This window comes from Noviherbaspirillum agri (assembly GCF_054780595.1).
Map to the genome: position 1 here is coordinate 110254 of NZ_BAAGWA010000005.1, position 57671 is coordinate 167924.

Annotated in this window: 46 protein-coding genes (1 of these 46 running past the window's edge); 25 read left to right on the top strand and 21 right to left on the bottom strand. The window is 61.6% G+C overall.

Annotated features, from left to right (window positions below):
* Window positions 1-626, top strand: partial view of a Crp/Fnr family transcriptional regulator gene (locus ACYVIA_RS11095; protein WP_460840745.1) — the 3' portion only. 61 nt of this gene lie to the left of the window's left edge; only the last 626 of its 687 coding nucleotides appear in the window; its start codon lies off the left edge, out of view; the stop codon is at window positions 624-626.
* A gap of 144 nt (window positions 627-770) precedes the next feature.
* On the opposite strand, the gene ACYVIA_RS11100 is transcribed toward ACYVIA_RS11095, so the two are convergent.
* The 10 genes from ACYVIA_RS11100 to ACYVIA_RS11145 form a co-directional block, all read right to left on the bottom strand.
* Window positions 771-1103: a hypothetical protein gene (locus tag ACYVIA_RS11100; RefSeq protein WP_460840747.1), complete on the bottom strand. Its 333-nt coding sequence runs from the start codon at window positions 1101-1103 to the stop codon at window positions 771-773.
* A gap of 164 nt (window positions 1104-1267) precedes the next feature.
* A complete protein-coding gene (locus ACYVIA_RS11105; protein WP_460840748.1) occupies window positions 1268-1969 on the bottom strand; it encodes a Dph6-related ATP pyrophosphatase in 702 nt (233 codons plus the stop codon).
* Window positions 1966-3333 carry a UDP-glucose dehydrogenase family protein gene (locus tag ACYVIA_RS11110; RefSeq protein ID WP_460840750.1) on the bottom strand — a complete coding sequence of 456 codons (1368 nt, stop codon included), beginning with the start codon at window positions 3331-3333 and terminating at the stop codon, window positions 1966-1968. Before ACYVIA_RS11110 ends, ACYVIA_RS11105 begins: the two co-directional genes overlap by 4 nt.
* Window positions 3334-3413: 80 nt before the next feature.
* Window positions 3414-4085, bottom strand: a complete 672-nt coding sequence (locus tag ACYVIA_RS11115) for a hypothetical protein (protein ID WP_460840752.1) — start codon at window positions 4083-4085, stop codon at window positions 3414-3416.
* A complete protein-coding gene (locus ACYVIA_RS11120; protein ID WP_460840753.1) occupies window positions 4069-5172 on the bottom strand; it encodes a glycosyltransferase in 1104 nt (367 codons plus the stop codon). The genes ACYVIA_RS11115 and ACYVIA_RS11120 overlap by 17 nt, the downstream gene beginning before the upstream one ends.
* Window positions 5169-6194 (bottom strand): glycosyltransferase family 9 protein, encoded by a 1026-nt coding sequence (locus tag ACYVIA_RS11125; RefSeq protein ID WP_460840755.1) that lies wholly within the window; start codon window positions 6192-6194, stop codon window positions 5169-5171. Before ACYVIA_RS11125 ends, ACYVIA_RS11120 begins: the two co-directional genes overlap by 4 nt.
* Window positions 6195-6591: 397 nt before the next feature.
* The gene (gene icmF, locus ACYVIA_RS11130) at window positions 6592-9870 is read right to left on the bottom strand and encodes a fused isobutyryl-CoA mutase/GTPase IcmF (RefSeq protein ID WP_460840758.1); all 3279 of its coding nucleotides are present in this window, start codon (window positions 9868-9870) and stop codon (window positions 6592-6594) included.
* A gap of 174 nt (window positions 9871-10044) precedes the next feature.
* Window positions 10045-13725, bottom strand: a complete 3681-nt coding sequence (locus tag ACYVIA_RS11135) for an indolepyruvate ferredoxin oxidoreductase family protein (RefSeq protein ID WP_460840760.1) — start codon at window positions 13723-13725, stop codon at window positions 10045-10047.
* A gap of 266 nt (window positions 13726-13991) precedes the next feature.
* A complete protein-coding gene (locus ACYVIA_RS11140; RefSeq protein ID WP_460840762.1) occupies window positions 13992-14927 on the bottom strand; it encodes a LysR substrate-binding domain-containing protein in 936 nt (311 codons plus the stop codon).
* Window positions 14928-14931: 4 nt separating this feature from the next.
* Window positions 14932-15378 (bottom strand): Lrp/AsnC family transcriptional regulator, encoded by a 447-nt coding sequence (locus tag ACYVIA_RS11145; RefSeq protein WP_460840764.1) that lies wholly within the window; start codon window positions 15376-15378, stop codon window positions 14932-14934.
* Window positions 15379-15506: 128 nt separating this feature from the next.
* On the opposite strand from ACYVIA_RS11145, the gene ACYVIA_RS11150 reads away from it, so the two are divergent.
* The gene (locus ACYVIA_RS11150; protein ID WP_460840765.1) at window positions 15507-16139 is read left to right on the top strand and encodes a LysE family translocator; all 633 of its coding nucleotides are present in this window, start codon (window positions 15507-15509) and stop codon (window positions 16137-16139) included.
* A 48-nt stretch (window positions 16140-16187) separates the two neighbouring features.
* On the opposite strand, the gene ACYVIA_RS11155 is transcribed toward ACYVIA_RS11150, so the two are convergent.
* Window positions 16188-17228: a GGDEF domain-containing protein gene (locus tag ACYVIA_RS11155; RefSeq protein WP_460840767.1), complete on the bottom strand. Its 1041-nt coding sequence runs from the start codon at window positions 17226-17228 to the stop codon at window positions 16188-16190.
* Between the two features lie 341 nt (window positions 17229-17569).
* Window positions 17570-19381 carry a PHA/PHB synthase family protein gene (locus ACYVIA_RS11160; RefSeq protein ID WP_460840769.1) on the bottom strand — a complete coding sequence of 604 codons (1812 nt, stop codon included), beginning with the start codon at window positions 19379-19381 and terminating at the stop codon, window positions 17570-17572.
* 361 nt (window positions 19382-19742) lie between these two features.
* Here ACYVIA_RS11160 and ACYVIA_RS11165 point away from each other — a divergent pair, with 361 nt between their 5' ends.
* Window positions 19743-22664 carry a sensor domain-containing protein gene (locus ACYVIA_RS11165; RefSeq protein WP_460840770.1) on the top strand — a complete coding sequence of 974 codons (2922 nt, stop codon included), beginning with the start codon at window positions 19743-19745 and terminating at the stop codon, window positions 22662-22664.
* Between the two features lie 99 nt (window positions 22665-22763).
* On the opposite strand, the gene ACYVIA_RS11170 is transcribed toward ACYVIA_RS11165, so the two are convergent.
* Window positions 22764-26132, bottom strand: a complete 3369-nt coding sequence (locus ACYVIA_RS11170; protein ID WP_460840772.1) for an EAL domain-containing protein — start codon at window positions 26130-26132, stop codon at window positions 22764-22766.
* A 535-nt stretch (window positions 26133-26667) separates the two neighbouring features.
* Between ACYVIA_RS11170 and ACYVIA_RS11175 the strand changes: the two genes are divergently transcribed.
* From ACYVIA_RS11175 to ACYVIA_RS11250, 16 genes are all read left to right on the top strand, one after another.
* Window positions 26668-27132 carry a CBS domain-containing protein gene (locus ACYVIA_RS11175; RefSeq protein WP_460840773.1) on the top strand — a complete coding sequence of 155 codons (465 nt, stop codon included), beginning with the start codon at window positions 26668-26670 and terminating at the stop codon, window positions 27130-27132.
* 597 nt (window positions 27133-27729) lie between these two features.
* Window positions 27730-27945: a Flp family type IVb pilin gene (locus ACYVIA_RS11180; protein ID WP_460840775.1), complete on the top strand. Its 216-nt coding sequence runs from the start codon at window positions 27730-27732 to the stop codon at window positions 27943-27945.
* 258 nt (window positions 27946-28203) lie between these two features.
* Window positions 28204-28749 carry an A24 family peptidase gene (locus ACYVIA_RS11185; protein WP_460840777.1) on the top strand — a complete coding sequence of 182 codons (546 nt, stop codon included), beginning with the start codon at window positions 28204-28206 and terminating at the stop codon, window positions 28747-28749.
* A 54-nt stretch (window positions 28750-28803) separates the two neighbouring features.
* Window positions 28804-29688 carry a Flp pilus assembly protein CpaB gene (gene cpaB / locus ACYVIA_RS11190; protein ID WP_460840779.1) on the top strand — a complete coding sequence of 295 codons (885 nt, stop codon included), beginning with the start codon at window positions 28804-28806 and terminating at the stop codon, window positions 29686-29688.
* Between the two features lie 36 nt (window positions 29689-29724).
* The gene (locus tag ACYVIA_RS11195; protein ID WP_460840781.1) at window positions 29725-31185 is read left to right on the top strand and encodes a type II and III secretion system protein family protein; all 1461 of its coding nucleotides are present in this window, start codon (window positions 29725-29727) and stop codon (window positions 31183-31185) included.
* Between the two features lie 11 nt (window positions 31186-31196).
* Entirely contained in the window at window positions 31197-31490 is a 294-nt protein-coding gene (locus tag ACYVIA_RS11200) for a hypothetical protein (protein ID WP_460840782.1), read from the top strand.
* 11 nt (window positions 31491-31501) lie between these two features.
* Window positions 31502-32761, top strand: coding sequence for a TadE/TadG family type IV pilus assembly protein (locus ACYVIA_RS11205; RefSeq protein WP_460840784.1), 1260 nt, complete (start codon window positions 31502-31504; stop codon window positions 32759-32761).
* A 6-nt stretch (window positions 32762-32767) separates the two neighbouring features.
* On the top strand, window positions 32768-33187 hold the full coding sequence (locus ACYVIA_RS11210) for a TadE family protein (RefSeq protein ID WP_460840785.1): 420 nt from the start codon (window positions 32768-32770) through the stop codon (window positions 33185-33187).
* Between the two features lie 2 nt (window positions 33188-33189).
* Window positions 33190-33606 carry a TadE/TadG family type IV pilus assembly protein gene (locus ACYVIA_RS11215; protein ID WP_460840787.1) on the top strand — a complete coding sequence of 139 codons (417 nt, stop codon included), beginning with the start codon at window positions 33190-33192 and terminating at the stop codon, window positions 33604-33606.
* A gap of 11 nt (window positions 33607-33617) precedes the next feature.
* Complete coding sequence (locus tag ACYVIA_RS11220; protein ID WP_460840788.1) at window positions 33618-34808, top strand: AAA family ATPase; 1191 nt, start codon at window positions 33618-33620, stop codon at window positions 34806-34808.
* 10 nt (window positions 34809-34818) lie between these two features.
* Window positions 34819-36168 (top strand): CpaF family protein, encoded by a 1350-nt coding sequence (locus ACYVIA_RS11225; RefSeq protein ID WP_460840790.1) that lies wholly within the window; start codon window positions 34819-34821, stop codon window positions 36166-36168.
* 8 nt (window positions 36169-36176) lie between these two features.
* Window positions 36177-37148 carry a type II secretion system F family protein gene (locus ACYVIA_RS11230; RefSeq protein WP_460840791.1) on the top strand — a complete coding sequence of 324 codons (972 nt, stop codon included), beginning with the start codon at window positions 36177-36179 and terminating at the stop codon, window positions 37146-37148.
* A 13-nt stretch (window positions 37149-37161) separates the two neighbouring features.
* Window positions 37162-38103 (top strand): type II secretion system F family protein, encoded by a 942-nt coding sequence (locus tag ACYVIA_RS11235; protein WP_460840793.1) that lies wholly within the window; start codon window positions 37162-37164, stop codon window positions 38101-38103.
* Between the two features lie 21 nt (window positions 38104-38124).
* Window positions 38125-39357 carry a LytR C-terminal domain-containing protein gene (locus tag ACYVIA_RS11240; RefSeq protein ID WP_460840794.1) on the top strand — a complete coding sequence of 411 codons (1233 nt, stop codon included), beginning with the start codon at window positions 38125-38127 and terminating at the stop codon, window positions 39355-39357.
* A 34-nt stretch (window positions 39358-39391) separates the two neighbouring features.
* Window positions 39392-39640: a hypothetical protein gene (locus tag ACYVIA_RS11245; RefSeq protein WP_460840796.1), complete on the top strand. Its 249-nt coding sequence runs from the start codon at window positions 39392-39394 to the stop codon at window positions 39638-39640.
* Window positions 39641-40025: 385 nt separating this feature from the next.
* On the top strand, window positions 40026-41189 hold the full coding sequence (locus tag ACYVIA_RS11250) for a glycosyltransferase family 4 protein (RefSeq protein WP_460840797.1): 1164 nt from the start codon (window positions 40026-40028) through the stop codon (window positions 41187-41189).
* A gap of 9 nt (window positions 41190-41198) precedes the next feature.
* Here the strand turns inward: ACYVIA_RS11250 and ACYVIA_RS11255 are convergent, their stop codons facing one another.
* The 3 genes from ACYVIA_RS11255 to ACYVIA_RS11265 form a co-directional block, all read right to left on the bottom strand.
* On the bottom strand, window positions 41199-42308 hold the full coding sequence (locus ACYVIA_RS11255; protein WP_460840799.1) for a 6-phosphofructokinase: 1110 nt from the start codon (window positions 42306-42308) through the stop codon (window positions 41199-41201).
* Between the two features lie 214 nt (window positions 42309-42522).
* Window positions 42523-43170 carry a DsbA family protein gene (locus tag ACYVIA_RS11260; RefSeq protein WP_460840801.1) on the bottom strand — a complete coding sequence of 216 codons (648 nt, stop codon included), beginning with the start codon at window positions 43168-43170 and terminating at the stop codon, window positions 42523-42525.
* Entirely contained in the window at window positions 43167-43598 is a 432-nt protein-coding gene (locus ACYVIA_RS11265; RefSeq protein WP_460840802.1) for a disulfide bond formation protein B, read from the bottom strand. The genes ACYVIA_RS11260 and ACYVIA_RS11265 overlap by 4 nt, the downstream gene beginning before the upstream one ends.
* A gap of 445 nt (window positions 43599-44043) precedes the next feature.
* On the opposite strand from ACYVIA_RS11265, the gene ACYVIA_RS11270 reads away from it, so the two are divergent.
* The 3 genes from ACYVIA_RS11270 (at window position 44044) to ACYVIA_RS11280 (ending at window position 48929) form a co-directional block, all read left to right on the top strand.
* Window positions 44044-45825 carry an N-acetylglutaminylglutamine amidotransferase gene (locus ACYVIA_RS11270; protein WP_460840803.1) on the top strand — a complete coding sequence of 594 codons (1782 nt, stop codon included), beginning with the start codon at window positions 44044-44046 and terminating at the stop codon, window positions 45823-45825.
* Between the two features lie 131 nt (window positions 45826-45956).
* Entirely contained in the window at window positions 45957-47711 is a 1755-nt protein-coding gene (gene ngg, locus ACYVIA_RS11275) for an N-acetylglutaminylglutamine synthetase (RefSeq protein WP_460840805.1), read from the top strand.
* 30 nt (window positions 47712-47741) lie between these two features.
* Window positions 47742-48929 (top strand): osmoprotectant NAGGN system M42 family peptidase, encoded by a 1188-nt coding sequence (locus tag ACYVIA_RS11280; protein ID WP_460840806.1) that lies wholly within the window; start codon window positions 47742-47744, stop codon window positions 48927-48929.
* A gap of 472 nt (window positions 48930-49401) precedes the next feature.
* Here ACYVIA_RS11280 and glmS read toward each other — a convergent pair whose 3' ends face one another.
* Window positions 49402-51219 carry a glutamine--fructose-6-phosphate transaminase (isomerizing) gene (gene glmS / locus ACYVIA_RS11285; RefSeq protein WP_460840808.1) on the bottom strand — a complete coding sequence of 606 codons (1818 nt, stop codon included), beginning with the start codon at window positions 51217-51219 and terminating at the stop codon, window positions 49402-49404.
* 167 nt (window positions 51220-51386) lie between these two features.
* Between glmS and ACYVIA_RS11290 the strand changes: the two genes are divergently transcribed.
* Complete coding sequence (locus ACYVIA_RS11290; RefSeq protein WP_460840809.1) at window positions 51387-51860, top strand: Lrp/AsnC family transcriptional regulator; 474 nt, start codon at window positions 51387-51389, stop codon at window positions 51858-51860.
* Between the two features lie 27 nt (window positions 51861-51887).
* On the opposite strand, the gene glmU is transcribed toward ACYVIA_RS11290, so the two are convergent.
* The gene (gene glmU / locus ACYVIA_RS11295; RefSeq protein WP_460840811.1) at window positions 51888-53246 is read right to left on the bottom strand and encodes a bifunctional UDP-N-acetylglucosamine diphosphorylase/glucosamine-1-phosphate N-acetyltransferase GlmU; all 1359 of its coding nucleotides are present in this window, start codon (window positions 53244-53246) and stop codon (window positions 51888-51890) included.
* Between the two features lie 18 nt (window positions 53247-53264).
* Here glmU and ACYVIA_RS11300 point away from each other — a divergent pair, with 18 nt between their 5' ends.
* Window positions 53265-54152, top strand: coding sequence for a DUF6279 family lipoprotein (locus ACYVIA_RS11300; protein WP_460840812.1), 888 nt, complete (start codon window positions 53265-53267; stop codon window positions 54150-54152).
* A 90-nt stretch (window positions 54153-54242) separates the two neighbouring features.
* Here ACYVIA_RS11300 and ttcA read toward each other — a convergent pair whose 3' ends face one another.
* The 3 genes from ttcA to ACYVIA_RS11315 are packed head-to-tail and all read right to left on the bottom strand — an operon-like array spanning window position 54243 to window position 56378.
* Window positions 54243-55190 (bottom strand): tRNA 2-thiocytidine(32) synthetase TtcA, encoded by a 948-nt coding sequence (gene ttcA, locus ACYVIA_RS11305; protein WP_460840814.1) that lies wholly within the window; start codon window positions 55188-55190, stop codon window positions 54243-54245.
* Window positions 55191-55199: 9 nt separating this feature from the next.
* Window positions 55200-55592 carry a dihydroneopterin aldolase gene (locus ACYVIA_RS11310; protein WP_460840815.1) on the bottom strand — a complete coding sequence of 131 codons (393 nt, stop codon included), beginning with the start codon at window positions 55590-55592 and terminating at the stop codon, window positions 55200-55202.
* A gap of 12 nt (window positions 55593-55604) precedes the next feature.
* A complete protein-coding gene (locus ACYVIA_RS11315) occupies window positions 55605-56378 on the bottom strand; it encodes an SDR family oxidoreductase (RefSeq protein WP_460840817.1) in 774 nt (257 codons plus the stop codon).
* Between the two features lie 108 nt (window positions 56379-56486).
* On the opposite strand from ACYVIA_RS11315, the gene ACYVIA_RS11320 reads away from it, so the two are divergent.
* Window positions 56487-57662 (top strand): class I SAM-dependent methyltransferase, encoded by a 1176-nt coding sequence (locus ACYVIA_RS11320; RefSeq protein WP_460840818.1) that lies wholly within the window; start codon window positions 56487-56489, stop codon window positions 57660-57662.
* Window positions 57663-57671: the final 9 nt, after the last annotated feature.

Sequence of the window (57671 nt, forward strand, 5' to 3'; positions counted from 1 at the left end):
TCACGCGGGAACAGATGGCACGCATCGAGGCCGACATGGTCGAGCGCGCGGTGCCCGTCGGTGGCTATGTCTGCCGCAAGGGCGAATCCGTCGACCACTGGATCGGCGTCATCGACGGCCTGGTGAAAATGAGCTGCGTGTCACCCGAGGGCAAGGCAATCACCTTCACCGGCGTACTTGGAGGCAGCTGGTATGGCGAAGGTTCGTTGCTCAAGACGACACCGCGCCAGTATGACGTGATCGCATTGCGCGACACGCGCCTGGCCTTGATGCCGCGCGCCACCTTTCAGTGGCTGCTCGACACGAGCATCGGATTCAACCGCTTCGTGATGACGCAGCTGAACGAGCGTCTCGGCATGTTCATCTCGCTCGTTGAGTTCGATCGCATGCTCGATACAACGGGGCGCCTTGCGCGCTGCCTGGCGGCGCTGTTCAATCCCCAGCTCAATCCGGGCATCAGCCCGAAGCTGAAGATCTCCCAGGAAGAGATCGGCTACCTGTGCGGTGCATCGCGGCAGCGCGTGAACGGCTCGCTGAAAGTGCTGGAAAAGGCGGGGCTGGTGAAGGCAGAGTACGGCGGCGTAACGGTGCTCGATCTCGACGGCTTGCGCCGTTATCCCGCTTAGCGCAGCATCAAATTAACGAAGCATCAAAACCTGCCGGACGAAAAAAAGGCTCCGCAAGCGGAGCCCAAATTGGCTGACAGTTTTTCAGGAATGCAGGGAGGCGCCTGCCGTCCTTCTTGATTATCCTACCCAGGGATGTCCTGACTACTTGGTCACGGAATCAGTTTTCGATTCGGCCTTCTCTGCCTTGGCATCGGCGGCGGCTTCAGCCTTGTCGGCCTGTGCTTCCGCCTTCTTCTTGCTTGCCTTCGCATCGGCCCTTACTTTTTCGGCACCGGCTTTTGCGTCGGCCTTGGTGACTTTCTCATCGGCCTTTGCAGTTTCCTTCTTCAGCTTGCGGTCGGTCTTGTTCATCGCCTTTTCTTCAGCAGTGACGCTGGCACCGGAGGACTTGTCGGTGGTGGTGTCAGTTGCCGATGCGGCAAATGCCGACGTTGCGAAGAGGCCGGAAACGAGGAGGGCGATCAGTTTGTTCATGCGTAACACCTTTCAAGAGTTGAACAAGGAAGTGCATGAACAAAGTCTAGACGCTGGGGTGTGCATACGGGGTTGTTAAACACACAAAGTTACAGTTCTTTCAATATGTGGCTTACCCCTGGAAATACTGGTCGAAATGCAATTCTTGCTTCGGATCGAAGTTCTCAAACGGCGCGCAGGCGTTGGAAGAAATACACCGTGCCCCCGAATTCCGCCGGCGATTCGTAACGCTCTTTCTGCGTGCGCTCGAAGGCTACGGGATGCATAAATGCAGGACCGTCGTAGACAAAGGTATGGAACTCGCCGTTCTCTCCGCAAGCGTCGACGCCCGCAGGCAAATCTGCAAGGAACCTTGCGTCAAACTCGCGGCCGCAGAATTCTTCGCCGAGGAAATTTGCATTCACGCAGACGACAACAGCCCTGAAACCCGCTGCAAGAAACTCGTCGACCAGCTTGCGCCGTGGTTCATTCCACAATGGCAGGCTGGGGATGATATCGGCCTGCGCGCAGACCTTCTCTTCCCACTCGCGATGCGGCACGAGATCGATGTCGCCGAAGACGGCATGCGTCATGCCGTCCGCATGGGCAGCGCGAAGCGTTGCGACGAACTTTTCTTCGTAGTTCTTCCATGAGGTTTCGTAGAAGTGCATCTCCGCGCCCAGCGCCTCGGCCTGCGCACGGATCAATGCAGGCGGGACGCCATGCGAGCGTGAGCTTTCGCCGGTTTCATCCAGCGCGGTAATGAGGCGGCGGACCGTCATGCCGGACTGCCGCGCACGCCATAGTGCGAGGCAGGAATCTTTTCCGCCGCTCCAGGAAACGAGCGCCTGCAGCGCAGCTGCCGCTCTCTCAACTGTCTGCGTCATGCTGCCGTGACATCCTTGCCAGCCTGTACCGACGGCGCGTTGTTGCGGCCGATCGCCTCGTAGGAAATGCCCATGGTCGCCATGAGCGCGGGGTCGTACAGATTGCGTCCGTCGAAAATCACCGGATTCTTCAATGCGGCTTTGACAGCGTCGAAGTCAGGGCTACGAAATTCTTTCCACTCAGTGACGATGACGAGAGCATCCGCTCCCTGGCAGGCCGACAGCATGTCGTCAGCGGTCTGGAAGCGGGCATCATTGCCAAGCAATGCGCGTGCTTCCGTCATCGCAACCGGATCGTAAGCCGTGACCGTGGCGCCGACCTCGAACAGGTCCGCAATCAAGGTGCGGCTTGGCGCTTCACGCATGTCGTCGGTATTCGGTTTGAAGGCCAGTCCCCACACCGCGAAACGCTTGCCGGTCAGGTCATTGCCGAAGCGCGCCTTGATCTTGTTGCCAAGGATGTGCTTCTGCGCGCGGTTCACTTCTTCGACAGCGGAGAGGATATTGAGCGTGATGTTGCCGTCTTCCTTCGCGGTCTTGATCAATGCACTCACATCCTTCGGGAAGCAGGATCCGCCGTAGCCGCAGCCGGCATACAGGAAGTCGTAACCGATGCGGCGGTCGGAGCCGATGCCGTGGCGCACCATTTCGATGTCCGCACCGAGCTGGTCGGCGACGTTTGCCAGTTCATTCATGAAGCTGATGCGGGTGGCAAGCATGGCATTGGCCGCGTACTTGGTCAGTTCCGCACTGCGCACATCCATGACGATGAGACGGTCGTGGTGCCGGTTAAACGGCGCATACAGCGCACGCATCAGGTGCAATGCCTGCTCGTCGTCGCCACCGACGATGATACGGTCCGGACGCATGAAGTCTTCCACCGCCGCGCCTTCCTTCAGGAATTCGGGATTGGAAACGACGCTGAATGGAATGTCGAGATTGCGCTTGCCCAGTGCCTCGGCCATCACCGCCTTGACCTTGTCCGCCGTGCCGACCGGCACCGTGCTCTTGTCGACGACCACCTTGTAGTCGGTCATGCGCTCGCCGATATTGCGGGCCGCGGCCAGCACGTATTGCAGGTCCGCAGAGCCGTCCTCGTCCGGCGGCGTGCCCACAGCAATGAACTGGATCGTACCGTGCGCCACGGCGCGGTCGATGTCGGTGGTGAACTGCAGGCGGCCGGCCGCCCGGTTGCGGCGCACCAGCTCCAGCAGGCCTGGCTCGTGTATCGGCAGTCCGTCGTTTTCCAGTATCTCGATTTTCTTGGGATCCAGGTCGAGGCACAGCACATGATTGCCCGTCTCCGCCAGACATGCGCCGCTGACCAGTCCGACATAACCCGTGCCGATGATGGTGACTTTCAAGTTAACTCCTTAATCCAATTCATTGATGCAAACGTTGCCCGAGGGATTGGCAACCTGCTTGCCGTCCGATGCGATACATCTCACGAAAGGAAGCGCTTTTCCGTTTGGCTGATCCAGACCGCCCACGCCAGCAGCAGGGCGTGGATCGCTTCCATGCCCTCCTCAAAGGCTGCCGCATAATGCCCAACGAGAGGCGACAGGGCGATGCCAAATTCTTCAAATAATACCGCCGGAGCCCGGTCGAGCACTTTGCCCGCCAGCACCAGCGCCGTGGCGAACATCAGCCAGATGCCCGCGCGCGAGCGCCAGCCGCCCTGGCGGAGCAGAAAGCGTGCGATGACGAAACCGACATAGAGGATCACTGCGATTGCCGCCACCGCCACCATGCCGGCCAGCATCTTTTCCGACAGCGGTGCGACGGTATGCCGGTAGTAGTTCGACTTCAGCAGGCTGTCGGCGGTGAAGGCCTTGTGCCAGTCGGCCTCGCGCGCAGCAAACAGCACACACAGCACGGCGAAAGCCCATGCCCGTGGCCCGAGCGGGCGAATGCGCACCACAACGACCAGTGCGGCGAACAGCCAGGCAATGATGGCAAACTGCTCGAACGGCCCGGCTTCGGAAAAAGTCCAGCGGAATTGATCTTCCGGCAAAACGACGGGAAGCACCGCCAGCACAAGAATGTATGCCACAAGTGCAAGGGCAAGACGGATATCGCCGGCAGAAAACCGTAAAGCGTCAGAATGAAATAGCACGTGCGCGTCCTTGTAATACCTTGTCGTAAATGGCCAGATTGCCATTCACCATTGCCTCGACCGAAAACTCGGCGAGGATCCGCGCCCGGCCGCCATCACCCATTTTCTTGCGCAGCCCTGCATCGTCCAGCAGGCATCGCAGTGCTGCGGTCAGCGCGGCCACATCACCGCGCGGGATCAGCAAGCCACTCACGCCGTCCTGCACCGCTTCCGGCAGGCCGCCGGCACGACTGGCAATGATTGGCACGGCAGCAGCGGAGGCCTGCAGCAATGACACGCCTAAGCCCTCCATGTCGGCCGGGTGAGCAAGTATATCGAGTCCGCCGAGCCATTTCGGCAGATCATTGCGGAAACCGGCGAAGGAAATAATGCCATCGAGCTTGCGGCGCGCAATTTCCGCTTCGAGCTCCGCCTGCAGCGGTCCCTTGCCGAACAATAGGACGCGCAGATCGGGATAGTCGCGGCGCAGTGTGTCGACCGCTTCGATCAGGTAGAAATGGCCCTTGCGCTGGATGAGCTGTGCCACCATGCCGACCACGACGGATGACGGCGGCAGCTTGAATTCGCGGCGGAAGGCATCGCGGTCGACCGGCTGCAAGTACGGCGATGCATCCACGGAACTGCGCACACAGGTGACTTTCTCCGGTGCGACACCTTCCGACAGCAGGACCTCGCGAATCGCTTCCGAGATGGTAATCACATGGTCGAACAGGCGGTACTTGAGGGCGACCTGCCAGCGTGCTTCCGGATTGTCGACGCGCCGCGACAGCACGCAGGGCGTGCCGGTCATTTTTGCGGCGACGCCGCCCCACAGGTCGGCGCCGCGCCGGCTATGCAGGTGCACGACGTCCGGGCGCACGGCACGGATCAGTTTGGCGAGACGCAGCGGCATGCCGAGATCCAGGTCGCCGCCCATGCGGATTTCATGGACCTTCCCATTCTTGCCGACGGCGCCGGCAATCTCTGCGCCGACAGGGCAGGCCAGGTGATTTTCGACACCACGTGCAGCCATTCCTTCAATGATGTAGGCAACCTGGCGCGCGCCGCCGTAGTAGTGCTTGCCTGCTTCGACGTGCAATACCTTCATGCCTTCTGTCCCATGACAATGTTCAGTTCGTTCATCACGCGCTCCGCGGAAATGTCGCGCAGGCAGGTCCACGCGCCGCCGCAGGTCGGCTTGCGCTTGCAGGGCGAACAAGCCATGCCGAGCCAGATCACGCGTGCATTGCCGCGACCGGTTACTGTATATGGGCAAGTGGAGCCGAAAATGGCGACTGTCGGCACCCCGAATGCAATCCCCATGTGCGTGAGGCCGGTGTCGACGCCGGCGAGCGCGCCTGCGTGGCGCACCAGTGCCGCGGCCTCGCCAAGACCAGTCTGCCCGACCAGGTTGACCAATCCGGGCGCACCCTTGGCGATGTCGGCTGCGGCTTCGCGGTCGGCCGGGCCGCCAAGGAGCACCGGCACGAGGCCGGCCTGCTGCACCATCGGCGCAAGACGCTGCCAGGCATCGGCAAACCAGTGCTTCTGCGGACGCGTGGTGAAAGCGGCGAACACGGCATAGCGGCCGGGCGCGAGTCCATGCTCGGCGAGCAGTTTCAGTGCCTTGGCTTCTGCATCCGGATTCAGGTGCAGGCCCGGCATGAAGTCGCCGACGTCGAGTCCAAGGTGCTGCGCCAGATGCAGGTATTCCGAGCTGATGCGTGCCGGGTCGCCGCCGCGCGGCAAGACCTCGGTCATCATCCACTGGCTGCCTTCCCGCGAGCCGAGGCCGATGCGGCGTGGTGCGTTGGACAGATACGCGAACAGGCCGCTCTTGAGCAGCCCCTGCAAGTCGAGCACGGTATCGAAACGGCCCTCGCGCAGTTGCCGGCGCAGTGCCGCGACCTGGCGCAGCACTTCCATCTTTTGTCCGCCGCGCCACAGCTTTTTCCATTCGCCCTTGGGCAGCAGGATGCGCTCATCGATGCACGGATCGTTGGCGATGAGCGCGTCGATCCCCGGCTCGATGAGCCATGCAACATGTGCATCGGGGTGGCTGCGTTTGATCGCAGCCGCAATCGGTGATGCGAACACCACATCGCCGATGGCCGAGGGTCGAATGATCAATACACGCTTCAAATCGGGTCCTTGCGAAAACAAAAAGGATGCATCTTGCATCCCGGAGCGCACACGAGCGTCAGGCAAATGACAACAGGTGTCTATTCAATAGACGTCATTGTAGCCACCAAGTAATAGTGCCGAGCGGCTTCTGCAAAGTTCCTCAGGCCGGACAACTTTATCCAGAAGCACCCAGGATGCGTCGACAGTAAGACAACTTGTTTGCCTTCATGCCAATACTGCAGCGCGAGCATTGTAAACGTGCGAAGTGAAAATGCGTTTACAGTGATCAATATGACAACATGAGCGCGCAGGCGTCACGCTGTGCTGCGTGGGCAAGGACGGATATAAAAAATGCCACTCGCGCCAAAGCGGGAGTGGCATTCCTGAAATGCGCCGCTGGTGATTACATATTGCGACGATACTGACCGCCGACCTCGAACAGCGCATTGCTGATCTGGCCCAGCGAGCAGACGCGCACAGCATCCATCAGCACGGCGAACACGTTCTCGTTGTCGATGACGGCTTTCTGCAGGCGCTCCAGCATCGCCGGCGCGTCCTTCGCATTGCGCGCCTGGAAGTCGGCCAGGCGCTTCAGTTGCGACTGCTTTTCTTCTTCCGTGGAGCGCGCCAGCTCCAGCTGCTGCGGGATTGCATCGCCCTTCGGATTGCGGAAGGTGTTCACACCGATGATCGGCAGCGTGCCGTCGTGCTTCAGGTGTTCGTAGTACATCGACTCTTCCTGGATCTTCCCGCGCTGGTAGCCGGTTTCCATCGCGCCCAGCACGCCGCCGCGTTCGGCGATGCGTTCGAACTCCTGCAGCACCGCTTCCTCGACCAGGTCGGTCAGCTCCTCGATGATGAACGAGCCCTGGTTCGGGTTCTCGTTCTTCGCCAGACCCCATTCGCGGTTGATGATCAGCTGGATCGCCAGCGCGCGGCGCACCGATTCGTCGGTCGGCGTCGTGATCGCTTCGTCGTATGCATTGGTATGCAGCGAGTTGCAGTTGTCGTAGATCGCGATCAGCGCCTGCAGCGTGGTGCGGATGTCGTTGAAGTCGATCTCCTGCGCATGCAGCGAGCGGCCGGAAGTCTGGATGTGGTACTTCAGCTTCTGGCTGCGCTCGTTCGCGCCGTACTTGTCGCGCATGGCGACCGCCCAGATGCGGCGGGCAACGCGGCCGAGCACTGTGTATTCCGGGTCCATGCCGTTACTGAAGAAGAACGACAGGTTCGGCGCGAAATCATCGATGTGCATGCCACGCGCGAGGTAGGCCTCGACGAAGGTGAAGCCGTTCGACAGCGTGAAGGCGAGTTGCGAAATCGGGTTCGCGCCGGCTTCGGCGATGTGATAGCCGGAGATCGACACCGAGTAGAAGTTGCGCACGCGGTTGTGCACGAAGTATTCCTGGATGTCGCCCATCACCTTGAGCGAGAACTCGGTCGAGAAGATGCAGGTGTTCTGGCCTTGGTCTTCCTTCAGGATGTCGGCCTGCACGGTGCCGCGCACATTCTCCAGCACCCATTCCTTGATCTTGGCGGCTTCGTCATCGGTCGGCTCGCGCTTGTTGTCGGCGCGGAACTTGGTCATCTGCTGGTCGATCGCGGTGTTCATGAACATCGCGAGGATCGATGGCGCAGGGCCGTTGATCGTCATCGAGACCGACGTGGTCGGCGAACACAGGTCGAAGCCGTCGTACAGCACCTTCATGTCGTCCAGCGTCGCGATCGACACGCCGGAGTTGCCAATCTTGCCGTAGATGTCGGGGCGCGGTGCCGGGTCAGCGCCGTACAACGTGACGGAGTCGAATGCGGTCGACAGGCGTTTGGCGTCCATGCCTTCGGATACCAGTTTGAAGCGGCGGTTGGTGCGGAACGCATCACCTTCGCCGGCAAACATGCGGGTCGGGTCTTCATTCTCACGCTTGAACGCAAACACGCCGGCAGTGAACGGGAAGGAGCCGGGCACGTTCTCTGCCATCAGGAAGCGCAGGATCTCGCCGTGGTCTTCGAACTTCGGCAGCTGCACCTTGCGGATCGTGGTGCCGGACAGGGTCTTCTGCACCAGGCGGGTGCGGATTTCCTTGTCGCGGATTTTCACCACGTAATCGTCGCCGGCATACGCGGCCTTCATGTCCGGCCACATCGCGAGCAGCTTCTTCGCGCTTGCATCCATCGCGCTGTCACGCTCGGTGATCAGGTCGTCCAGATCCGCCGTCTTGCTGCATGCGGCGGCCATGCGCTTGGCTTCCTGCAATTGCTGGCGCTCGCGCGCGAGCTTCACTTGCTTGGCGGTGTTCTTGTGATAGCCACGCACCGTGTCGGCGATCTCGGCAAGGTAGCGGGTACGTGCCGGCGGCACAATCGCGTTCTTGCCGGAGGAGCAGCGCACGTTGACCGGTGCCAGCTTGCCCGGTTTTGCTTTCAGGCCATGCTCGGTCAGCTTCGGCAGCAATCCCTGGTACAGCGCGGTCACGCCGTCGTCATTGAAGCGCGACGCCTGCGTGCCGAACACCGGCATTTCATCCGGCTTCTTGGAAAACAGTTCGCGGTTGCGCTGGTATTGCTTGGCGACGTCGCGCAATGCATCCTGCGCGCCCTTGCGGTCGAACTTGTTGATCGCAACGAAATCGGCGAAGTCGAGCATGTCGATCTTCTCCAGTTGCGATGCGGCGCCGAATTCCGGCGTCATCACGTACATCGACACATCCACGTGCGGCACGATGGCGGCGTCGCCCTGGCCGATGCCCGAGGTCTCGACGATGACGAGGTCAAAGCCGGCTACCTTGCAGGCGGCGATCACGTCGGGCAGCGCCTGCGAGATTTCCGAGCCGGCTTCACGTGTCGCGAGCGAGCGCATGAAGACGCGAGACTGACCATTCCACGGATTGATCGCGTTCATGCGGATGCGGTCGCCGAGCAGTGCGCCGCCGGACTTGCGGCGCGACGGGTCGATCGACACCAGCGCGATGTTCAGGTTGTCGTCCTGGTCGAGGCGGATACGGCGGATCAGTTCGTCGGTCAGCGAGGACTTGCCCGCGCCACCGGTGCCGGTGATGCCGAGCACCGGGGTCTTGATCGTGTCGGCGGCCTTGTGCAGTTCGGTCTTGAATTTCGGGTCGGCCTTGCCGTTTTCCAGCGCCGTGATCAGTTGTGCCAGCGGGCGCTGGCGCTCAACCATGTCGCCCTTGGTCAGCGCGTCCATTTTCGTCGGCGCATAGGTCGACAGGTCAACGTCGCATTCCTGGATCATCGACAGGATCATGCCGGCCAAACCGAGGCGCTGTCCGTCTTCCGGGCTGAAAATACGTGCCACGCCATACGCGTGCAGGTCCGCGATCTCGGCCGGCACGATCACGCCGCCGCCGCCGCCGAACACCTTGATATGCGCGCCGCCGCGCTGCTTGAGCAGGTCGATCATGTACTTGAAGTACTCGACGTGGCCGCCCTGGTAGCTGGAGATCGCGATGCCCTGCGCATCTTCCTGCAGGGCGGCAGTCACGATCTCGTCGACCGACCGGTTGTGCCCGAGGTGGATCACTTCCGCGCCATTGGCCATCAGGATGCGGCGCATGATGTTGATCGAGGCATCGTGGCCGTCGAACAGCGAGGCGGCGGTCACGAAACGGACCTTGTTGGCGGGTTTGTAGTCGGTCAGCTTCTGGGCAACGGAGAGGTCGGTCATGGAATTGTCTCTTTGTTATCGCCTCGGGGGGAGGCGGTGGAACGCATTAATGACGTTTACGTTAACGTCAATGTAGCACGTCGTCAATCGGCTTGCCGTCGCTTGCCTGACAATGTTTCCGGCCGACATGGCGTCGGCCGGAAACTGGTGCTCTTGCCGCTCAGTGATTGAGCTTCAAGCGGCGTGCGGCATGCCCGGTTGCGACTGGAAGCGATCCAGCAGCTGCTGTTGTTCCTCGCGGAATTGCGCCAAGGCCTTTTCCTTCACATGCCCGAAGCCACGCACCTTCTCCGGCAGCGCGGCGATTTCCACCGCCAGCGCCAGGTTATCGGCATTGAGCCGGTCCAGCAGCGCGAGGATCGTGGCGCGGTATTCGTCGATCAGCGCACGCTCGGTTTTGCGTTCGGCGGTATAGCCGAATACATCCAGCTTCGTGCCGCGCAGCATCTTCAGTTTTGCCAAGAGCTTGAAGCCATGCCAGACCCATGAGCCGTATTCCGCCTTGATGAGGCGGCCCTGACTGTCCTTCTTCGCAAACAGCGGCGGAGCGAGGTTGAATTTCAGCGTGAAATCGCCCTTGCTGAAGTTACCCTCGAACTGCTGCTTCAGCTGTTCGACGAAGCGGCCATCGGTATACAGCCGCGCGACTTCATACTCGTCCTTGTACGCCATCAGCTTGAAGTACGACTTCGCCACCGCGCGCGTGAGCTTGTCGCCGGCGCCGAGTGCCGCCTCGGCATTGCGCACCGTGTTGACCAGCGCCTCGTAGCGCGACGCGTAAGCCGCATCCTGATAGTCGGTCAGGAAAGCGATACGGCGCTTGATCAGGCCGTTGAGCGTCTGCGGCATCTGCAGCATGACCGGCTGGCCCGGGATCGCAATGCGCTCCACCTTTGCCAGGTCGACCGCAGCACGACGCCCCCACAGGAAGCTGGTCTTGTTCGACTCGATCGCAACGCCGTTCAACTCGATCGCGCGCAGCAGGGCCGCTTCCGATACCGGCAGTGCCCCCTTCTGGTAGGCAAAGCCAAGCATGAAGAGGTTGGTCGCAATCGAGTCGCCCATCAGCGCGGTGGCGAGACGGGTCGCATCGATATAGTCGGCGCGGCCGGCAACCGACTCGTTGATCAATGCCTGCACTTCCTCGAACGGGAACTGCCAGTCCGGCTGCTGCGCGAAATGGCCGGTCGGCTGCTGGTAGGTGTTGACGACCGCGCGGGTACGGCCGGCGCGCATCTTGGAAATCGCATCCTGTGCGCCGGCAGTCAGCATGTCGCTGCCGAGCACGAGGTCTGCTTCACCGGTCGCGATGCGCTGCGCGCGGATCACGCCGGGCTGCCGGCTGATGCGGATATGCGAGGTGACCGAACCGTTCTTCTGCGACATGCCGGTCATGTCCAGCACCGACACGCCTTTTCCTTCGAGGTGCGCGGCCATGCCGATCAGCGCGCCGACGGTGATGATGCCGGTGCCGCCGATGCCGTTGATCAGGATGTTGTAGGGCGCTTCGCAGGATGGCAGGGGTGGATCGAATAAGGAAAAATCCCCTCCCCCTTGCAGGGCGCCCGGCGTAGGGGGAAGGGTTAGGGAGGGGGTAGAGTGGTCGCGAACAGATGCCGTCTGAGGTGCAACCTCTCTACCCCCATCCCAACCTTCCCCCTGCAAGGGGGAAGGAGCCTTCTTCTTTCTTAATTTACCGCCTTCAACCGTGACAAAGCTCGGGCAGAAACCCTTTACGCAGGAGTAATCCTTGTTGCAGGACGACTGGTCGATCATGCGCTTGCGGCCGAATTCTGTTTCCAGCGGAAGGATCGACGTGCAGTTCGACTGCACGCCGCAATCGCCGCAACCTTCGCAGACGGCTTCGTTGATGAACAGGCGCTTGTCCGGATCAGGGTATTCGCCTTTCTTGCGGCGCCGGCGTTTTTCGGCGGCACAGGTCTGGTCGTAGATCAGCACCGATACGCCGGGTACGTCGCGCAGTTCGCGCTGCACGGCGTCCAGCCCCTTGCGGTCATGCAGCGTGACGATGCCGGGCAGGGTGGAGCGGTCGGCATAGCGGCTCGTGTCTTCCGACACCAGCGCGATGCGCTGCACGCCTTCGGCCGCCATCTGCTGCACGATCATCGGCACCGATGTGATGCCGTCCACCGGCTGGCCGCCGGTCATCGCGACCGCATCGTTGTACAGGATCTTGTAGGTGATGTTGACCTTAGCCGCGACCGCCGCGCGGATTGCGAGGTAGCCGGAGTGGAAGTAGGTGCCGTCACCGAGATTCTGGAATACATGCGGCAGCTTGGAGAATGCTGCCTGCCCGATCCACGGCGCGCCTTCGCCGCCCATGTGCGTGGTCAGCTTGTTGTGCTCCGGGTAGATCGCGGTGGCCATCACATGGCAGCCGATGCCGGCCAGCGCCAGGCTGCCGTCCGGTACTTTGGTCGAGGTGTTGTGCGGGCAGCCGGAGCAATACCAGGCCGGGCGCGGTGGCGTCTTCACCTTCCTGGTCAGCACCGCGTCCTTCGCTTCGAGGAAGGCCAGGCGCGCCTTGATCAAATCGCTCGTGTGGAAGCGCGCGATGCGGCTGGCGATCACGCGCGCGACCTGCGCAATCGAGAAGTCCGCCTTGGGTGGCAGAAGCCATTCGCCGCGCGGATGTACCCATTCACCTTTCTCATCGAACTTGCCGATCACGCGCGGACGCACGTCGTCGCGCCAGTTGTAGAGCTGCTCCTTCAGCTGGTATTCGACGATCTGGCGCTTTTCCTCGACCACCAGGATTTCATCCAGCCCCTGCGCGAACTCGCGCACGCCGTCCGGCTCCAGCGGCCAGGGCATCGACACCTTGAACACGCGGATGCCGATCTCGGCGGCCATCTTCTCGTCGATGCCGAGCTCTTCCATCGCTTCCAGCACGTCGAGGTAGGACTTGCCGGAGGCGATGATGCCCAAGCGCGCCTTGGGGCTGTCGATGGTGGTGCGGTTGAGCTTGTTCGCACGCGCATAGGCGAGCGCCGCATAGATCTTGTAGTCCTGCATCAGCGCTTCTTGCTTGCGCGCCTGGATGCCGAGCATGTCGGTGGAAAGCCGCGTGTTCAGGCCGCCTTCCGGCATGATGAAATCGGTGGGGTAAGTGATCTTCAGCCGGAACGGATCGGCATCCACCGACGCGGTGGATTCAACGGTATCGGCCAGCGCCTTGAAGCCGACCGCGCAGCCGGAATAGCGCGACATCGCCCAAGCATGCAGGCCGAGGTCGAGGTATTCCTGCACATTGCACGGGTACAGCACCGGGATCATGCATGCGGAAAAGATATGGTCGGACTGGTGCGGCAGCGTTGACGAATAAGCGCCATGGTCGTCGCCGGCCACCAGCAGCACGCCGCCGTGCTTCGCAGTGCCGGCATGGTTCATGTGCTTGAACACGTCGCCGCAGCGATCCACGCCCGGGCCCTTGCCGTACCACATCGCAAACACGCCGTCGTATTTCGACGAGCCGATCAGATCCACCGTTTGCGTGCCCCACACCGCAGTCGCAGCAAGGTCTTCATTGACGCCCGGCACGAACTTGATGTGGTTTTCCTGCAGGATCTTTTCCGCTTTCCACAGGTTCTCGTCCAGTCCGCCCAACGGCGAGCCGCGATAACCGGAAATGAAGCCGGCGGTGTTCAGTCCGGCGGCCAGGTCGCGCTGGCGCTGCATGATCGGCAGGCGCACCAGTGCCTGGATGCCTGAAATGAAGATCAGGCCGGAAGTGGAAGTGTATTTGTCGTCGAGCTTGACGGGAGCGAGGGCCGGGGCACCGTTATCTGCGGCGCCGGACAGCCCAGCAGTGGCCACTGCTGTGTCTGCGTGCATTGCATTGTCTCCAAAACTGTTTTTCGGATAGCGCGTGGCAGTGATGTCGCCGGGTAAGGCGCGTTGCTGCCAAGCTGCATGACCGTGGTAGCGGTCTTCACGGAAATATCGGTTTGCGATATCGCCATGGACGAAAGTGTAGGCCGGATGCCGCAGGCGGGCAAATAGGGAATGAGAATGGGGGTATAAGAAAAAACGATAGCCAGTGTTCGCCGAGTTATTGCGCGGTCCCGAACAGGCCGCTCGCTATACCTGTCAGAAACAGGCTAGCGGGAAAGTGCTTTCGCTCCGAGCCAGCGCCCGCTCGCGCACAGTTCGCCGGCCACATCCAGCACCAGCTTGCGCACCGCCGCGGCCGCATTCGTCAGCGGAATGTTGCGCGACGAGCACAGGGCCACTGTGCGCGAGATGGTCGCGCCGCTGATCGGGTGCGCGATCATCTGGCCCAGCTCGATTTCCGCCAGCATCGGTGCGACCGGCAGGATGGTGACGCCGAGGTCGGCAAGCAGGGCCGATTTCAGGATCGCCACCGAGTTGATGTCGGAGACGTTTTCCAGCGACAGGCCTGCGGCGCGCATGATGTTTTCCACCCGAGTGCGCACGCCGTGCTGCACGCCCGGCAGGATCAGCGGCAGTTCCGCTACCTTCGCCAGCGGGATCGTTCTCTTCTTCGGCGCGAAGCGCGATCCGGCGCGGCTGATGAACAGCATGTCTTCCTCCACCAGCGGCGTGGTTGCGAAGGCATTGAGCTGGCCGTCGTCGAACAGCACCGCGAGGTTGATGCGGCCCGACTTCAGCTGCTCGATCAGGTGGCCCGACAACTCTTCCGTCAATTGCAGCGAAATCTCCGGATAGGTTTCGCGCACCGCCGTCAGCAGCGGCAGTGCCAGCGCACCGGAGACGCTGGGCGGGATGCCGAGCGCGACCGTGCCGGCGGGCCTGCTTGCCGATTGCGTGACCGCCGACTTGGCATCGTCCACCTGCTTCAGGATTGCCTGCGCATGTTCATAGAACGTCTTGCCGGCGTCGGTGGACAGCACGCCCTGCGCGGAGCGGTGCAGCAGCTGCGTGCCGAGTTCGTCCTCCAACTGCTGGATCTGCTGCGTCAGCGCCGGCTGCGCGATATGCAGCACGCGCGCCGCGCGCGACAGTGAGCCGTGATCGACGATGGCAACGAAATAGCGGAGCTGGCGCAGTTCCATGTGGTCAGCCCAGCGGTTTGATGGCCTTGCGCTCGACCGACGACGACAGGATCAGCGAGGTCGAGGTCACGCCGCAGCGGGTCAGTTCGAGGATCACTTTTTCCAGCTCGGCGACGGAAGCAGCGACCACTTTCACGATGCTGCAGTCGTCGCCAGTGATCGAATGGCATTCGATGATTTGCGGCACCTGCGCAGCGACCACTTCCACCGGCGTTTCATGGCTGCGCTTCGATACCCGGATGAAGGCGGTGATGCCGTAGCCGAGCGCCGCCGGATTCACCTTTGCGTGATAGCCGGAAATAACGCCGGCCGCTTCCATGCGCCTGACCCGCTCGGCCACCGCCGGCTGACTCATGTGGATGCGGCGGCCGATTTCCGCCAGCGTGGTGCGGGCATCTGCCTGCAGGATCTCGAGGATCTTGCCGTCCATGGCGTCGAATTCGATTTTCACGGAAAACTCCCCCTATTTCGATGAAAGACAAGGTTTTGGTTCTATTTGGCCTTGCATTATCCATTCAAAACCGGCTTTCAGGGACATACACTATCCCGCACAGTTTGCAGCAACAATGGGAGATAACAATGAGCTGGGACACCTACCTGATTTTTCTTGTCACCACGGCAGTAGTTTGCCTGACGCCGGGGCCGGCAGCGCTGCTGGTCGTCGCGCAAGGCATATCCAATGGCTTCCGACAGTCGTACTGGGCCATCGCCGGCATCGCGCTCGCCAATTCACTCTATTTTGCGCTGTCGGCGACGGGCATTGCGGCCCTGATCGTCGCCAGCGGCACGCTGTTTTCCGTCATCAAATGGGTGGGCGTCGCTTATCTTTTCTATCTCGGCATTTCCGCGATGATGAGCAAGTCGAGCGCGCTGACGGTGACCAGCGATGCGCGTGAAGCCGTCACCGGCACGCGTGCGTTCTGGCAGGCGGTCGTGGTGGAGTTGTCGAACCCGAAAGCCTTGCTGTACTTCGTCGCGCTGCTGCCGCAGTTCATCGATCCGGCCGCGCCGCTCGGCATGCAGATGCTGGTGTTCGGCGTCACCTGCGTCGGCCTCGATATCGCGGCATACAGCTTGTATGGCTGGTTGGGCAGCAAGACGCAGCGCTTTACGGCGAATGCACGTTTTGTGAAAACCAGCAATCGCGCATCGGGCGGCCTGCTGATGATCGCCGGCGCGATGATGGCGACCGTGAAGCGGGCGATTCATTAATCGGGATGGGACGGGAGCAGCGCTCCCGTTGCTGCAGGAAAGGGAAGCTCAGAAGAACTCGACTTCGTCGTTCGACACTTCCGACTTCAGCTCACCGCTCCTGACCAGCTCGTCATAGAAGCAGACGCGGTTGCGGCCGTTTTCCTTGGCGTAGTACAGCGCCTGGTCTGCGTGGCCGAGGATGACTACCGGTGACTCGGTGGAGATGCTGGCAAAGCCGACGCTGACGGTGACCTTGCCGACCTGCGGGAATTCATGCTTCTCGACGCTGGCGCGGAAGCGTTCGAAGATCTTGCGCGCCTGTTCCTGCGTGGTCGAACGCAGCAGCACGACAAATTCCTCGCCGCCGAAACGGAACACGCGATCCTGGGCGCGGAAGGACGAGCGCAGCAGGTTGGCGACAAGAATCAGCACCTCATCGCCGTACAGGTGGCCGAACTGGTCGTTGACGCGCTTGAAGTGGTCGATATCCACCACGGCAAGCCATTGGCCGATGCCGTTCGTTTCGTGGTGATGGCGGCGTTCCTCATGCTCTCCGGGAGAGGCTTCCGGAACGCTGGCAGCGAGCAGCCTGGAAAACTTTTCGTCGAAGGTCTTGCGATTGAGCAGGCCGGTCAGCGAATCGCGCTCACTGTAGTCGAGGATGCTCTGGTAATTGCGATAGACACTGAGGATGCCCTCGATCATGTGCAGCGTGTCGCTGCTGTACGGCGCCGAATTCACGACCTCGATGCAACTGCTTACTTTGTCGTTGAGCCAGACGGGAAGCCAAAGCACATGTTCGCCGGAGTCGGTCATCTGCTCGATGTGCGATTTGCGTTCGGCGATGCTGTCGACCAGTTGCGGATAGTGGTTGAGTGGTTCGCCGGCATTGTCGGCCGCCGCCATTTCTTCCACCGAGATTACCTTGCCGTCGGCGATCCACACGCGCGGACGCATGTAGAGCTCGTCGCGGAATCGAAACAGTTCGTGTACCCGGACCTGATTCGCGCCGACCAGCTCGTGCAATGCCGTCACCACCGAGCTGTCGAGCAGGGTATGGTCACGTTGGCAGGTGATGTCGATCAGATACCTGAGCAGTGCTTCCATGGTTTAAATCCGGTGCCGCTCGGTGGCATGCTGCGTGCCGGATGCACACGGGCGTGGGTGCGATATCGGGGCAGCATGAATGCGAAGGCTTCGTTGGGTCTGGTGTGCGGAGCGTCTCGTCGATACCGAAATTGCGAAGTGCGCAAACGCCGCCGGCATCGATCGTTATCATTATTGTCCTTGCGTACGTGGCGGGTATTCTATCCCGAAACAGTCCGGCAGTTGACGCATGTCTCATTTAAACCATAGCGCCACGGTGCTTCGGCGCTGCGCATTTACTGTTCCGGTCATTCATTCTTGTCGTTCCCGCATCTTTCGCTTCGCTCCCTTCAAACAGGCTCTTAGCGCTCCAGTACGTAGGTCCCGGGCGCCGGCTCCAGCGGCGCATAACCCTTGTCCGGTGCGCCCATCGACGGAGGTGGCACGCGCCCGTCGCAGTGCTGCTCCAGCCAGTCCGCCCACGCCGGCCACCATGATCCTTCATTGGCGGGATTGGACAGGTACCAGTTTTCCGGGTCGATGTAGTTGGTGCCGGCCCGCCGGTGCGCCATCCGGTAATGCCGGCCCGGATGCCCCGGCTGGCTGACGATGCCGGCATTATGTCCGCCGCTGGTCAGCAGGAAGGTCACGTCGGGATCGGCGATCAGGTTGATCTTGTACACCGACTTCCACGGTGCGACATGGTCGGTCTCGGTCGCGACGGCAAAGATCGGTGCCCGGATGTCGCCCAGCGAAATCGTGCGGCCACTGATCTTGTAGCGGCCGGCGAACAGGTCATTCTTGAGGAACAGCCGGTGCAGGTACTCACTATGCATGAGATACGGCATGCGCGTCGCATCGGCGTTCCACGCCATCAGGTCGGTCATCGCCTGGCGCCCGCCGAGCAGGTACTGCTGCACGATCAGCGACCAGATCAGGTCGTGCGAGCGCAGCAGCTGGAAGGCGCCGGCCATCTGGCTGTTGTCCAGGTAGCCCTGGTCCCACATGATGTCTTCCAGGTAGTTGAGCTGGCTGTCGTCGATGAACAGCGTCAGCTCGCCCGCCTCGGTGAAGTCGGTTTGCGCCGCCAGCAGCGTCATCGAATTGAGACGCTCGTCGCGGATCTGCGCCAGATAGGCGGCCGCCATCGACAGCAACGTGCCGCCGAGGCAGTAGCCGACGGCATTGACCTTGCTGTCGGGGACGATTGCGGCGATCGCATTGAGCGCTTCCAGCACGCCCAGTCGCAGATAGTCCTCCATGTCGAGGTCGCGGTCCTTCGGCGCCGGGTTGTGCCAGGAGATCATGAATACCGTGTGGCCGCGCTCGACCAGGTAGCGCACCAGCGAATTGTGCGGCGACAGGTCGAGGATGTAGTACTTCATGATCCATGCCGGCACGATCAGCATCGGCTCCGAGTGCACGTCCTTCGTCGCCGGTGCGTACTGGATCAGTTCGATCAGCCGGTTGCGGTAGACGACTTTCCCGGGCGTGACGGCAACCTGTTGGCCCGGGATGAAATTCTCGGTACCGGTCGGTGGCTTGCCGCCGGCGTGGCGCTCGAGATCCTCGACGAAGTTCATCGCGCCGCGCACCAGGTTCATGCCGCCTTCGCGCACGGTGGCGTCGAGCACATCGGGATTAGTCGCGACAAAGTTGACTGGGGACATCATGTCGAGCAACTGGCGTGCGACGAACGACACGACCTGCTCGTGATGCGGCGACACGCCGCCGATGCCGGTGGTGAAGTTGTACCACCATTGCTGGTTGAGCAGGAACGCCTGGTGGATCAAATTGAAGGGCCAGTTCTGCCAGCCCTTGCTGCGAAAGCGCCGGTCTTGCGGCAGTGGTTCGATGCAGGGATCGCACTTGCGGTCCGCCATCACGTGCGCAGCATAAATGGCAAAGCGTGCTGCCTTGCGCAAGGCCTTCTCCTGCAGCCGGCGCCATTTTCCCGGTGACACCGCCAGGTGCAGCGCCCAGTCCGTATAGGCCATCGCGAGGCTCGCCGGCGAGATGCTGCCCGTCACCTTGCCCAGCGCGGCATGGATGGAGCGGTCCAGCACGGCTGGCGGTTCGACGTCCGTCACCACCCACGGCACGGAAGGCGGGGTCACCCCTTTCTTGTCCGGTATGCCTGCCACTGCCTGCAGGTTCGTTTGCGGTCTGTCCATTGCATCCTCCCAAAGTGCGACGTTGCGACTCTCCCGGCGTCCGGAATGAACAACTTATTGTGCGCCCGTTCCTGCCTTTTTTGGCTTGAAAACACGCGCGATTTTCCATGCCGGGGGGCGGCCTGACGATTCCGATTGACCTGAGTCAAGAGCGGCAGGCGTGACGACGCCGTCCGGACAGTTCCTGCCATCAACGCTTGATGGCGCCGCTGCCGCATGAGGCGGTTTCTTGGGACGGGAAAATCACCGATATCGCCGATGAGAGTCATCCATGCTGCATTTCTTCTCCATGACAAGAAACCCAGCCTGCCTCGGCATGTCTGATGTAAATGCGGCATTTCCGCTGTGCCAGTAAACGTCCATGAATATTCCATTCCAAGAGGCAAGTCAGGCCGAGCATCTGTATCGGTTGATCATCGACAACGTGCTTGACGCCTTCATCGCCATCGATGACCAAAGCAGGATTCTCGAATGGAGCGTGCACGCGGAAACCATGTTCGGCTGGAAGAAGGCGGAAGTGCTCGGCAAGCCGCTAACTGATACGATCATTCCCCGTCGCTACCGCGAGGCGCACACAAGCGGGCTCAATCACTACCGCAAGACCGGCGAAGGCGAGTTCATCAACCGCCGGGTGGAAGTCACGGCGCGGCGCAAGGACGGCGAGGAGATTCCGGTCGAGCTCACGGTGACGCCGATCATGGGTCCGGGGGGCGCCACATTCTTTGCACTGGTGCGCGACCTGTCCCAGTCCCGTGCGCTGGAAGAGTCGCTGCAGCGCCAATGCAGCATTACCACCGCGGTGTTCAACAATGTGGCCGGCGCCATCGTTGTCGTCGACATGTCCGGGCGCGTCACGATGATCAATCCGGCTGCGCGGCGCCTGCTGCATGTGGACCCGCTCAAGCCGGATGGCTGGCACTCGCTCGATACCTTCGATCTTTTTCTCGCTGACCGAAAGACGCCCTATCCGGAGGAGCAGCGTCCGATGCGGCGAGCGCTACGCGGCGAACATGTTGACGATGCGGTGGCTTTCGTTCGGCACCCCGAGTTTCCGGAAGGTTTGTGGATCAGCGCGAACGCCCGACCGCTCGTCGACAGCAACGACGTCACCGCCGGTGCTGTCGCGGTATTCCACGACATTACCGAGCGTCGCCACCGTGAAGAGGAACAGGCAGAGCAGGCGCGGCTGCTGGAAGAACAGGCAAGCCTGCTCGACCTTGCGCGAGATGCCATCGTCGCACGGACTACCGAGGACATCATCACCTACTGGAACCTGAGCGCAGAAAGGCTGTACGGCTATACCCGCAGCGAGGCCATCGGTCAGGTCAGCCATGTCCTGCTCAAGACGCGCTTCCCGCTTTCCCAGCAAGAGATTCGCGCCCGGGTAGATGCCGACCGGTATTGGGAAGGCGAGCTGGTGCATACCGCCAAAGACGGCCGCGAGATCACCGTGTTCAGCCAGTGGGCGCTGGAGCTCCACGAAGGACGCCCCTATCGCTACCTGGAGACCAACACCGACATCACGCAGCGCGTGAAGACGGAGCAGGCGCTCAGGCATTCGCAGGAAAACTTCCGCCTCCTCGTTGAATCCGCTACCGACCACGCGATCATCATGCTCGACCCTGCAGGGAAGATCCAGAGCTGGAATCCCGCTGCCGAAAACATCATCGGCCTGACTGCCGTACAGGCAATCGGCCTGCACTCGGAGATGTTGTTCACCGAAGAGGACCGCGCGATGGGCGAGCCGGAGCACGAGCTGGAAGAAGCGCGCACGCACGGCCGCGCCGAAGACAACCGCTGGCATTTGCGAAGCGACGGACGGCGCTTCTGGGCGACCGGCGTGGTGACACCGCTGCGCAACGACGACGGCAGCCTGCGCGGCTATGCCAAGATCATGCGTGACCAGACGGCGCAGCGCGTGGCCGAGGAGCAGACGCGCTTCCTTGCCAACCACGACGCGCTGACCGGGCTGCCCAACCGGGTGAACTTGAGCAACCAGCTGCACCAGGCGATTGCGATGTCGCAGCGTACCAGGCTGCCGCTGGCCGTGCTGCTGCTCGATCTCGACCGCTTCAAGTACGTCAACGACACCTTCGGTCACCATATGGGCGATCTGCTGTTGAAGGAGGTTGCACTGCGCATCATGTCGTCGATCCGGCAAACCGACTTTGTCGCGCGGCTGGGCGGAGACGAATTTGTCATCATCCAGGCAGACGTGTCGCAACCGGAAGCGGCGGAGACACTGGCGCGCAAGCTCGTGCTGGAACTCGCGCGCCCCTATCAGCTGGAAGGGCAGGAGGTGCAAAGCGGCACCAGCATCGGATTGTGCGTGTACCCGGCGGACGGACAGAACTCGGTGGAGCTGCTCAAGCGTGCCGATCTCGCCCTGTACCGCGCCAAGCACGCTGGGCGGCATACCTATCAGTTCTATACGTCCGACCTGCATACCGAGCAGAACTGGCGGAAGGACCGCGAGGCGGCCTTGCGCGCGGCGCTGAAGAACCACCAGTTCGAGCTGTATTACCAGCCCCAGATCGGACTCGGCGACTGGAAGATTTCGACGGTGGAAGCGCTGCTGCGCTGGAACGCGAGCGAGCTGGAAACCATCCTGCCCGGCGAGTTTCTCGACATCGCAGAGCAGAGCGGCATCATTGTCGATGTCGGCGAGTGGGCATTGCGCGAGGCCTGCCACCAGGTGCGCCGCTGGCAGTCGCAAGGCATGAGCAATCTGCGCCTGTCCGTGAACTGCTCGGCGCGCCAGTTCAGTGATCCGCGCTTCGTAGCAATAATGCCGGCAATCGTGCGTGACGCCGGCCTGCAGCCGGACAGCGTGGAGATTGAAGTGCCGGAAACCATGTTGGCCCGCCATCCTGAAGTGAAGACGCAACTCGCCGAGCTGCGGGCACAGGGCATGCGCCTGACCATCGACAATTTCGGCACTGGTGCCACAGCGCTCAAGGACCTGAAGGACTTCGGCGTGGACGTGCTGAAGATCGACAAGGGTTTCGTGCAGCACCTGCCGCACCGGCGCGAGGATGCGGCCATTGCCTCGGCGATCATCAGCCTGGCGCACAACCTCGGCATCGACGTGGTCGCGGGCGGCGTCGAGACCGCCGAACAGCTTGCCTACCTGAAGGCGCGCGACTGCACCAGCGCGCAGGGGTTCATCTTCAGTCCGCCGTTACCCGCTGCGAAATTCGAACAACTCGTGCACGACGTCGGCTGGACGCGGGTCAATTCCATGCTGGACGGGCACGCGCCAACGCCGTTCGACATGCATTAAGGCTACGCTGAACAAGTCCCGCGATCGCGCGTGTGAACTTATTCAGCGTGGTCTTCACCGAAACGGGCGATTGAGAAACTTCCGTCTGGACCGTCCGGCTCACCCAGGATGAGTCCGGCCGGTGAACAGCGACGTCGCGAAGGCCGCAAATTCTGCCGCCGGCAGCGGCCGCGTGATTAGGTAGCCCTGCGCCTCGTGGCATCCGTATCCGCGCAGGAAGGCGAGCTGCTCCGGCGTTTCCACGCCTTCCGCGATCACGCGCAGCTGCAGCGCCTGACCGAGCTGGATCACGGCCTTGACGATGGCCGCATCGTCGGCGTCGTCCGCCAGGTCGCGCACGAAGGACTGGTCGATCTTCAGCTTGTCCACGGCGAGGCGCTTCAGGTAGGACAGGCTGGAGTAGCCGGTGCCGAAGTCGTCGATGGAAAGGTGCACGCCGAGCTTCTTGAGCTTGTGTAGCGTGTCCATTACCGCACCGGTTTCCTGCAGCAGGACCGATTCGGTCAGTTCCAGGTCGAGATGGGCCGGCGGCAGCCCGGAGCGGTCGAGCGCGCGCGCGACCGTCTCGACGATATCGCCGCGCCGGAACTGCTGCGTGGAGAGGTTGACCGCGACCACCAGGGGCGACATGCCGCTGTCGATCCAGGTCTTGGCCTGCCGGCATGCTTCGTTCAGCACCCATTCGCCGATCTGTGCGATCAGGCCGTTCTCTTCCGCAAGGGGAATGAAGCGCCCCGGCGCGACGAGCCCCTCGTCGGGGCGCTGCCAGCGTACCAGCGCCTCGGCGCCCACGATTCCACCTGTGGTGATGTCGATCTGCGGCTGGTAGTGCAACAGGAATTCCTGGTTCTTCACCGCCTTGCGCAGGTTGCTGTGCAGCTGCATGCGTGCGAGCGCGTCCACATTCATCGTCGCCGCGAAGAAGTGGTAGGTATCGCGGCCATTGTCTTTTGCATGGTAGAGCGCCGCGTCGGCATGCTTGAGCAGCGTGTCGAAGTCGGTGCCGTCGCTCGGATACAGGCTGATGCCGATGCTGAAAGAGGTGCTCAGCGTATGGTTGCCGATCTCGAAAGGATCGGCGGCCGCATCCAGGATGGACTGCGCGATGCGGCTGGGCGTGCCGGAATCCGACACGTCGCCCAGCATGATCACGAACTCGTCGCCGCCCTGGCGGCTGATCGTGTCGCTGTCGCGAATGCATCTCTGCAGGCGCTCCACCATCCGCACCAGCAGCTGGTCGCCGACGTCATGGCCCAGGCTGTCATTGACGCGCTTGAAGTTGTCCAGATCCAGGAAGAGCAGGGCGACGCTGTGGCCTGCGCGCCCGGCGCGCGCCGCGGCGCGGTCGAAGCGGTCGCGCAGCAGGACCCGGTTGGGCAGGTGCGTGAGCGGATCGTGGTGCGCGAGGAAGGCCAGCTTTTCTTCCGCCTCTTCCCGCTGTACGCGCGTGCGCAGCGTGGCGATACCGAATGCAAGGTCGTTCGCCAGCTCACGCAGCAATTCGACCTCATCGTCCTCGAACGAGTCCGGATCGGCGGAGTAGATGCTGAGTGCGCCGAAGGTGCGCCCTTCGCTGACGAGGGGCAGTGAAATGCTGGACTGGTAGCCGCGCCGCCGGGCCGCTTCGCGCCAGGGAGCCATCGCCGGATTGGTCAGGAAGTTCCTGTTGACCTGGATCCTGCCGGTGCGGATGGCAACACCGACGGTGCCCCGCCCGCGCTCCGATTCGCCCCAGGAGACGTTCGCCGTCTCAAGATAGCCTTCGTCGAGGCCGTACTGGCTCATCGGACGCACGGTCTTGTCTTCGTCGTGTTCCGCATAGCCGACCCAGGCCATGATGTAGCCGCCGTTGACAACCACCAGGCGGCAGATTTCCTCGAGCAGGCTTTGTTCGCGCTGCGTATGCACCAGCGTCATATTGCAGTCGCTCAGCAGGCGCAGGGCACGGTTCAGTTTGTTCTGCGTCGCCTCCGCGCGCTTGCGCTCGGTAATGTTGCGGGCAAAGACCAGTGCGCCATTCTCGTTCTCGAAGTTGAATGGCACCGCGGACACCTCGACATCGACCGTCGTGTTGTCGAGGCGGAGGTAGCGCGTTTCCTCCGGTTGAACCACCTGCCGCTCTTCAATCAGGCGTCGTATGCGGTCTGCGATATCCGCGCGAAAATCCGGTGCTGCCCGGTCGAGCAGCAGTTGTCCGATCAGCTCTTCCTTGCTTGTCGCGCCAAAAAGGCGCAGCGCCGCATTGTTGAGATAGACAAAGCGTCCATGCGTTTGCACAAAGACCGCATCCGGTGCGCTTTCAACAAGCTGGCGGAAGCGGCTCTCGCTGTCTTCCAGTGCCGTCTCGTAACGGTTGCGGTCTTCGACCAGGCGGTTGAAGTTGGCGACCAGCTGCCCGATCTCGTCATCGCGCTCCACCGGAAGCGGCGACAACGGCGCCCTCCCGTCCCGCATGCGGCGCATGGCGCGCCCCGCGCGGTCCAACGGCCTGAGCAGGCCGCGTGCCACCCATTGCATCAGGAAAATCGCAACGACTGTCATCAGGGCCGCAGCCAGGAACAGCTTGTCCCGCAATACCCGCATCGGCTGGAATGCGACTTCGGCGGGAAGGGTCGACATGACGATCCACCTGGCCGAGGGCACGCGCCTGGCCGAGTACAGTTGCTCGACATCCTGCGGATTGCGCCCGATGCCGGAACCTTCGAATCCGTCGACGAAGCGGTCAACAATGGCGTTGACTCCACGCGGTGGCAGCGCGGTCAGCATCTGTGTCGCATCCGTCGCTGCCACGAAGAGATTGTCGTGCGGAGAAGCGATAAAGATCTCTCCCTTGCCCGCCATGGCAGGAGAAGAAATCACGCCGAGGAAATTCGGTGCGGCCAGGTCGGTGATGCCGGTCATGACAGCGCGCAGTTTGCCTGCCCTGTCGAAGACCGGAACGCCGATGGTCAGTACCGGGCGCTTCAGCGCGCGCCCCATGACAGGCTTGTCGATATAGGGCCGTGCGGTCTCGACCACCTTGAGGAAATAGCTGCGGTCGCCGAAGTAGGTACCGCGCCGGCCGGGGGCGACGGGGTAATCCGCGATGGTCCTGCCGTCCATGCCGATAATCGCAATGCCCGCGGTGAAGGTCACATGCAGACCGTTCAGCCGGATGAGATAGGCATCGAGTTCATCCTCGTTCAGGTTGGCAGGCACCCTTGCCGCCGCACCGGTCAGCAATTCAATGCGCTCGGTGAGCTTGGTCTCGATATCGGCAGCAATGCGCTGCGTGGCGGCAAACTGTTCGTCGATCAGTACCTGCTCGAACTGCCGCTTGAGGATGGTGCTGGAGAACAGCGCCAGCAGCCAGATGAACAGAATGAACAGGCCGACGGTGACCAGCACCAGTTTGGTCTTGATCGACAGCGCCTTCCGCGACGTCGGTGCAGGAGGCTTCAATAATCTGCCTGGAAGTTGGCTCAACATACGTTTTTCCGTCGCCTGGTTCAGGCGGTGACTGCAAACACCGGTAGAAGGTCGTGGGTCAATGCAAGGATGTGCTGCATGCCGGGTTCGCCGGTGCGCTGTCCAGTTGCATCGTTCCCGTGAGCGCATGCCAGCCTTGAATGGTCCCTCACAAATCGAACCGAACCGACCCGGGCAGGATAATCCATGGCGCCGGTATGGTAACTGTTTGAAAATCCAAAAAAATTGTTCTATGTCAATTTTTTCCGGACCGCGGTTGCGCCTGGGATAGGGGTGAAGGCTACGGGTTTTACACTGCACGGGCCGAGTCCGGTCGGGCAACTTCGGCAAGGCAGTTGAATCCGCCGCCCGGCGGCCTACACTGAAGCGGCACGGGAGATGTTCGTGGAGAGGAAGGCTTTTGCGATTCCATGCCCGCTTCGCGCGAGTAGGTGTTCAAAAGGTTCCAACGAAGTCTGCACCTGTGCAATTCATTTCCATTCACGGCTGCTTGTGCTTGCGTAGTCGGGCCAAGTGCCTCTCAAGGAGGAGCGCGATGTCAATCAGGGAATGCTGCAACATCGGGGTGGTGTGCTGCAATGCCGATACGTCGTTACAGGACGTCGCTGCGCTGATGCGCAAGCACCATGTCGGCGATGTGGTGGTCGTTGAGGAGAAGGGCGACAACCGCATTCCGGTCGGTATCGTCACCGATCGCGACATCGTGATGGAAACGGTGTCCGTGCAGATGGACGCCGCCGTGTTCACCGCCGGCGACATCATGACCACGCCACTCATCACCGTGCGCGAGGATCAGGAATTCGTCGAGACCCTGCGCCTCATGCGCCACCACAAGATCCGCCGCATGCCGGTCGTCGCGCAGGACGGATACCTGTGCGGCATCGTCACCGCCGACGACATCATCACCCTGCTGTCAATGGAGCTGTCGCTCATGACCGCCGCGATCATCGACCAGCCGATGAAAGAGGGCAAGCTGCGCAAGGAGTGGCGCGCGGACTGAGCGAGACAGAGCGAGACAGAGCGAGATACGCAGACTGTTCGTCCGGATGCGCATCTGACTCGGGCGCACTGTTTCAGCAACGCTGACCGCATATCGCTCATCAAACATCAGTGCAAAAAATTCATTGGCTTTTCGTTTGTCTTGAAGACAGGCGAGATCAGCAGCACTTCATTGCGCCACGCTTCGCGTCATCCTCCTTCGCTGCCGAAAAAACGAGCACTCTATATGCGCACGCCGGGCAGGTGGAAAGCGTCATTGCAGACATCCTTTCGTACACGTCACGGAGCACGAAGCTTGTCCAGTTTAGCGTGAAAGCATCACACCGCATGCGCGTGCATCAGGACGTGCAAGATGAGGCGCAATTTCATTTCGACCAATAGCAGCAGGGGAATATCACGAACTCTCACAATTTCCGTACGGCAATTGAGTCGGTGAAACACTTGACTTACGTCATTTGACTTCTTTGATAAAGATCCAAGAATGAAAGCGTATCTGATGCAGTTGCGAGTTCATCAGATTTCAGCGATGTCCCGCAGTGCATGAGTGCAAGGAACCGGCATCCAGTGTCGGAATTGTTTGGGCAAAGGGAGAAAAATCATGAAAACGCTGATGACTGCAGTGAAGGCATTCTGGGCCGACGAAGAAGGCGCAACTGCGATCGAATATGGACTCATTGTGGCGCTGATTTCCGTGGTGATTATTGCGGCGGTGACGCTGGTCGGCACCGAGCTGGATACTCTCTTCCGGAGGATCGCAGCCTGTCTGCAAAACCCGGGCGCCGCAGCTTGCACGGGCGCCGCTGCCGGGGGATAGAAGGGCTGAATTCACGCGACCGAGGAGATTGCATATCTCCTCGGTTACATGAATGTGGCCAGCACCTCGACTTTTTCAATGCATCGCCAGGAAGGACACGCCGCATGGCGTGAGGGGGAATCGTTTCGCCTGAAGTCAGGGATCCCCCGAGCGAGCATCCAAGAAGGGAAGGCGTTGGATTGATGTGCAGTCGGCGGTGCCTGCCAGATGCAGTCGGCGTCCGCTCATCTCGGGATCGAGAAGAAAAAGAAGAACAACATGGAAACCGATACTGTCCGGCTCATTGGCCTTCTCGCTCTGATGGCGGTTGCCGTACTGGCCGACATCCGCACGCGAAAAGTGCCCAACGAGATTGTCGCCGCCGGCGCCCTCGTCGGCATTGCAAGCGGCCTGCTGCCGGGAAGCATCGGTCTTGCACAGTCTCTCGGCGGTCTTGGGGTAGGACTCGCCATGCTGCTTCCGATGTACCTGCTGCGTGCGACGGGCGCGGGCGACGTCAAGCTGATGGCGTGCGCAGGTGCCTTCCTCGGAATAAAAGCCACTTTCTTCGCAACCTTGTTTGCCTTCGCACTCGGGGGCGTTCTCGCCATCCTATACAGCGCCGTTGCCGGCAATCTCGGTCAGACCCTGTCCAACCTGAAGACATTCTTGTTCCAGGCAGTCCTGCGCGTCGTGGGCGGGGGCATCCCCGATAGTGGCGACATGCCGCTCAGTGGGAGCCGCATGCCGTATTCGCTGGCGATTGCGGGAGGCGTAGGGATTTATGTGGCAGCACGTTTCTACTCCACCGGCGCGCTGGGATAACGCCGTTGAGAGGTTTATCGCGCACCTAGCGGGCGCAGACGAAAGGGAGAGAACATGAAAAACACGAGAGCCTTGGTCATGATCGGCGTCTCCGTCCTGGTCGGCTTGCTGGCGGTGCTCGCCGCCGCGCAATGGGTCGCGCGCCAAACCTCCATGGCCACAACCAAAGTGGTGGTCGCCGCGAGAGATCTCGATGTCGGTACGCCATTGGCGCCTAATGTGCTGCAGGTCGTCGACTGGCCTGCTTCCAGTGTTCTGAAAGGAGCCTTTGACGATACCAAGAAGCTTGATGCGCGTGTCCTCAATACCAATGTGCAGCGCGGCGAGCCGCTGCTGGAAACGAAGCTCGCACCGGTCGGTGCCAAGGCAGGGCTGTCCGCAGTGATCACCGAAGGGCGGCGCGCGATGACGGTGAAGGTCAACGAGGTTGTCGGTGTGGCGGGCTTTGCGTTGCCCGGCAACTACGTCGACATCATGGTCAATGCCGAGGATGAGCAGAAGAAGCAAGTCTCCAAGATCGTGCTCGAGCAGATCCTGGTGCTGGCTGTCGCACAGGATCAGGTCGTCGAGGGCAAGGCCAAGGTGGTGAGCGCAGTGACGCTCGAGGTCACGCCGGAGCAGGCGGAGAAGCTCGATCTCGCACGCAGTATCGGCTCGCTGTCACTGGTGCTGCGCAACCAGGTGGATCGCAATCCGACCGTCACCGCAGGCGCCCGCCCGGCGGACCTGCTGAAGGTAGCCACTGCACCGGTCGCCGTGAAAGTCGCTGCTGCACCGGAACCCGCGCCGGCGGCGAAGCCGGCTCCGTCGCCGGTCAGGAAAGTCTTGCGTTCTGCACCTTCTGCCAAGCGCGAGCCAACACACCAGGTGGAGGTGATCCGCGGTGTCAACCGGGTCAATGTCGAATCGAAGAATGCTGAATCCAGCAATGCGGAATAACGCGGAATAGCGCGGCAATCTAAAGGGGATGCAACCATGAGGTCAACCATCAACTCACAGTCGGCAGCCGGCAAGGCCTGGCAAATTGCCGCGCTGCTGGCCCTGCTCGGGACTCCTGCCGTCCAGGCGGCAACACCGGAGAAGGCAACTGCAAAACCCGCGATGCCGGCAAAGGCCGCAGAGGTCCACGCGACGCCGCGTGCACCAGTGCCGACCGATATCGCGCCGCCGCTGCAGCTTGCCGCCGGCAAATCATCCATCCTGCGCGCACAGCATGACATCTCCCGCATCTCGGTCGGCAACCCGGATACGGCCGACGTGGTCCTGCTCAATTCACGCGAAGTCTATGTGCTCGGCAAGAAGACAGGGTCAACAAATATTTTCCTCTGGTCCAAAGGCGGGCGCACCACCGTCATCGATGTGTCGGTCGGTGCCGACACCGCCGGCCTGAAAGGCAGGCTCAATCAACTGCTGCCAGGCGAGAAAGGCATCATGGTTGACGCCGCCGGCGACGCCATCGTCTTGAGCGGCAATGTCAGCGATGCGGTGAAAGCACAGCGTGCCGTGCTGCTGGCCGAACAGTTCGGCGGCAAGAAGGTGGTGAACATGCTCAGCACCGGCGACGTGCCGCAGGTCATGCTGGAAGTGAAGGTGGCGGAAGTCTCCAAGACGCTGATCGACAAGCTCGGCGCGCAGTTCAGCGGCACACGCCACAACGGCAACTTCACCTACTCGTTGCTGACGGGCCTGCTGAGCAAGGCGAGCGGTGCGCTGACCATTGCAGAGGGCGCCACCAACCTCACGCTGGATGCCGAGATCAGGAATGGCCTCGTCAAGGTGCTTGCGGAGCCGACCATCATGGCGATCAGCGGGCAGGAAGGCGCGTTCCTCGCGGGCGGAAAGATATTCATCCCGGTGTCGCAATCCAACGCGCTTGGCGGAACCACCATCACGCTGGAAGAGAAGGAGTTCGGCGTTGGGCTGAAGTTCACCCCGACGGTTCTTGATGAAGGGCGCATCAACTTGCGCGTCACGCCGGAAGTGTCCGAACTGACGCAGGTGGGCAGCCCGTTCATGACCGTCAACGGCGTCACTAGCATCTTGCCCAGCATCACCACTCGCCGCGCCTCGACCACGGTACAGCTGATGGATGGCCAGAGCTTTGCGATTGGCGGCCTGATCAAGAACAACGTGAACGAGGCGGTCAAGGCCTTCCCGATCCTTGGCGAAGTCCCTGTGCTGGGCGCCCTGTTCCGCAGCAGCGAGTTCCAGAACGACCGCACCGAGCTGCTCTTCATCGTGACACCGCGCCTGGTAAAGCCGCTGGAGGCGAACTATGCACTGCCGACGGACAACTTCGTCGAGCCGAGCCGTTCCGAATTCCTGTTGCTGGGGCGGACCGAAGGCAAGCCGGCGACAGAAGAAAATACATCGGAGCAAAAGCCTGCACCATCCGGAGCAGCTGTCAGCACGCAGCGCGGCTTTGAAGTCAAGTAAAGGGGAATGCCATGACTCAGCGAACACTCATCACGACGATCGTCTTGGGCTGCGCGGTCCTTGCCGTCGGTGGCTGCGCAACGCACTACGCAGCGGAAGAAGGGTTTGGCGATACCGTGCGTGCCGCCAAGGCGCAGCAGATTGTCAACCCGGACGCATCGCGCAATACCGCTGCGCCGACGGGATTCGACGGCGCAGCCGCAAAAGCGACCGTGGATCGTTACCAAAAGAGTTTTGAAACCACGCAGCCGGCGACCAACGTCTTCAATATTGGTGTCGGCACTTCCGGCGGCGGGCAAAACTGAGGAGTTCTGCCATGACCAAGGATAGCTCCGTGCAAGTCGTTGCACTACGCCGGCAGGAAGGAGCCGTCGCCGTGCTGACCGCGCTCACTGTCGTGGTGCTGATCGGCATGGCCGGGCTGGTGCTCGATCTTGGCCACCTGTACATCACCAAGACCGAAATGCAGAACGCAGCTGATGCCTGTGCATTGAGCGCCGCGCGGGAGCTAAACGCGATCAACGCTTCCACCGTGACGCGGGCCACGGATGCCGGTATTGCAGCCGGCACGCGCAACAAGGTCGATTTTCAGGGGAAGGCGGCGGTCATCCAGCCTGCCGACATCACCTTTGCATCGAACCTGGCGGCCGACGGCAATGGGAACTATCTGAACTTTTCGCGCAATGTCGACAAGCTGACAGAGTACGTGCGCTGTGCACCGCACGAGTCGCAGACCAAGAGCGTCGCGATGTGGTTCATGGGCGTTCTTGGCATCGGTGCACAGGAGATGCGCGCCGCCGCGATTGCGAAGTTTCCGAGGACGCTGAAGGTGTGCGCTGTTCCGCTGGTGATGTGCGCTCCGGGTGGTGACGCGACGAAACTGAGTGTGGGTGATTGGTATAGCGGACGTCTGTCTTCCGGGGGCGGAGCGTCAGGGGACTATGGCTGGCTCGAATTTCCCGGCCAGGGCGGTGGTACGGATGGCTTGCGGGACATGATCGCGGGCGAGGGGTTATGCGAGTTCCAGCACGTGTCGAAGGTGCCTCTTTCGTCGGGTGAATCGAATGGCGCCGCGCAGGCATGGAACACCCGCTTCGGCCTGTACGGCGGTTCGTACAAGCTGGACGACGAAACCATGACAGCGCACAAGCCGGACAGAACGGGCTGGGCGTACAGGACGCACACGCCGGGCGGGGTGTACCTGGACTTCGTCAACCGTCAGAGGAATAACGATGCGTACGACCCTTCCAGCAACCTGGACAAGAACGGCCACCCGATCGACTATCCGGGCAATCCGAGGATCGCCAGCTCGAACCAACTGCGCGAGCATGGTGACGACAGGCGCGTGACCATCATGCCGGTGGTGGATTGTGAGCAGGGTGGAAAGTCCGTGGCGGTAAAAGGCTGGGCATGCGCGCTAATGCTGGCGCCGATGGAAGACCCCAACCCACCGGGGAAAAAGAAGCCGGAGCCGTCCGAGGCGGCTGACATCGTGGAGTTCCTCGGCATGACAACCAGCGCCGAGTGCAACGTTGGCGGTGGCCCGCACTCTGGCTTCCCGAAACTGGTGAGGTAAAGCGCCATGGTACGCAAACCTACCCAACGAGGAGCAGCTGCCATCGAGTTCGCGCTGATGCTCGTGATCATGATTCCGCTGGCGTTCGGCATCACGGAACTTGGTCGGGCTTTCTACCAGTACAACTCATTGGTGAAAGCCACGCGCGACGGTGCACGGGTGCTGGCCAAAGGGGGTAGCGGCGCAGCCGGCGCGGCGCGTTGCTTCACCGTGTACGGCAACCCGACCTGCAGCGGTACGCCGGTCATCGAGGGTTTAGCCGAAGCGATGGTGCAGACAACGACCGATCAAGAGGTGCAATTGGGGGCGCTGACGGTCAAGATGGCGACCGTCACGATCACCGGGTACCAATTCAAGTCGCTGGTGCCGATGGTCGTCACGGACATCGGCTTCGGCCCGATAAGTTCAACCATGCGGCAGAGCTGATCATGGGCACCCTGATACAACGCATTCCAACCCATCGCCAGGGCGCGGCGATCATTGAATTTGCCCTTGTCCTGACGGCGTACCTGCTACTGCTGCTGGGTACGATCGAAATGGGACGGGCGCTGTTTACGCTGAACTCGGCCGCTGAGGCAACACGCCTGGGCGCCCGTCTTGCGGTAGTCACCCGGCCTGCCAATTTCAATACCGCCGTCGTGCCTGAAATGCGGAAGATCATGCCGGCGCTGGCGACCAACAACGTCGACATCAGCCTCTCGCCTGCGGGCTGCACAACCAATTGCGAATACCTCGAAGTGAAGATCCGGAACTACAGCATGTCGCTGCTGTTCTGGCCGGCCACGTCGATCGATATTCCTGAATTCAGGACCACGCTTCCGGTGGAAAGCCTCGGGGAAGATTGACGGAGAACAACGTGAAGATCGCAGTCATTTCCAGACAAACCGGCGCATTGGCCGAGCTCCGACAGATTCTCGAAGAGCATTGCAGCGACGACAAGCTCAACTTCCTCGAGTCGCGCGGAGGAACGTTGTCCATCCTGTCCGATCTGGAAAAGCATGATCTGCTGATCGTTGACTGCGCAGAGCCGCACCGTACGGACATGGAAGCGATCGAAGCGCTCACGCATGAGCACCCGAAGCTGGCCGTGCTGCTGCTGTGCACGACCAAGGCGCCCGACCTGCTGATTGCCGCCATGCGTGCAGGCGTGCGCGAAGTGCTCAGCTCACCGGTCATCGCCGACGAGCTGGTGGCAGCGATCGCCCGCGTACGCAAGCGCATGCCGGTGGCAGAGCCGGAAAAGAAGCGCGGGAAGATCCTCGCCTTCCTGTCATCCAAGGGTGGCAGCGGCGCGACCTTCATCGCAACCAACCTCGGTTATGCGCTGGCTACGCAGCATGACAAGAAGGTATTGCTGATCGACCTCGACTTCCAGCATGGCGATGCGTCCTTCTTCGTGGCCGATGGGCAGCCTGTCACGTCGGTGGCCGAGGTGGCAAAGCAGACGGAACGGCTGGATGCGAGCGTGCTGGCGTCCAGCAGCATGCAAGTCGACACCGGGTATTCGCTGCTGACAGCGCCTGACGACCCGGAAAAGGCCATTGGCCTCATGCCTGACCATATCGACCGGCTGCTGACCGTTGCCGCAGAAAACTACGACTTTGTGATCGTCGACATCGAGCGTGCAGTGGACATGCTGTCGATCCGCGCGCTGGACCGTTCCGACCTGATCTTCCTCGTGCTGCAGCCGATGGTGCCGTATGTGCGCGACAGCAAGAAGCTCCTTCGCCTGTTCCAGACTCTTGGCTATACCGATAACAAGATTCACTTGCTGGGAAACCGCTCCGACACGGCAACCGACCTGCCGCCAAAGATCATCGAAAGAACGCTCGGCACGCGCTTCTACCGCATGTTGCCGAATGATTTTGTGAACGCCAGCGCCTCGGTCAACCTGGGTACGCCGGTGCTCAGGCATGCAGCGAGCTGCCCCATCTCGCGCGCGCTGAAGGAACTGGCGAGCGACCTGGTAGGTGCGACGAAGGATCATGAGTCGTGGATCGGCCGCTTTTTCCGCGGCACCCATCACCAGTCCGGTTTTCTGAATTAAGGAGCAAGCCATGTCAATCAGGGAAACTCTGGAAGAACGCGGAGACATGCAGAGGGAAAATCCGCGGCTCGCCGCCATGCGCGCCCGGAGCGAGCTGGCCGGGCTCAAGGCAAACCTGCATGCAAAGCTGCTGGACAGGCTCGACCTGGGCGCGATGGAGTCGATGCCTGACGACCGCCTGCGCAATGAGCTGAAGGTTCTCGTCGAGCAGTTGCTCGATGAAGGTCACCTGCCGATCAATGAGCGCGAGCGCCGCCAGCTGGTGGCAGATATCCAGAACGAAGTGATGGGGCTCGGGCCGTTGGAGCCGCTGCTGGCGGATACGACGGTGTCGGACATCCTGGTCAACGGCTCTGCGGAAGTCTATGTGGAACGCAGGGGCCGGCTAGAGCTGACTGATATCCATTTCAACGACGACCAGCACCTCTTGAAGATCATCGACAAGATTGTGTCGCGCATCGGGCGGCGGGTGGATGAATCGAGCCCGATGGTGGACGCGCGCCTGCCGGACGGCTCGCGCGTCAATGCGGTGATCCCGCCGCTGGCGCTGGACGGGCCAAGCCTGTCGATCCGGCGCTTTGCGACGGTGCCGCTGTCGCTGGCCGACATTGTCAACTACGGCACGCTCACGCAGGGCATGGCGCAGATGATTGCCGGCCTGGTCAAGACCAAGACCAACATCCTGATCTCCGGCGGCACCGGCACCGGCAAGACGACGCTGCTCAACATCATGTCGGCGTTCATTCCTGATACCGAACGCATCGTCACCATCGAGGACGCGGCCGAACTGAAGCTTCAGCAACCGCATGTGGTGCGGCTTGAAACCCGCCCACCCAACATTGAAGGCAAGGGTGAGGTAAACCAGCGGGCGCTGGTGCGCAACACCTTGCGCATGCGGCCGGACCGCATTGTGGTCGGCGAGGTGCGCGGCGCCGAGGTACTGGACATGCTGCAGGCCATGAACACCGGCCATGAAGGCTCGATGACGACCATCCATGCCAACTCGCCGCGCGATGCGCTGATCCGCCTGGAAAACATGGTCGGCATGACGGGCTTGACGATCGCACCGAAAGCGCTGCGCCAGCAGATCGTGTCGGCCATCTCGGTGATCATCCAGGTCAGCCGCATGAGCGATGGGCGGCGCAAGATCACCAGCATCCAGGAAATCACCGGCATGGAAGGCGACATGGTGACAATGCAGGAGATCTTCACCTTCGTACAGACCGGCGTCGCCGCTGACGGCGCCATACTCGGTAAGTTCCATGCGACCGGCATCCGGCCGCGCTTTGTCGACCGGATGCGAGTGCGTGGCGTGGCATTGCCGGACGACCTGTTCGATCCGGAAAATACACAGGCATAGGTGCAACCATGGACTATTTCTATTACGGCTTCATCGTCCTCGGCTTCTTCGCCATCGTGGGCTTGATCGAAGGCGTGTACCTGACATGGAATGCCTACCGGGGGCCGGAAGCCACGCGCATCAAGCGACGGTTACAGGCGATGTCGGCGGCAGGAACGACCGTCGAAACGAAGCTGCTGAAAAAGCGGTTGCTGAGCGAAGTGCCGCTGCTGGAACGGATTCTCCTCCAGCTGCCGCGCGTGCAGCATCTGGACAGGCTGCTGATCCAGTCGGGAACGGGTATGACGGTGGCGGGGTTCCATGCGGTGGCCTTGAGCTGTGTCGCGATCACGATTGTCATTGCCTACATTGCCGCCATGCCGGTGTGGCTGGGCGTAGTAATGGGAATCGGAGCATCCCTTCTGCCCTTCGCCTATCTGTTCAAATTGCGCGATAAACGCCTGAACAGCATTGAGACCCAGCTTCCAGATGCGCTCGACCTGATGGCGCGCGCGCTGCGTGCCGGCCATGCATTCTCCAGCGCATTGAGCATGGTCGGGCAGGAAGGGCCGGAGCCTATCGCCCAGGAGTTCCGCACGACTTTCGACGAAATCAACTTCGGCGTGCCTGTGCAGAAAGCGCTGACCAATCTCGCTACCCGCGTTGCCAGCACCGACCTGCGCTACTTCGTGGTCGCGGTGCTGATCCAGCGCGAAACCGGCGGCAATCTCGCCGAGCTGATGGAAAACATCGCCATGCTGATCCGCGAGCGCCTGAAGCTGGCTGCGACTGTCCGGGTGCTGTCGGCCGAGGGCCGGTTGTCTGCCTGGATCCTCGGCATCCTGCCGTTTGCAGTCGGCGGGCTGATCAATGTCGTCAATCCGAAGTTCCTGTCGCTGCTGTGGACCGACCCTACCGGCCTTAACGTCGTTGCCGGTGCGCTGGCCCTGATGGTCGTCGGGGTGATCTGGATGTGGCGCGTGATCACCATCCGCGTTTGAGAAGGAGACAGCCATGACCTCCACCATACAGATCGTCTTCCTGGCACTGACCTTCCTCGTCATTAGCGGCCTCACTTACCTGATTGCGGCGCAGTTCATTCGCCCGACGGAGGAAAAGCGCCTGCAGAGCGTCGCCGAGAGCGCCGGCACCGCATCGCCACCGGCGACGCATTCCCTGCATGAGTCGATCAAGCATTTCCTCGCACCGGTGGCAAAGCTTTCGACTCCCGAGGACGAATGGGAAGAATCGCCGTTGCGCACGCGGTTCATGAATGCCGGTTTTCGCGGACCTTATGCGCCGGTTGTCTATTTCGCATGCAAGACGCTGGGCACCTTTCTGCTGCCGGCGGCCTTCGCGCTGTATACCGGCATGACGCAGAAGGACATCGCGATCCCGCAACTGACCGCCATGATCGTGTTGCTCGCCGCGCTCGGCTACTACCTGCCGAATGTGGTTTTGTCCCGCATCATTGCCCACCGCCAGCGGGAGCTCTTCGAAAACTTCCCGGATGCGCTGGACCTGATGCGCGTCTGTGTCGAAGCCGGCCTGGGTCTGGATGCCGCCATTGCGCGGGTCGGCGAAGAGATGCGCCTCAAGAGCGAAGCGCTGTACGACGAGCTGCATCTGGTCAGCCTGGAGCTGCGGGCCGGATCGGCACGCGACCGCGCACTGCGCAACCTCGCCCTGCGCATGGGCCTGGAAGACGTCGATGCGCTGGTGGCGATGCTGGTGCAGGCGGAGCGCTTCGGCACCAGCGTGTCCGAATCGTTGCGCGTGCATGCGGATGGCCTGCGCGTCAAGCGCAAGATGCGCGCGGAAGAGGCTGCAGCGAAGGTGCCGGTGAAGCTGCTGTTCCCGCTGATTTTCTGCATTTTCCCGGCGTTGCTCGTGGTGCTGCTGGGGCCGGCGCTGATCAGCATTTATCGGGTCCTGCTGCCTACCATTGCCGGTTAATCGGACGGACAGGAGAAGAACATGTTCAAACGTCATGCAATGGCAATCGCAATCGGCAGCGTCACCCTGTTCTCCGGATGCGCCGGCACACCACCTGTCGCCGGCCTCGACATCGAGCCCGTGCTTTCGGTGCGCGGCGGCGTGGACGCAGAGGCGCAATACCGTATCGGCCGCTACTACCAGGGGCAGGTACGCCTTGAGGCGGCTGAAAAATCCTTCCTGAAGGCGTTGGCACTCGATCCTTACCATGCCGAGGCACACAATGCGCTGGGCACCGTATATTTCGGGCTCGGGCGTATCCGAAAGGCCGAGGAAGAGTTCAAACGCGCCATTTCGATTGCGCCGGCGCGCGCCCACCTGCATAACAACCTGGGCTACCTGTATCAGCAAATCGGCCGAACCGAGGAAGCCGTGAGCGCCTACCGCGAGGCCTTCCGGCTCGACCCGGAAAATGTGCGTATCCGCAACAACCTCGCTGCATTGAGCTGCGAGGATAAGGGAGAGTGCATGGCCGCTGGCGCGGGGCCGCTTGCGGCGGCGCTGCAGCCAGGCGTTCGGCCTGCGCCGCCATTAGGAGAGTCGGTCCCGACAGCACAGATGGCACCGACATCTCCCGGAGCCGTGCCGGTACCTGCCAGCGCAGCAGCACCTGTGGCGCAAGAGCCTGCACCTGTTCTCGCTCCCGCGGCTGTCGTTGTCTCCGAGGTAGCGCAAACTGCACCGGTCGTCCCGAGCCCGTCCATGGCACCGACAGTGCAACTTGCCAACGTCGGCCCCAACGTATGGGAACTAAGGCCAATCGATACCAAGGCGGCGCAAGTATCATCCGTTCCACTCATACCGCTGGCGTCGAGTCCGCAGCCACAGGCCCGGGATTTATCGGTGCAGCCGGTGCGCACGGCGGCAGGTCGTGTCGAAGTTGCCAACGGCAACGGTGTGCGCGGCCTGGCCAAACGTGTCGGCAGCTATCTGCGCGAGCAGGGATATGCGGCACCACGCTTGACCAATCACCAGACGTTCGCCCAACGGCGAACCGAGATCCAGTACGTCGCCGGGGCGGAAGCCTTGGCTCACCAGATTGAACAGTCCTTCGGCCAGCCGGCGCGCCTGGTCCTGGTTGTATCGCTGGAGCGCCAGGCGCCGGTGCGCGTGGTTCTCGGTAAGGACTTCAATGAATCAACCGTCATTGCGCGTGGCAGGAAGTCGACCGGCGATATGGTCGCGCTCGGCCAGCCGTCCCGGCAAAGCAAGTAAGGCAGTTTCCCCAACCCGTTCATAGGAGAAGCAAATGGATATCAAACATCTGGTTGAACCTCAGAGCCAAGGCACTTGGATCGTGGCAACTTTCATTGTCGCGTTGCTCGCATTAGTCGTCGCCTTCGCGTCACTCAAGCGGACTAACTCGGTGCTGGTCGGCACGCAGGCCGAAGTCATGGTCTTGAACAACAAGATCGAACAGATGAAGTCCGCCGGCGCGCAGGCACCGGTGGCTGCAGCACCGGCTGCGGCAAGCTCCGACGCGCCGGCGGTAAAGTAACTCGGCACTGCTGCGGGCAGGGCTGGGCACGCCCAGTCCTGCTGCCGTGCTCAATGCACGGCTTGACAGGCCCGGCAGTTAGATGAAGCCGGCGGTCGCAGCCTGTTGAATAAAAGACGTCCGCAGGCCATTGCGGATGCGAATCGTCGTGTGTTTCCTTTACACCTTTGACCTTCCACAAGTCGCATCGCCATGGCCGATGCTGGGTGATCTTGCCGCTGCGCCTGAAAGCCACACTATGCAGGTTGAAGCGCAAAACCTTGTCCTTGATCCAATCCCTGTACTGAACCCGGACGGCACAATCGCACTCAGACCGGAAAACGCGATTCCGAGGTTTCCGTTGCGAACGGTTCCTACGGGGTACAGATAATCAACAAGGTTAATAATGCTTCGACTGTCTCTCGTTTCCAACGAGCTTCCGCCGTACCGTATTCCTTTCTTTGAAGCACTGGAGAACATCCCCGGCATTGCGCTGCAGGTGCTGTTCTGTACACGGCGCGAGCCCAACCGTTTGTGGGAACTGCCGCCGCTGGACTTCGGCCATGTCTTTTTGCGCGAGAACATTTTCACCGTCGGCGGGCGCTATATCCATAGCAATCCCGGCGTCATCGGAGAGCTGCGCAAGTTTTCGCCGGACGTCATCGTGACGGGCGGCTTCAATCCGACCCACCTGTACGCCTTCGCTTATGCAGTGGCCAAGCGCCTGCCGCACGTGCCGATGACCGATGGCACCGATGTGTCCGAAAAGGGCCTGAGCGGGATGCATCGCGCCGTGCGGCGTATCGTCTATGCGCGGTCCAAGGCATTTGTGTCGGCCAGCGATGGCGGCCGCCGGCTTTACGCAAGCTATGGCATACCGGCACAAGCCTGCTTCAAGGCCTGCCTGTGCGTCGACAATGAAGCCTTCAGTCCGCAGGGGCAGGGGCAGGGAGCGGCGCCGGGAACGGAACAGCCGAAGGAATACGATTTCCTGTTCTGCGGCCGCATCGAGCCGGTCAAGAACCCGCAGTTTGCGCTCGACGTGGCGCTCGCCACGGCACGCAGGATCGGGCGCAGGGTCAGCATCCTGTTCGTCGGCACCGGTGTGCAGGAGGAGGAGATCCAGGGGCGCGCTGCGCAGCATCCGGACCTGGTGCAGGCCGTATTCCGCGGCTTTACTGCGCATGGCGACCTGCCTGCGCTGTACCGCTCTGCGCGCGTGTTCCTGTTCCCGTCGCTGTGGGATCCGTGGGGCGTGGTCGCCAACGAGGCTTGCGCTGCTGGCCTGCCGGTTCTTGTGTCGCCGGAACCGGGCGTGGCAAATGAACTGGTGGTCGACGGGCGCAACGGCTTTGTCCGTCAGCTCGACGTGGAGGACTGGGCCGAGCGCGCAGCCATGCTGCTGACGCAGCCTGCGCAGTGGCAGCGCTTTTCACAAAACAGCCTGGCAGCCGTCAGGGAGTACACCTACGCCAATGCCGCTGCGGGTCTCGTCGCTGCCTGTCGCCACGCGGTTGAGCAGATGCCGCGTGCGCAGCTTGGGGCAGCGGAGCGCTACAACGAGAAATAAGACGTATCGCTAATCACCAAAGCAGATGCCGAGATCGCGCGCCGTTTGCAGCGTATCGCTGTCGAGCGGCACGTTCTTCATGCGTCCTGCAACCTCGGACAGCGCGACATACTCCACATTGGGAAAGGCAAGCGACACCATCACGCCGGACAGACCATCGTTGAGCGCGCGCACCGCGGCAGCGCCGAAGCGCAAGGATGACAAACGGTCGAAGGAGGTGGGACTGCCGCCGCGCAGCAAATGTCCCAGCACGACCACGCGCGCGTCTTTTCCGGTGCGCTCCTGCAGCACCCTGGCAACGCGTTCGCCGATGCCGCCCAGGCGCTCCGCATGGCCCACCTCTGCCGGCGCAATCACTTCGCGCTTACCGTCGATCGGCTGTGCGCCTTCGGCCACCACGACGATGGAATACATGCGGCCCAGCTTGTCGCGCCCGCGGATCTTGTTGACCACCTTGTCGATGTCGAACGGCAGCTCCGGGATCAGGATGCTGTGCGCACCGCCGGAGATGCCGGCGTGCAGCGCGATCCAGCCGGCATAGCGGCCCATCACTTCGACCACCATCACGCGCTGGTGGCTTTCCGCCGTGCTGTGCAGCCGGTCGAGGCACTCCGTCGCAAATGCGACGGCGGTGTCGAAACCGAAGGTGGTGAAGGTCTTGTCGAGGTCGTTGTCGATGGTCTTCGGCACGCCGATCACGCGCAGGCCCTTGCGATGCAAGGCTTCCGCAATGGTCAGCGACCCGTCGCCGCCGACCGACACCAGCGCATCGATGCCTTCCCTGGCAAAGTGCGCCAGCAGCTCGTCCGAGCGGTCCGTCGCCTGGATCGAACCGTCGGGCATGGTGGTCGGGTAGTGCAGGGGATCGCCCTTGTTGGTCGTGCCGAGGATGGTGCCGCCCAGGTGGGCGATGCCGCGTACCCGGTCGGGCGTCAGGCGGATCACGCCGCCCTCCGGATAGCGTTCCGGGTTCAGGATGCCGTTGAAGCCGTCGCGGATGCCGTAGCATTCCCATCCGCGCTTGATTGCCGACAGTGTGACGGCGCGGATTACCGCGTTAAGGCCGGGCGCGTCGCCGCCTCCGGTGTTGATTGCAATTCGCTGGATCTTGTTGGTCACCGCAACTCCTGCTTGAAATGACATGCCGTGCTGGCGATAAGGGGACGACCGGGAAGCGGCCATTTGGTTCGCAGTATCGACGCCGGCCAAGGGCTCGTCAATGTCTCGCGATGCGGCGGTGCGGGAGTGCTGCTTCATGCTGCCGGAAGGAAAAAGGCTTGCAGCAATCGCGCGGCAAGCCCTTTCACAGTGTCGGGGAGGTAGGTTGCTACGTCTACGCGCCGGAAAGCGCGTCCTTCACCAGCCCCTGCAGTTGCTCGTAGCCGAAGCTCGGCATCGGCTTGCCGTTGACGAAGAATTCCGGCGTCTTGGTCACGTTCAGCTTCTTCGCGTCGGCGATGTCCTGCTCGATGATCCGCGTGATCTCCGGCGAGTTCATATCGCTGCGCAGGCGTTCCATGTCCAGTCCGAGGTCTTCCATATGCTTCCAGACCAGCTCCAGGCGTGCCGTGTGATGCTGCACCCATTCCGGTTGCGCGGCGTACAGCGTCTCCAGCGCTTCCCAGAACTTGCCCTGCTTGCGCGCCGCCTCCAGGAGCCGGACAACCTGGTCCGAACCTTCATGGAACGGTGCATAGCGCACCGACAGGCGGATCTGGCCGGGGTTGGCCGCCATCATGTCCTTCACGAACGGATAGAAATCGCGGCAGGTTTCGCAGGCCGGATCAAAAAACTCGACGATATGCGCCTTCGCATTCGCATTGCCGAGCGACGGGGAATGGAAGCGCACCAGCGATTCCTGGTTCTGCACGACAGTCTGCGCCGCCTGGTCGGCACGTTGCTTGTTGTAGGCGACCGTGCCTGCCACGAACAGCAGGACCAGCAGGAGCACGGCGGCGAGGAAGATATGTTTCTGTTTCATTGGGATGCCTTGGGTGGGATTGAAAACCGTGTTGCAACGAGCAGCAGGATGATGGCGGAAAAGGCGATCGCCGACATCAGCGGGATCGTCAGGAAGCCGAACCATGCGATCTGGACTTCGGAGCACGGCACGCCTTGCGTGCAGGGCGTCGCACTTTCGGGGATGACGCCCGCCAGCAGCAGCACCTGGTAGACCGCGACCAGCCATCCGCCGATGGCCAGCGGCAGCGCATAGCGCACGACCCTGGGGTCGAAAGGGAACAGGCCGACAGCCAGTACGAATACCAGCGGGAACATGAAGATGCGCTGGTACCAGCACAGCACGCACGGAGCCAGTCCCATCACTTCGCCGAGGAAGAGGGCGCCGAGCGTGGACGTGGCGGCCACCAGCCAGCCGGTGAAGACAAGCGCCCAAGGCGAGGTTTTCATGATGTGATCTTTCATTCAAAGAGTCCGTATTGCATGTCCGGTTGATGCACAGGCAGCAGCCTGTGCAAAAAACAGCGCAATACCGGGAAGCAGCGCAGCGAGCTGGCGCGACAGGCGCGGATTATACCGAGCGGCTCATAACCGGTAATACATCCAAGGGCTTTGCCGCTCGAGTTGATTTCAGACATCTTCCATCGGGAACTTTTCCTCACAACAGTGACGTCATGTTACCGCCGCACAATTTGCGCAGCCCACAACTTCTTTATGGAAATCAGATTTGTTACAAAGTGCGAAATTCTTACAGCCTCCGTGCCATTCCTGCCATCTGTACACATGCTGAAAACGCCCACGCGCGTGTGGCGGTCATGCTTCTACGGAGATAGGAAACTATCGGGAACGATACTTGCATTTCGGTGTAGATCTTTTTTATCCACCGGAATATTTCATGTGCGGTCTTGCTGGAGAGCTACGCTTTGATCACACGTCGGCCGATGTGGCGGCCGTCGTGAAAATGAACGGTGCGCATTCGCGTCGCGGACCGGATGGCGAAGGCATATTCAGCCTCGGCTCGCGCTGCTTTGGCCATCGGCGCCTGAGCATCATGGACCTGAGCCAGCGCGCGCACCAGCCCTTCATCGACAATGTTACCGGGATGGGCATTGTCTTCAACGGCGCCATCTACAACCATCATGAACTGCGGCAGGAGCTGAAGGAGGCCGGCTACCAGTTCGTTTCCAACGGCGACACCGAAGTCATCATCAAGGCATGGCATGCGTGGGGTGAAAAAGCGCTCGACCGCTTTTACGGCATGTTCGCATTCGCCTTGTGGGAGCGCGACAGCGGCATCACCTACCTCGCGCGCGACCGGCTCGGCATCAAGCCGATGTATTACACCGTCGACAGCGAGCGCCTGCGCTTTGCGTCGGCCTTGCCCGCGCTGCTGGCCGCCGGCGATGTCGATACCTCGCTAGACCCGCAGGCGTTGCACTACTACCTGTCCATGCATGCGGTGGTGCCGGCGCCGCACACCATCCTGCGCGGCGTGAAGAAACTGCCGCCCGGTAGCCTGATGACGGTGCAGCCAACCGGAAAGTGCACGCTCAAGCAATGGTGGACGCTCGATTTCCGGCGCAGCGAGGAAGACGAACAGCGCAGCTTCGACGACTGGAAGGACGCAGTGCTGGATGCGCTGCGGCGGTCTGTCGAGCGGCGCCTGGTTGCCGACGTCCCGGTTGGCGTGCTGCTGTCGGGCGGTCTCGATTCCAGCCTGATCACCGGGCTGCTGGCGGAAGCGGGCACGCCCGACCTGCGCACCTATGCGATCGGCTTTGAAGCCGTCGATGAGGAAGCGGGCGACGAGTTCCGCTACTCGGACCTGGTCGCGCGCCACTTCGCGACGCACCACGAAAAGCTGTACATCCCCGCACCCGACCTGCTGCAGGCGCTGCCACGGGCGATCAATGCGATGGCCGAGCCGATGGTCAGCCATGATTGCGTTGCCTTCTACCTGTTGTCGGAAGCGGTATCGCGCCACAGCAAGGTGGTGCAGAGCGGGCAGGGCGCGGATGAAGTGTTCGGCGGCTATCACTGGTATCCGCCACTGACGGACATCAACAATCCCGCTTCCGGCGTCGACGCCTACCGCCGCGTGTTCTTCGATCGCACGCATGAGGAGATTCGTGCCTTGCTGCCGCCCGACATGTTTCTTGACGACGCCAGCGGGCAGTTCCTGCAGCATCACTTCGCCACGCCCGGTGCGGACAGCGTGATCGACCGTGCGCTGCGCCTCGATACCACGGTGATGCTGGTGGACGACCCGGTCAAGCGGGTCGATAACATGACGATGGCGTTCGGGCTGGAGGCGCGGGTGCCGTTTCTTGACCACGAGCTGGTGGAGCTCGCAGCGCGGATTCCGGCGCGGCACAAGGTCGCCGAAGGCGGCAAGTTCGTCCTGAAGGAAGCCGCACGCGCAGTCATCCCGGCTGCGGTCATCGACCGGCCCAAAGGCTATTTCCCGGTGCCCGCACTGAAGTACCTGCGCGGCGACTTCCTGGAATTCGTGCGCGGCACGCTCGACAGCCATGCCGCCCGCACCCGCAACCTGTTCCGGCGTGACGTCATCGAATCGATGTACGCCGCCCCCGACAGCCACATCACCCCATTACGCGGCTCAAAACTCTGGCAGATGGCACTGCTCGAGGCCTGGCTGCAGGCGCACGGCGTATGACGAAACGCTGACATGCCCGGCGCATCACGCGGCACTGTCCATGCAGGCAACAGGCGCTGGCAGCGTCGCCGGAAACAGAAAAGCCGATTGCCGGTTTTGCTACACATTCAACAGCACAGAGGAACACCATCATGACTATTGCCCAACCTGGTATTTCGAGGAATGGGTCTGGAAAACAAATCCAGCCGGAACTGATTCGACGCGCGCAGGACCAGTCGCCATCCGACGACGAGGCAGCAGACAAGGCGTGCCATCCCAATGCATGGATCGAATGCGGATGGGGCCGCCTGATGTATGCACCGTCGTTCGAATCGCCCTCATTGCTGGCACAGACGCTGATGCAGGAAGCGCCCGGCAAGCGCGACATCGCGCTGCACGTCGACGCACCCCAGCTGGTGCTGGCGGAAGCGCCGGCCAACCTGTTCCTTGATCCTTCCCTCATTTTCCGGCGCAAGCTGAGCAGCTACGACACCCGCGAAACGCCGACGCCCGGCGTCGTGATCCGCCCGCTGGCGACCCGCGCCGATATCGCCGCGATCAATCGGCTGTACCTGACGCGCGGCATGGTGCCGATGGACCCGAGAACCGTATGGAACCAGCGCAACAACGATGCACTGGTCTACCTGGTTGCTGAAGATGAAAGTACGGGCGATGTGATTGGTTCCGCGCTGGGCGTGGACCACGCCACCGCCTTTGGCGACGAGCAGGGCGGCAGCAGCCTGTGGTGCCTGGTGGTCGATGCGCAGACCGGCCTGTCCGGCACGGGGCCGATGCTGGTCAACCATCTTGCGGCGGTCTTCGCGGAGCGCGGCCGCCACTTCATGGACCTGTCGGTACTGCACACCAATGACTACGCGATCCGGCTGTACGAGCGGCTCGGATTCGAACAGGTGCCGGGCTTCGTGGTGAAGCACAAGAACGCGATCAATGAGAAGCTGTTCGTCAACACTGAAGGCATCGACGGCCTCAACCCCTATGCGCGCCTGATCGTCGACGAGGCGCGGCGGCGCGGGATCAGTGTCGATGTGCTGGATGTGGAAGCCGGCATTTTCAAGCTGCGTTACTGCGGACATGAAATTCTGTGCCGTGAGTCGCTGACCGAACTGACTGGCGGCGTCGCGATGACATGGTGCCAGGACAAGGTGCTGACGCTGCGCCGCCTCGCCTCCATCGGACTGAACGTGCCGCGCCAGCAGGTGGCAGGCGATGCAGAGGCGAATGCACAGTTCCTGAAGGAGTGCGGCTCGGTCGTCGTGAAGCCCGCACTCGGCGAGCAGGGGCGCGGCATCAGTGTCGACATCCGCTCGCCCGATGATCTGCCCGAGGCGATCAAGCGCGCCGAGGCCATTGGCGGCCATGTCGTGCTCGAACAGTTCTGCCAGGGGCAGGACCTGCGCATCGTCGTCATCGGCTACAAGGTCGTCGCCGCCGCCATCCGCCGCCCGGCCGAGGTGACGGGTAACGGCGAATCCACGATTGCACAGCTGATCGAACGCCAGAGTGCGCGGCGCGCGGCGGCCACCGGCGGCGAAAGCAAGATTCCGGTGGATGCCGAGACAGAGCGCTGCCTCGCTGCGCAAGGGCTGACGTTCGATTCGGTACCGGAAAACGGACAGCGCGTACCGGTACGCAAGACCGCCAACCTGCACACCGGCGGCACGATCCACGACGTCACGGCGGAGCTGCACCCGGCGCTGCGCGACGCGGCCGAATCAGCCGCCCGCGCATTGCACATCCCGGTCGTCGGCCTGGATTTCCTCGTGGAGTCGCCCGACACGCCGGAGTATGTGGTGATCGAGGCCAACGAGCGGCCGGGACTGGCAAACCACGAACCGCAGCCGACTGCACAACGCTTTATCGACCTGCTGTTCCCCCTGACTGCCTGACAACCAGACTGATGCTGCTGGGAGCTACCGATGGAAAAGCTGCCGATTGATGCCGACTACCTGAAGACCACACTGCTCGAATTGCTCGCCATCCCCAGCCCCGCCGGCCTGACCGATGCGATCGTGCATTACACCGGCGAGCGGCTCGATGCGATGGGCATTCGCTACGAGCTGACACGGCGCGGCACGATCCGTGCGCTCTTGCCGCGCAATCTGCCGGAGCGCCGCCGCACCAACCCCGCGCGGGCCATCGTCGCGCACCTCGATACGCTCGGCGCAATGGTATCCGCCATTAAGCCGGACGGCCGTCTGTCGCTGATGCCGGTCGGCACCTGGTCGGCCCGCTGGGCGGAGGGCGGGCGCGTGACCATCTTCACCGACAACAGCCGCTTTCGCGGTTCGGTGCTGCCGCTGATGGCGTCCGGCCATGTCTACAACGAGGCGGTCGACACGCAACCGGTGAGCTGGGACCAGGTCGAAGTGCGTGTCGACGAGCAGGTTTATTCCGCCGACGAAGTCGCATCGTTCGGCATCCGCGTGGGCGACTTTGTTGCCTTCGACCCCAACCCGGAATTGCTGGAGAACGGCTTCATCGTATCGCGCTATCTTGACAACAAGGCTGGCGTCGCCGCCGTGCTGACGGCGCTGAAGGCAGTGACGGAAGCCAGGGTGTCCATCCCGATGAACTGCCATCCGATATTCACGCTCACCGAGGAAGTCGGCTCCGGCGCGCGTGCCGGCATCGACCGGGATGTCAGCGAAGTCATCGGCGTCGACATCGCGCCGACGAAGGCCGGGCAGGATACGCGCGCGATGGGCGTGACGATTCCACTGATGGATTCCGCCGGGCCCCATGATTACCACCTGACGCGGCGCCTGCTGGCGCTGTGCGACGAGCACGGCATACCCAGCCACCGTGACGTCTTCCGGTTCTATCACTCCGATGCGAGCGCCGCCGTCTCCGCCGGCCACGACGTGCGCACCGCACTGCTGTGCTTCGGCACCGACGCGTCCCACGGTTATGAGCGCACGCACAGTTCGACGCTGGAACATCTGGCGCAGCTGTTGTGCCTGTACATGCAGTCCGATCCCGCCTTGCCGGAAGACCGCGAGCCGATTCTCGATTCGGTGGAGAACTTCTCGCAGCAGCTCGACGCCAGCCAGTTGACCCCGTCCGAGACCCCGCGTCCGGATCCGGAAAAGCTGTTTGGCCAGTGAGTGGAGCAGGGCCGGGCTGGCGATACAACGGCGGTCCTGACAACGATTTGTGCGATGGGCGCTGGCGTGTTTCAGTGAGCCAGGCCGAGCCAAAGCAATCGCGCGTCCATCGTCATCATCCGGCCGCAGTGAGGGCAGCGCAACCTGCCCAGTCGTTCACTCCCGGACAGCGTCGGGATCAGCGGCACTGCACGAAAGCGCTGCCGGCATTCAGTGCATGCGCACACAACCTCGTCAAGGCGGGAATAGGTTTCGACATCCTGAGTCATAAGGCCTCCCTCTTATGCCGATTGGACAGGCAAGGAAAGGCAACGACGCTTGCGCTTGTGTATCACCGGTAAGCGTCTGTAACAAAATTCGCCGGCTTCGCGCACCGCATGATCGCCCTCAAGTAAAACGCCCGGCAGCCGCATTCTTCATGCTGCTGCCGGGCGTGTGCGGGATCTCAGATATCGCGCGTATTCGCGGCGTCTTACTCCACCGTGACCGATTTGGCCAGGTTGCGCGGCTTGTCCACATCGGTACCGCGGGCGAGTGCGGTGTGGTACGCCAGCATCTGCAGCGGCACCACGTGCAGGATCGGCGACAGCTTGCCGTAGTGTTCGGGCAGGCGGATCACATGCACGCCTTCGCTCGAGGAAATGTGCGAGTCGGCGTCAGCAAACACATACAGCTGGCCGCCGCGGGCGCGGACTTCCTGCATGTTGGACTTCAGCTTTTCCAGCAGCGTGTCGTTCGGCGCGACGGTCACGACCGGCATTTCCTGCGTCACCAGTGCCAGCGGGCCGTGCTTGAGTTCGCCGGCCGGATACGCTTCGGCGTGGATGTAGGAGATTTCCTTCAGCTTCAGCGCGCCTTCCAGCGCGATCGGATAGTGCAGGCCGCGGCCGAGGAACAGCGCGTTTTCCTTGCGGGCGAATTCTTCCGACCACGCGATGATCTGCGGCTCCAGTGCCAGCACTGCGGAAATCGCCAGCGGCAGGTGGCGCAGCGCTTTCAGCTGCTCGGCTTCCTGTTCGTCGCTCAAGTGGCCTCGCACCTGTGCCAGCGACAGCGCCAGCAGGAACAATGCAACCAGCTGCGTGGTGAAGGCCTTGGTGGAGGCGACGCCGACTTCGACACCGGCGCGGGTGATATACGACAGCATGCATTCGCGCACCATGGCGCTGGTGGACACGTTGCAGATCGTGAGCGTATTCACCATGTCCATCGAGCGTGCATGCTTCAATGCCGCCAGCGTGTCCGCGGTTTCGCCGCTTTGCGAAATGGTCACCACCAGCGCGTTCGGATTCGGCACGCTGTCGCGGTAGCGGTACTCGCTGGCGATTTCGACGTTGACCGGGATGTGCGCGATCGATTCGATCCAGTATTTCGCGGTCAGGCCGGCGTAGTAGCTGGTACCGCAGGCAAGGATCAGTACCGAATCGATCTTCTTGAAGACGTTGTAGGCCTTGTCGCCGAACAGTTCCGGCATGATCGCGGTGACGCCTTCGAGCGTGTCACCGATGGCGCGCGGCTGCTCGAAGATTTCCTTCTGCATGTAGTGGCGGTAGGGGCCGATTTCGGCGGCGCCGCTGTGCGCGTGCACGGTGCGCACTTCGCGCTCGACCGGCTTGCCGTTGGCGTCGACGATCCAATAGCGCTGCAGCTGCAGGTCGACCACGTCGCCTTCTTCCAGGTAAATGATCTGGTCGGTGGTGCCGGCCAGCGCCATTGCGTCGGACGCGAGGAAGTTCTCGCCCTTGCCGACGCCGACGATCAGTGGCGAACCCTGGCGTGCGCCGATCACGCGGTGCGGCTCGTCACGGGAAAACACCGCGATCGCATAGGCGCCATGCAGTCGCTTGACCGCCTGCTGCACCGTCTCGAACAGGTCGCCGGTGTACATGTGGTCGACCAGGTGCGCGATCACCTCGGTGTCGGTCTGGCTTTCGAACACATAACCGGCAGCCTGCAGCTCGGCACGCAGCTGGTCATGGTTTTCGATGATGCCGTTGTGGACTAATGCAATGCGCTCGCGCGAGAAATGCGGGTGGGCGTTGTGCGACGCCGGCGCGCCGTGCGTCGCCCAGCGCGTATGTGCAATGCCGGTAAAGCCGGACAGGCCGGTGCTTTCGACCTGCGATTCCAGTTCGGCCACGCGCGAGGTGCTGCGGGCACGCTGCAGGCGGCCGTCGATATGCAGCGCGATGCCGCAGGAGTCATAACCGCGGTACTCGAGCCGTTTCAGGCCTTGCAACAGGATGGGGGTGATGTTGCGCTGCGCGACTGCGCCGACGATGCCACACATGAGAGCTCCTTGATTTCGTTGATTCTCATTAACAGGAGGCTCTATCGTAGAAGAGTGGGGGTGAAATAAGTTTGCGGAATTTCAGAGAATTTGAACTTATATTTCTTCACCAGGATTCTATGAAATATAATTTCAAAACGTTTCAAAAATCAACTTACGGATTTCATATGGCAGAGCCAGACCTGCAATTGGATGAACTCGACCGGCGCATCCTCAATGCCCTGCAAACGGATGCGTCACAAACCAACAACGAGTTGGCCGCCAGCGTGCACGCCTCGCCGCCGACCTGCCTGCGCCGCGTCAAACGCCTGATCGACGCCGGCGTCATTCAACGGCAGGTGGCAATCGTCGCACCCGAGAAGGTCGGGGCGGCATTGACTTCTATTGTGGAAATTACGCTGGACCACCAGGCGGCGGAACGCATGGACGAGTTCGAGGCGCTGGTCGCCAACGAACCGGCGGTGCTGCAGTGCTATCGGGTGTCGCCCGGACCGGATTTCGTGCTGGTGGTGCAGGTAGCCGACATGCCGGCCTATCACGCGCTGGCACATCGCCTGTTCGCATCGCATGCCAACGTGCGCAACGTACGCAGCTTCTTCTCCATCCACCGCAGCAAGTTCGAAACGCGGATTGCGCTTTGAACTTGCTGGGGGCGGTTCCCTACGGTCTTACTTCTTGATCTTCACCGGACGGGTCCAGCCCTCGATCGCGACCTGCTTGGCACGTGACACGGTCAGCTTGCCTTCCGGCGCATCCTTGGTCAGCGTGGTGCCGGCGCCCAGCGTCGCGCCCTTGCCGACGCGGACAGGCGCCACCAATTGCGTGTCGCTGCCGATGAAGGCGTCATCCTCGATGATGGTCCGGAACTTGTTCGCGCCGTCGTAATTGCAGGTGATCGTGCCGGCGCCTATGTTCACGCGCGAACCCACCGTCGCATCGCCCACATAGGCAAGATGGTTGGCCTTGCTGTGCGCAGCGATCTGGCTGTTCTTCACTTCGACGAAATTGCCGATATGGACATCCTCGCCGAGCTCGGTGCCGGGGCGCAGGCGGGCATACGGACCGATTGCCGATTCCGCACCCACCACCGCGTCTTCAATATGGCAGAACGGCTTGATGCTGGCGTCCTTGGCAATGCGTGCATTCCTGATCACGCAATGTGCGCCGATGCTCACGCCGTCTTCCAGCTCCACCTTGCCTTCGAAGACGCAGTTGACGTCGATGCTGACATCACGTCCGCAAGTCAGCGAACCGCGCACGTCGAGGCGCGCCGGATCGGCCAGCGTCACGCCTCGTTCAAGCAGCGCATTGGCGATATTCCGTTGATGGATGCGTTCCAGTTCGGCCAGCTGCACCTTGCTGTTGACGCCCAGCGTCTCCCACACCGCGGACGGTTGCGCGGACACGACCGGCACGTCGTCCTCGACCGCACGTGCGACGATGTCCGTCAGGTAGTACTCGCCCTGTGCATTCTTGTTTGACAAAGTGGTCAGCCACTGTTTCAGCTTTGCAGTCGGCGCGACCATGATGCCGGTATTGATCTCGCGGATTGTGCGCTGCGCGTCGGTCGCATCCTTCTGCTCGACGATGCCGACGATGCTGCCGCCATTGCGCATGATGCGGCCGTAGCCGGTCGGGTCATCGAGTTCGATCGTGAGTATCGCCAACTTATTCGCGCCGGCGCTGTCCAATAGCTTCTTCAGCGAATCCGCCGTCGTCAGGGGGACGTCGCCATACAGGATCAGCGTTGGCACATCGTCACGCAGATGCGGCACTGCCTGCATTACGGCATGTCCGGTGCCGAGCTGCGGCTCCTGTTTGGCGAACTGGATTTCCGGCGAGCTGATTGCCTGCGGCACCGCATCGCCCCCATGTCCGTAAATGACGCACAATGTCGATGGCGACAGCGTGCGTGCAGTATCGATCACATGAGACAAGAGCGGTTTGCCGGCGAGGGGGTGCAGGACTTTCGGGAGAGCCGATTGCATGCGCTTTCCCATGCCGGCCGCGAGAATGACAACGTTCATAGAATTTCAGTGAGAGTGATGCAAAATTTTATCATGCAGGGGTATCGCGCCTTTTCTCTCAGAATGTGCCTGCTCGTGCTGGCGCTAGCGCTGGCCGGTTGCAGTACAGTGCGTTTCGGCTATGCCAATGGCGATACCTTCGTGTACTGGTGGCTGAACGGCTATGTCGAATTCACGGACGACCAGAAGCCATGGGTGAAGGGGCATATTGACAAGCTGCTCGCATGGCATCGCAGGACGCAACTCAAGGATTATGCCCGCATCCTGGCGCTGGTCCAGCAGCGGATGCAGCAAACGGTAAGCTCTGCCGATGTCTTGTCCGAATATGGCACATTGAAGAAACGCGTCTTGCTGGTGCTCGACAAGGCGACGCCCGAACTGACGGAACTGGCGTTGTCGCTGCAACCACATCAGATCGCGCATCTTGAGAAAAAATTCGCGTCCAACAACGACAAGTATCGTAGAGAGTATTTGCGTGGTTCGCTTGAGGAGCGTCAAGAGCGCCGGTACGAGCAAGTCATGAAGCAGGCGGAATACTGGTTCGGCAACTTCAGCGAACAACAACAGGCGCAACTACGGGCGGCCTCCGATGCGCGTCCGGTGAACGACGAGCTCTGGCTGGCAGAACGCATGCGCCGCCAGCAGGAACTGCTGCGGCTCCTCAGAAAATTTCAGGTGGAGCGGCCGACAAAGGATGCGGCCGCCGTCGCGTTGAAGAACTACATCGCGGCCAGCTCCGCACATTTCACTTATGCGGAAAACAAGGACTTCTTCGATGCATCGAACGAAGGGGCGGCGCAAATGACGGCGTTGATGATCAATATTGCAACGCCGGAGCAAAAGGCGCATGCGACGAAACGCCTGCAGAAGTGGATCGATGACTTCGAGACACTGGCGCGGGAATAGCCGGGAATAACACGGCGCGTGCGGCCGGGCCGCACCTTGAATGACCCGGGGCGACGCTTTCGCAACCCGAGTTCGCCGTGTCTGTTCAGTTCAGTCGTCGAGATCGCCGAAGCGCACCACGTTGGTCGACGGCGGCGCACAAGGCTCCTCGTCGAAGGCAATATCGCCGTTCGGCGTTGCCTCGCCGGTGACCTTCAGGTCGGTGAAGTTAAACAGGTCCTTGTCCATCAGGTGCGACGGCACGACGGTCGACAATGCCGAGAAGATGTTTTCCACGCGACCGGGATGCTTTTTCTCCCACTCGCGCAGCATCGCCTTGATCTGCTTGCGCTGCAGATTCTCCTGGCTGCCGCACAGATTGCACGGAATGATCGGAAACTGGCGCACTTCCGCAAAGCGTTCCATGTCCGCTTCCTTCACATACGCCAGCGGCCGGATCACGATGTGCTTGCCGTCATCGGACTGCAGCTTCGGCGGCATGCCTTTCAGCTTGGCGCCGAAGAACATGTTGAGGAAGAAGGTTTCGAGAATGTCATCCCGATGATGGCCGAGCGCGATCTTGGTCGCGCCCAGTTCATCCGCCACGCGGTACAGGATGCCGCGACGCAGGCGCGAGCACAGCGAGCAGGTCGTTTTCCCTTCCGGGATCACGCGCTTGACGATGCTGTAGGTGTCCTGGTTTTCGATGTGGAAAGGCACGCCGATCTTCGTTAGGTAATCCGGGAGGACATGCTCCGGAAAGCCCGGCTGTTTCTGGTCCAGGTTGACCGCGACGATATCGAAGCGGATCGGCGCACGCTCGCGCAGCGTGAGCAGGATGTCCAGCAGGCCGTAACTGTCCTTGCCGCCCGACAGGCACACCATCACCTTGTCGCCGTCCTCGATCATGTTGAAGTCGCCAATCGCCTGGCCGACCTGACGGCACAGGCGCTTGTGCAGCTTGTTGTTTTCATACGCGATCTTTTCGGCTTTCTTCGCGCTGATGTTGTCTGCCTGCTGTGGTTCCGTCATCGCGGTATTGTTCAGAATGTCATTCATGATTGCTCCTTATCCCTTGATGTGGATGACTTCCACACCGACGCTGTCGCAATCCGGATAAACGTCCGGCTTTTCCGTCGATACGCGCACCGCACGTACCTTGGGGTGCGAGAGCATGGCGCGCGCAACGTCGTCGCACAGCGTCTCCTGCAAGTGGATGTGGCCCTGCGCCATGCGCTTGGCGATGGTGTCGCGCATGAAGTCGTAGTCGACGACTTCAACCAGATGGTCTTCCTTCGGCGTCGACACCGCCAGCGGAATGAACAGGTCGACATTGATCAGCACCCGCTGTTCGCCTTTCTTTTCGAATTCATGGACGCCGATATTGATCATCACCTCGTAATTGCGAAGAAAGAGGCGGCGGCAGTCGGCCAGGCTGGGATGCGAGAGTGAGGAAAGCATAATTTCAACAGGTTATTTGGCGACGAACATCACGTCGCGTTGCAGGGGAATCAGGTGCTGGCCGCCATCGACCAACAGGGTGGTGCCAGTGATCGCCGGGTTCTCGGCGACGAAGCAGACGGTGGAGGCGACGTCGTCCGGTGTGCTGGAGCGGCCCAGCGGCGTTAGCTTGTGCGCCTTCGTAAATCCTTCTTCGGTCTGGTCGCCGGACACCAGCGTAATGCCGGGCGCCACGCCAACCACGCGCACCTTGGGCGCGAGCGCTTGCGCCAGCATGGTGGTCGCGCTGTGCAGCGCCGCCTTGGACAGGGTGTACGACAGGTAATCGGGGTTCAGGTTGAACAGTTTCTGGTCCAGCAGGTTCACCACCACCGATTGCGCGCCCTCGGGCGTCGCGTCATGCAAGGCCTGCGCAAGCAGCACTGGTGCTGCAAGATTGGCATGCATATGCGCGTCCAGTTGGGCAATCGAAAAATCCGCCGCGCAGTCGCGCTCGAACAGCGATGCATTATTGACCACGCACTGCAGCGTCTCGGTGCCGAGCGCGCGCATTGCCTTCCGCACCAGCGCCCTGACCGCTGTCTCGTCCGCGAGATCGCACTGTACGGCAGCAGCACGTCGGCCGAACTGTTCGATGGCGCGCACGGTTTCGTCTGCATCCACTGCGGAACTGCCGTAATGGACAACCACATCCCAACCGCGCTGTGCCAGTGCGATGGCGATCGCGCGACCGATACGTTTGGCCGCACCGGTCACCAGTGCAACTTTTCGAACTTCAGTGGTCATAGTTATGTGTGGTTCCTGGGAGCGAAATCAGCTGGTCCGTGGCGCAATTCGCGTTGTCGGTATGGATTTCTTTACAATCCACGAGCCGATTTCAATACAATACCGACCATGCAACTGCAACTGCCCGAACCTTCCATCGATGCGCTGAATGCCTCGCGCGCGCTATGCGATCTGATCGCCGACGAAATCCAGCGCAATTCCGGCTGGATCACTTTTGCCCGGTACATGGAGCTGGTTTTGTATGCGCCGGGCCTCGGCTATTACAGTGGCGGCGCGGCAAAACTCGGTAATGACGGAGATTTTACAACTGCGCCTGAAATCACGCCTCTTTTCGGTGGTGCACTCGCGCATGTTGCCGCCGACCTGATGGCGCAAACCAGCCCGCAGATCATGGAGTTCGGCGCCGGCACGGGCAAGCTTGCGCGCGATATCCTGACTGAATTGCAGGAGATAGGCATTCCCATCGAGCGCTATGCGATCGTGGAGTTGTCCGGCGAGTTGCGCGCCCGGCAGGAAGAGGCCTTGCGCGAATTCACGCAAGGTGGACAAGTGCAGGTCACCTGGCTGGACAGCTTCCCAGCCGAGTTCTCGGGCGTTGTCATCGGCAATGAGGTGCTGGACGCAATGCCGGTCCATCTGGTCGTCAGGACGGAACAAGGCTGGAAAGAACGTGGCGTCAGTCTGGTTGATGGCCGGTTCGTGTTCAGTGATCGGGCCTGCGACGAGACGCTGATTGCGCAGATCCCCGATGCAGAGGAATTGCCTTTTGGTTATTTCACCGAAGTGCATCCGGTTGCAGCAGGATTCATGCATACGCTCGGCGCGATGGTCAGTGCGGGGCATGACAGAAGCGGGCGGGGCAGTGCGGCAATCCTGCTTGACTACGGCTTCCCGGCGCATGAGTACTATTTGGGACAGCGCACGCAAGGAACGCTGATGTGTCATTACCGGCATCATTCCCATGCCGATCCGTTTTACCTGCCCGGTTTGCAGGATGTGACCGCGCATGTTGACTTCACGGCAATGGCACGCGCAGCGATCGATAGCGGTCTGGAGGTGCTGGGCTACACCAGCCAGGCCGCTTTCCTCCTCGATGCCGGCATCGGCGATTTGCTGATGCGCACTTCGCCTGCGGACCAGCTACGCTATCTGCCGCAGGCTAATGCGATGCAGAAGCTGATCTCGCCCGCGGAGATGGGCGAATTATTCAAGGTGCTGGTGGTCGGTCAGCATGCCGCCTTGCCGTCAAGGTTCGCACGCAGTGACCGCACCCATCGCTTGTGAATCACATGC

What these genes read in the sequence shown, in the direction of transcription:
- ACYVIA_RS11100 (WP_460840747.1), bottom strand. Translation starts at nt 1,103, where the DNA reads ATGAACAAACTGATCGCCCTCCTCGTTTCCGGCCTCTTCGCAACGTCG.
- ACYVIA_RS11105 (WP_460840748.1), bottom strand. Translation starts at nt 1,969, where the DNA reads ATGACGCAGACAGTTGAGAGAGCGGCAGCTGCGCTGCAGGCGCTCGTT.
- ACYVIA_RS11120 (WP_460840753.1), bottom strand. Translation starts at nt 5,172, where the DNA reads ATGAAGGTATTGCACGTCGAAGCAGGCAAGCACTACTACGGCGGCGCG.
- icmF (WP_460840758.1), bottom strand. Translation starts at nt 9,870, where the DNA reads ATGACCGACCTCTCCGTTGCCCAGAAGCTGACCGACTACAAACCCGCC.
- ACYVIA_RS11135 (WP_460840760.1), bottom strand. Translation starts at nt 13,725, where the DNA reads ATGCACGCAGACACAGCAGTGGCCACTGCTGGGCTGTCCGGCGCCGCA.
- ACYVIA_RS11140 (WP_460840762.1), bottom strand. Translation starts at nt 14,927, where the DNA reads ATGGAACTGCGCCAGCTCCGCTATTTCGTTGCCATCGTCGATCACGGC.
- ACYVIA_RS11150 (WP_460840765.1), top strand. Translation starts at nt 15,507, where the DNA reads ATGAGCTGGGACACCTACCTGATTTTTCTTGTCACCACGGCAGTAGTT.
- ACYVIA_RS11155 (WP_460840767.1), bottom strand. Translation starts at nt 17,228, where the DNA reads ATGGAAGCACTGCTCAGGTATCTGATCGACATCACCTGCCAACGTGAC.
- ACYVIA_RS11160 (WP_460840769.1), bottom strand. Translation starts at nt 19,381, where the DNA reads ATGGACAGACCGCAAACGAACCTGCAGGCAGTGGCAGGCATACCGGAC.
- ACYVIA_RS11165 (WP_460840770.1), top strand. Translation starts at nt 19,743, where the DNA reads ATGAATATTCCATTCCAAGAGGCAAGTCAGGCCGAGCATCTGTATCGG.
- ACYVIA_RS11170 (WP_460840772.1), bottom strand. Translation starts at nt 26,132, where the DNA reads ATGTTGAGCCAACTTCCAGGCAGATTATTGAAGCCTCCTGCACCGACG.
- ACYVIA_RS11175 (WP_460840773.1), top strand. Translation starts at nt 26,668, where the DNA reads ATGTCAATCAGGGAATGCTGCAACATCGGGGTGGTGTGCTGCAATGCC.
- ACYVIA_RS11180 (WP_460840775.1), top strand. Translation starts at nt 27,730, where the DNA reads ATGAAAACGCTGATGACTGCAGTGAAGGCATTCTGGGCCGACGAAGAA.
- ACYVIA_RS11185 (WP_460840777.1), top strand. Translation starts at nt 28,204, where the DNA reads ATGGAAACCGATACTGTCCGGCTCATTGGCCTTCTCGCTCTGATGGCG.
- cpaB (WP_460840779.1), top strand. Translation starts at nt 28,804, where the DNA reads ATGAAAAACACGAGAGCCTTGGTCATGATCGGCGTCTCCGTCCTGGTC.
- ACYVIA_RS11195 (WP_460840781.1), top strand. Translation starts at nt 29,725, where the DNA reads ATGAGGTCAACCATCAACTCACAGTCGGCAGCCGGCAAGGCCTGGCAA.
- ACYVIA_RS11200 (WP_460840782.1), top strand. Translation starts at nt 31,197, where the DNA reads ATGACTCAGCGAACACTCATCACGACGATCGTCTTGGGCTGCGCGGTC.
- ACYVIA_RS11205 (WP_460840784.1), top strand. Translation starts at nt 31,502, where the DNA reads ATGACCAAGGATAGCTCCGTGCAAGTCGTTGCACTACGCCGGCAGGAA.
- ACYVIA_RS11210 (WP_460840785.1), top strand. Translation starts at nt 32,768, where the DNA reads ATGGTACGCAAACCTACCCAACGAGGAGCAGCTGCCATCGAGTTCGCG.
- ACYVIA_RS11215 (WP_460840787.1), top strand. Translation starts at nt 33,190, where the DNA reads ATGGGCACCCTGATACAACGCATTCCAACCCATCGCCAGGGCGCGGCG.
- ACYVIA_RS11225 (WP_460840790.1), top strand. Translation starts at nt 34,819, where the DNA reads ATGTCAATCAGGGAAACTCTGGAAGAACGCGGAGACATGCAGAGGGAA.
- ACYVIA_RS11230 (WP_460840791.1), top strand. Translation starts at nt 36,177, where the DNA reads ATGGACTATTTCTATTACGGCTTCATCGTCCTCGGCTTCTTCGCCATC.
- ACYVIA_RS11235 (WP_460840793.1), top strand. Translation starts at nt 37,162, where the DNA reads ATGACCTCCACCATACAGATCGTCTTCCTGGCACTGACCTTCCTCGTC.
- ACYVIA_RS11240 (WP_460840794.1), top strand. Translation starts at nt 38,125, where the DNA reads ATGTTCAAACGTCATGCAATGGCAATCGCAATCGGCAGCGTCACCCTG.
- ACYVIA_RS11245 (WP_460840796.1), top strand. Translation starts at nt 39,392, where the DNA reads ATGGATATCAAACATCTGGTTGAACCTCAGAGCCAAGGCACTTGGATC.
- ACYVIA_RS11250 (WP_460840797.1), top strand. Translation starts at nt 40,026, where the DNA reads ATGCTTCGACTGTCTCTCGTTTCCAACGAGCTTCCGCCGTACCGTATT.
- ACYVIA_RS11260 (WP_460840801.1), bottom strand. Translation starts at nt 43,170, where the DNA reads ATGAAACAGAAACATATCTTCCTCGCCGCCGTGCTCCTGCTGGTCCTG.
- ACYVIA_RS11265 (WP_460840802.1), bottom strand. Translation starts at nt 43,598, where the DNA reads ATGAAAACCTCGCCTTGGGCGCTTGTCTTCACCGGCTGGCTGGTGGCC.
- ACYVIA_RS11270 (WP_460840803.1), top strand. Translation starts at nt 44,044, where the DNA reads ATGTGCGGTCTTGCTGGAGAGCTACGCTTTGATCACACGTCGGCCGAT.
- ngg (WP_460840805.1), top strand. Translation starts at nt 45,957, where the DNA reads ATGACTATTGCCCAACCTGGTATTTCGAGGAATGGGTCTGGAAAACAA.
- ACYVIA_RS11280 (WP_460840806.1), top strand. Translation starts at nt 47,742, where the DNA reads ATGGAAAAGCTGCCGATTGATGCCGACTACCTGAAGACCACACTGCTC.
- glmS (WP_460840808.1), bottom strand. Translation starts at nt 51,219, where the DNA reads ATGTGTGGCATCGTCGGCGCAGTCGCGCAGCGCAACATCACCCCCATC.
- ACYVIA_RS11290 (WP_460840809.1), top strand. Translation starts at nt 51,387, where the DNA reads ATGGCAGAGCCAGACCTGCAATTGGATGAACTCGACCGGCGCATCCTC.
- glmU (WP_460840811.1), bottom strand. Translation starts at nt 53,246, where the DNA reads ATGAACGTTGTCATTCTCGCGGCCGGCATGGGAAAGCGCATGCAATCG.
- ACYVIA_RS11300 (WP_460840812.1), top strand. Translation starts at nt 53,265, where the DNA reads ATGCAAAATTTTATCATGCAGGGGTATCGCGCCTTTTCTCTCAGAATG.
- ttcA (WP_460840814.1), bottom strand. Translation starts at nt 55,190, where the DNA reads ATGAATGACATTCTGAACAATACCGCGATGACGGAACCACAGCAGGCA.
- ACYVIA_RS11310 (WP_460840815.1), bottom strand. Translation starts at nt 55,592, where the DNA reads ATGCTTTCCTCACTCTCGCATCCCAGCCTGGCCGACTGCCGCCGCCTC.
- ACYVIA_RS11315 (WP_460840817.1), bottom strand. Translation starts at nt 56,378, where the DNA reads ATGACCACTGAAGTTCGAAAAGTTGCACTGGTGACCGGTGCGGCCAAA.
- ACYVIA_RS11320 (WP_460840818.1), top strand. Translation starts at nt 56,487, where the DNA reads ATGCAACTGCAACTGCCCGAACCTTCCATCGATGCGCTGAATGCCTCG.